This is a genomic window from Polaromonas sp., from assembly GCF_012927485.1.
Taxonomy (GTDB): Bacteria; Pseudomonadota; Gammaproteobacteria; order Burkholderiales; family Burkholderiaceae_C; genus Polaromonas.
Map to the genome: position 1 here is coordinate 115343 of NZ_JABBPC010000009.1, position 57671 is coordinate 173013.

49 protein-coding genes and 3 tRNA genes (2 of these 52 running past the window's edge) are annotated in these 57671 nt (G+C 56.8%); 23 read left to right on the forward strand and 29 right to left on the reverse strand.

Features of this window, described 5'->3' with window-relative positions; all coding sequences use genetic code 11:
* The 3 genes from pyrH to rpsB form a co-directional block, all read right to left on the reverse strand.
* Positions 1–42: the 5' portion of a UMP kinase gene (pyrH, locus tag HHJ16_RS03145; protein WP_293640547.1), read on the reverse strand. It extends 669 nt beyond the left edge of the window; 42 of the gene's 711 nt are visible here — the first part of the coding sequence; it begins with the start codon at positions 40–42; the stop codon falls past the left edge of the window.
* Positions 43–104: 62 nt separating this feature from the next.
* On the reverse strand, positions 105–1019 hold the full coding sequence (gene tsf / locus HHJ16_RS03150) for a translation elongation factor Ts (RefSeq protein ID WP_293640549.1): 915 nt from the start codon (positions 1017–1019) through the stop codon (positions 105–107).
* Between the two features lie 132 nt (positions 1020–1151).
* A complete protein-coding gene (rpsB, locus tag HHJ16_RS03155; protein ID WP_293640550.1) occupies positions 1152–1904 on the reverse strand; it encodes a 30S ribosomal protein S2 in 753 nt (250 codons plus the stop codon).
* Positions 1905–2051: 147 nt separating this feature from the next.
* On the opposite strand from rpsB, the gene HHJ16_RS03160 reads away from it, so the two are divergent.
* The 3 genes from HHJ16_RS03160 to HHJ16_RS03170 all read left to right on the forward strand — a co-directional run bounded on the left by HHJ16_RS03160 (position 2052) and on the right by HHJ16_RS03170 (position 6400).
* Positions 2052–3434, forward strand: coding sequence for an amidase (locus HHJ16_RS03160; protein ID WP_293640551.1), 1383 nt, complete (start codon positions 2052–2054; stop codon positions 3432–3434).
* Between the two features lie 108 nt (positions 3435–3542).
* Positions 3543–4802: a D-amino acid dehydrogenase gene (locus HHJ16_RS03165; RefSeq protein ID WP_293640552.1), complete on the forward strand. Its 1260-nt coding sequence runs from the start codon at positions 3543–3545 to the stop codon at positions 4800–4802.
* Between the two features lie 44 nt (positions 4803–4846).
* Positions 4847–6400 carry an NAD(P)H-hydrate dehydratase gene (locus tag HHJ16_RS03170; RefSeq protein WP_293640553.1) on the forward strand — a complete coding sequence of 518 codons (1554 nt, stop codon included), beginning with the start codon at positions 4847–4849 and terminating at the stop codon, positions 6398–6400.
* Here HHJ16_RS03170 and HHJ16_RS03175 read toward each other — a convergent pair.
* Positions 6397–6966 carry a YggT family protein gene (locus HHJ16_RS03175; protein WP_293640554.1) on the reverse strand — a complete coding sequence of 190 codons (570 nt, stop codon included), beginning with the start codon at positions 6964–6966 and terminating at the stop codon, positions 6397–6399. The two genes, HHJ16_RS03170 and HHJ16_RS03175, sit on opposite strands and share 4 nt — an antisense overlap.
* 48 nt (positions 6967–7014) lie before the next feature.
* Positions 7015–9390, reverse strand: a complete 2376-nt coding sequence (gene rnr, locus HHJ16_RS03180) for a ribonuclease R (protein ID WP_293640555.1) — start codon at positions 9388–9390, stop codon at positions 7015–7017.
* A gap of 264 nt (positions 9391–9654) precedes the next feature.
* Here rnr and HHJ16_RS03185 point away from each other — a divergent pair.
* Positions 9655–9739 (forward strand) — tRNA-Leu (locus HHJ16_RS03185).
* A 144-nt stretch (positions 9740–9883) separates the two neighbouring features.
* Here HHJ16_RS03185 and rimO read toward each other — a convergent pair.
* The 5 genes from rimO to HHJ16_RS03210 form a co-directional block, all read right to left on the reverse strand.
* Positions 9884–11308: a 30S ribosomal protein S12 methylthiotransferase RimO gene (gene rimO / locus HHJ16_RS03190; RefSeq protein WP_293640557.1), complete on the reverse strand. Its 1425-nt coding sequence runs from the start codon at positions 11306–11308 to the stop codon at positions 9884–9886.
* 91 nt (positions 11309–11399) lie between these two features.
* On the reverse strand, positions 11400–12002 hold the full coding sequence (gene phaR, locus HHJ16_RS03195) for a polyhydroxyalkanoate synthesis repressor PhaR (protein ID WP_293640784.1): 603 nt from the start codon (positions 12000–12002) through the stop codon (positions 11400–11402).
* Positions 12003–12156: 154 nt separating this feature from the next.
* A tRNA-Val gene (locus HHJ16_RS03200) sits at positions 12157–12233 on the reverse strand.
* A gap of 88 nt (positions 12234–12321) precedes the next feature.
* Positions 12322–14583, reverse strand: coding sequence for a bifunctional (p)ppGpp synthetase/guanosine-3',5'-bis(diphosphate) 3'-pyrophosphohydrolase (locus HHJ16_RS03205; RefSeq protein WP_293640558.1), 2262 nt, complete (start codon positions 14581–14583; stop codon positions 12322–12324).
* Positions 14584–14618: 35 nt separating this feature from the next.
* Positions 14619–15548, reverse strand: coding sequence for an alpha/beta hydrolase (locus HHJ16_RS03210; RefSeq protein WP_293640559.1), 930 nt, complete (start codon positions 15546–15548; stop codon positions 14619–14621).
* A 126-nt stretch (positions 15549–15674) separates the two neighbouring features.
* Here HHJ16_RS03210 and HHJ16_RS03215 point away from each other — a divergent pair, with 126 nt between their 5' ends.
* Positions 15675–16457, forward strand: a complete 783-nt coding sequence (locus HHJ16_RS03215) for a 3-hydroxybutyrate dehydrogenase (RefSeq protein ID WP_293640561.1) — start codon at positions 15675–15677, stop codon at positions 16455–16457.
* A gap of 214 nt (positions 16458–16671) precedes the next feature.
* Here the strand turns inward: HHJ16_RS03215 and HHJ16_RS03220 are convergent, their stop codons facing one another.
* Positions 16672–17517: an N-formylglutamate amidohydrolase gene (locus tag HHJ16_RS03220; protein ID WP_293640562.1), complete on the reverse strand. Its 846-nt coding sequence runs from the start codon at positions 17515–17517 to the stop codon at positions 16672–16674.
* 243 nt (positions 17518–17760) lie between these two features.
* On the opposite strand from HHJ16_RS03220, the gene HHJ16_RS03225 reads away from it, so the two are divergent.
* A complete protein-coding gene (locus HHJ16_RS03225; RefSeq protein WP_293640563.1) occupies positions 17761–18354 on the forward strand; it encodes an outer membrane beta-barrel protein in 594 nt (197 codons plus the stop codon).
* Positions 18355–18726: 372 nt separating this feature from the next.
* On the forward strand, positions 18727–19170 hold the full coding sequence (locus HHJ16_RS03230; RefSeq protein ID WP_293640564.1) for a multidrug/biocide efflux PACE transporter: 444 nt from the start codon (positions 18727–18729) through the stop codon (positions 19168–19170).
* An 18-nt stretch (positions 19171–19188) separates the two neighbouring features.
* On the opposite strand, the gene HHJ16_RS03235 is transcribed toward HHJ16_RS03230, so the two are convergent.
* Positions 19189–19896 carry an SIMPL domain-containing protein gene (locus HHJ16_RS03235; RefSeq protein WP_293640565.1) on the reverse strand — a complete coding sequence of 236 codons (708 nt, stop codon included), beginning with the start codon at positions 19894–19896 and terminating at the stop codon, positions 19189–19191.
* Between the two features lie 664 nt (positions 19897–20560).
* Here HHJ16_RS03235 and ompR point away from each other — a divergent pair.
* Positions 20561–21298: a two-component system response regulator OmpR gene (gene ompR, locus HHJ16_RS03240; protein ID WP_293640567.1), complete on the forward strand. Its 738-nt coding sequence runs from the start codon at positions 20561–20563 to the stop codon at positions 21296–21298.
* A gap of 141 nt (positions 21299–21439) precedes the next feature.
* Positions 21440–22816 (forward strand): sensor histidine kinase, encoded by a 1377-nt coding sequence (locus tag HHJ16_RS03245; protein WP_293640569.1) that lies wholly within the window; start codon positions 21440–21442, stop codon positions 22814–22816.
* Positions 22817–22940: 124 nt separating this feature from the next.
* On the opposite strand, the gene ispF is transcribed toward HHJ16_RS03245, so the two are convergent.
* Both ispF and ispD read right to left on the reverse strand, forming a co-directional pair.
* Positions 22941–23459 (reverse strand): 2-C-methyl-D-erythritol 2,4-cyclodiphosphate synthase, encoded by a 519-nt coding sequence (gene ispF, locus HHJ16_RS03250; RefSeq protein ID WP_293640571.1) that lies wholly within the window; start codon positions 23457–23459, stop codon positions 22941–22943.
* 55 nt (positions 23460–23514) lie between these two features.
* Positions 23515–24228: a 2-C-methyl-D-erythritol 4-phosphate cytidylyltransferase gene (gene ispD / locus HHJ16_RS03255; protein ID WP_293640785.1), complete on the reverse strand. Its 714-nt coding sequence runs from the start codon at positions 24226–24228 to the stop codon at positions 23515–23517.
* 172 nt (positions 24229–24400) lie between these two features.
* On the opposite strand from ispD, the gene mfd reads away from it, so the two are divergent.
* From mfd to HHJ16_RS16855, 4 genes are all read left to right on the forward strand, one after another.
* Positions 24401–27889 (forward strand): transcription-repair coupling factor, encoded by a 3489-nt coding sequence (gene mfd, locus HHJ16_RS03260; protein ID WP_293640573.1) that lies wholly within the window; start codon positions 24401–24403, stop codon positions 27887–27889.
* Positions 27886–28599 carry a phosphoserine phosphatase SerB gene (gene serB, locus HHJ16_RS03265; protein ID WP_293640574.1) on the forward strand — a complete coding sequence of 238 codons (714 nt, stop codon included), beginning with the start codon at positions 27886–27888 and terminating at the stop codon, positions 28597–28599. The genes mfd and serB overlap by 4 nt, the downstream gene beginning before the upstream one ends.
* Positions 28600–28848: 249 nt before the next feature.
* The gene (locus tag HHJ16_RS03270) at positions 28849–29562 is read left to right on the forward strand and encodes an alpha/beta family hydrolase (protein WP_293640575.1); all 714 of its coding nucleotides are present in this window, start codon (positions 28849–28851) and stop codon (positions 29560–29562) included.
* Complete coding sequence (locus HHJ16_RS16855; protein WP_366557455.1) at positions 29562–31583, forward strand: erythromycin esterase family protein; 2022 nt, start codon at positions 29562–29564, stop codon at positions 31581–31583. The genes HHJ16_RS03270 and HHJ16_RS16855 overlap by 1 nt, the downstream gene beginning before the upstream one ends.
* Positions 31584–31614: 31 nt before the next feature.
* Here the strand turns inward: HHJ16_RS16855 and HHJ16_RS03285 are convergent, their stop codons facing one another.
* Genes HHJ16_RS03285 through imuA form a run of 3 tightly spaced genes read right to left on the reverse strand, consistent with a single transcriptional unit; the run spans position 31615 to position 37034 of the window.
* Positions 31615–34845: an error-prone DNA polymerase gene (locus HHJ16_RS03285; RefSeq protein ID WP_293640576.1), complete on the reverse strand. Its 3231-nt coding sequence runs from the start codon at positions 34843–34845 to the stop codon at positions 31615–31617.
* Between the two features lie 10 nt (positions 34846–34855).
* Positions 34856–36280 carry a DNA polymerase Y family protein gene (locus HHJ16_RS03290; RefSeq protein WP_293640577.1) on the reverse strand — a complete coding sequence of 475 codons (1425 nt, stop codon included), beginning with the start codon at positions 36278–36280 and terminating at the stop codon, positions 34856–34858.
* Positions 36243–37034, reverse strand: a complete 792-nt coding sequence (gene imuA, locus HHJ16_RS03295) for a translesion DNA synthesis-associated protein ImuA (RefSeq protein ID WP_293640579.1) — start codon at positions 37032–37034, stop codon at positions 36243–36245. The genes HHJ16_RS03290 and imuA overlap by 38 nt, the downstream gene beginning before the upstream one ends.
* 236 nt (positions 37035–37270) lie before the next feature.
* Here imuA and HHJ16_RS03300 point away from each other — a divergent pair, with 236 nt between their 5' ends.
* The 3 genes from HHJ16_RS03300 to HHJ16_RS03310 all read left to right on the forward strand — a co-directional run bounded on the left by HHJ16_RS03300 (position 37271) and on the right by HHJ16_RS03310 (position 40494).
* Positions 37271–37840, forward strand: coding sequence for a TetR/AcrR family transcriptional regulator (locus tag HHJ16_RS03300; RefSeq protein WP_293640580.1), 570 nt, complete (start codon positions 37271–37273; stop codon positions 37838–37840).
* A gap of 176 nt (positions 37841–38016) precedes the next feature.
* Entirely contained in the window at positions 38017–39042 is a 1026-nt protein-coding gene (locus HHJ16_RS03305; RefSeq protein ID WP_293640582.1) for an alpha/beta hydrolase, read from the forward strand.
* Positions 39043–39195: 153 nt separating this feature from the next.
* Positions 39196–40494 (forward strand): glucoamylase family protein, encoded by a 1299-nt coding sequence (locus HHJ16_RS03310; protein ID WP_293640583.1) that lies wholly within the window; start codon positions 39196–39198, stop codon positions 40492–40494.
* Positions 40495–40868: 374 nt separating this feature from the next.
* Here the strand turns inward: HHJ16_RS03310 and HHJ16_RS03315 are convergent, their stop codons facing one another.
* Positions 40869–42590: an AIPR family protein gene (locus HHJ16_RS03315; protein ID WP_293640584.1), complete on the reverse strand. Its 1722-nt coding sequence runs from the start codon at positions 42588–42590 to the stop codon at positions 40869–40871.
* Between the two features lie 342 nt (positions 42591–42932).
* On the opposite strand from HHJ16_RS03315, the gene HHJ16_RS03320 reads away from it, so the two are divergent.
* Both HHJ16_RS03320 and HHJ16_RS03325 read left to right on the forward strand, forming a co-directional pair.
* Positions 42933–43232 carry a hypothetical protein gene (locus HHJ16_RS03320; protein WP_293640585.1) on the forward strand — a complete coding sequence of 100 codons (300 nt, stop codon included), beginning with the start codon at positions 42933–42935 and terminating at the stop codon, positions 43230–43232.
* Complete coding sequence (locus tag HHJ16_RS03325) at positions 43229–44266, forward strand: hypothetical protein (protein WP_293640587.1); 1038 nt, start codon at positions 43229–43231, stop codon at positions 44264–44266. Before HHJ16_RS03320 ends, HHJ16_RS03325 begins: the two co-directional genes overlap by 4 nt.
* Positions 44267–44370: 104 nt before the next feature.
* On the opposite strand, the gene HHJ16_RS03330 is transcribed toward HHJ16_RS03325, so the two are convergent.
* From HHJ16_RS03330 to HHJ16_RS03350, 5 genes are all read right to left on the reverse strand, one after another.
* Entirely contained in the window at positions 44371–44619 is a 249-nt protein-coding gene (locus HHJ16_RS03330; protein WP_293640589.1) for a hypothetical protein, read from the reverse strand.
* Positions 44620–44655: 36 nt separating this feature from the next.
* Positions 44656–45081 (reverse strand): DUF2177 family protein, encoded by a 426-nt coding sequence (locus tag HHJ16_RS03335; RefSeq protein WP_293640590.1) that lies wholly within the window; start codon positions 45079–45081, stop codon positions 44656–44658.
* A 181-nt stretch (positions 45082–45262) separates the two neighbouring features.
* Positions 45263–45943, reverse strand: coding sequence for a DUF1295 domain-containing protein (locus HHJ16_RS03340; protein WP_366557458.1), 681 nt, complete (start codon positions 45941–45943; stop codon positions 45263–45265).
* Positions 45944–46106: 163 nt separating this feature from the next.
* Entirely contained in the window at positions 46107–46562 is a 456-nt protein-coding gene (locus HHJ16_RS03345; RefSeq protein WP_293640592.1) for a fasciclin domain-containing protein, read from the reverse strand.
* Between the two features lie 74 nt (positions 46563–46636).
* Positions 46637–47050 (reverse strand): fasciclin domain-containing protein, encoded by a 414-nt coding sequence (locus tag HHJ16_RS03350; protein ID WP_293640594.1) that lies wholly within the window; start codon positions 47048–47050, stop codon positions 46637–46639.
* A gap of 377 nt (positions 47051–47427) precedes the next feature.
* On the opposite strand from HHJ16_RS03350, the gene HHJ16_RS03355 reads away from it, so the two are divergent.
* Positions 47428–47766: a tyrosine-type recombinase/integrase gene (locus HHJ16_RS03355; protein ID WP_293640596.1), complete on the forward strand. Its 339-nt coding sequence runs from the start codon at positions 47428–47430 to the stop codon at positions 47764–47766.
* 43 nt (positions 47767–47809) lie between these two features.
* Here the strand turns inward: HHJ16_RS03355 and HHJ16_RS03360 are convergent.
* A tRNA-Asn gene (locus tag HHJ16_RS03360) sits at positions 47810–47885 on the reverse strand.
* A gap of 371 nt (positions 47886–48256) precedes the next feature.
* Positions 48257–50809 (reverse strand): PD-(D/E)XK nuclease family protein, encoded by a 2553-nt coding sequence (locus HHJ16_RS03365; protein ID WP_293640598.1) that lies wholly within the window; start codon positions 50807–50809, stop codon positions 48257–48259.
* A gap of 155 nt (positions 50810–50964) precedes the next feature.
* On the opposite strand from HHJ16_RS03365, the gene trxA reads away from it, so the two are divergent.
* Positions 50965–51297, forward strand: coding sequence for a thioredoxin TrxA (trxA, locus tag HHJ16_RS03370; RefSeq protein WP_293640600.1), 333 nt, complete (start codon positions 50965–50967; stop codon positions 51295–51297).
* A 256-nt stretch (positions 51298–51553) separates the two neighbouring features.
* On the forward strand, positions 51554–52816 hold the full coding sequence (rho, locus tag HHJ16_RS03375; protein ID WP_293604272.1) for a transcription termination factor Rho: 1263 nt from the start codon (positions 51554–51556) through the stop codon (positions 52814–52816).
* On the opposite strand, the gene HHJ16_RS03380 is transcribed toward rho, so the two are convergent.
* Positions 52813–52983, reverse strand: a complete 171-nt coding sequence (locus HHJ16_RS03380) for a hypothetical protein (RefSeq protein ID WP_293640602.1) — start codon at positions 52981–52983, stop codon at positions 52813–52815. The two genes, rho and HHJ16_RS03380, sit on opposite strands and share 4 nt — an antisense overlap.
* Before the next feature lie 56 nt (positions 52984–53039).
* Here HHJ16_RS03380 and HHJ16_RS03385 point away from each other — a divergent pair, with 56 nt between their 5' ends.
* On the forward strand, positions 53040–53333 hold the full coding sequence (locus HHJ16_RS03385) for a type B 50S ribosomal protein L31 (RefSeq protein WP_293640603.1): 294 nt from the start codon (positions 53040–53042) through the stop codon (positions 53331–53333).
* 158 nt (positions 53334–53491) lie between these two features.
* Positions 53492–55255, forward strand: coding sequence for a hypothetical protein (locus HHJ16_RS03390; protein WP_293640604.1), 1764 nt, complete (start codon positions 53492–53494; stop codon positions 55253–55255).
* A gap of 135 nt (positions 55256–55390) precedes the next feature.
* Here the strand turns inward: HHJ16_RS03390 and phoR are convergent, their stop codons facing one another.
* The 3 genes in view from phoR to phoU are tightly spaced (at most 6 nt apart) and all read right to left on the reverse strand, a layout consistent with a single transcriptional unit that may run on beyond the window.
* Positions 55391–56749 carry a phosphate regulon sensor histidine kinase PhoR gene (gene phoR / locus HHJ16_RS03395; protein WP_293640605.1) on the reverse strand — a complete coding sequence of 453 codons (1359 nt, stop codon included), beginning with the start codon at positions 56747–56749 and terminating at the stop codon, positions 55391–55393.
* On the reverse strand, positions 56746–57471 hold the full coding sequence (gene phoB / locus HHJ16_RS03400) for a phosphate regulon transcriptional regulator PhoB (protein ID WP_293640606.1): 726 nt from the start codon (positions 57469–57471) through the stop codon (positions 56746–56748). The genes phoR and phoB overlap by 4 nt, the downstream gene beginning before the upstream one ends.
* A gap of 6 nt (positions 57472–57477) precedes the next feature.
* A protein-coding gene (phoU, locus tag HHJ16_RS03405; RefSeq protein ID WP_293640607.1) for a phosphate signaling complex protein PhoU crosses the window boundary here: on the reverse strand, positions 57478–57671 show its 3' portion. It continues 508 nt past the right edge of the window; only the last 194 of its 702 coding nucleotides appear in the window; its start codon lies beyond the right edge, outside the window; the stop codon is at positions 57478–57480.

Below are 57671 nucleotides of genomic sequence, written 5' to 3' on the forward strand. Positions count from 1 at the left end.
CTCACCTGACAGTTTTAACAAGATCCGCTTGTAAGCTGGCATGTGAGCGCTTTCTAAGATGGGTTAATTTGCAGTTTAGCGGCCTTCGCGCAAGACTAAAAGGCTTACGCAGCCTTGGCAGCCGCGATTTGGGCAGCAACTTCAGCGGCGAAATCATCCACCTTTTTTTCGATCCCTTCGCCCACCACATAGAGCGTGAAGGACTTGACCGTGGTGGCGCGTTCTTTCAGCATCTGCTCGACTGTCTGCTTGTCGTTCTTGACGAAATTCTGGTTATGCAGGCTGACTTCCTTCAGGTACTTCTGAACGCCACCCTCAACACGTTTGGCCACAATTTCAGCAGACTGCACCGGCTTGCCTTCGGCTTGAGCCTTCGTCGCATCCTCGGCCGCTTTGGCCGCAGCGACTGAGCGCTCCTTGGCGACCAGATCGGCAGGCACGTCGGCACTTGAAAGGGCGACAGGCTTCATTGCAGCCACGTGCATGGCGACGTCTTTGGCGGCAGCTTCATCGCCCTCAAACTCGACAACCACGCCGATACGGGTGCCGTGCAGGTAAGACGCCAGCTTGCTGCCGGAAAAGCGTTTGAAACGACGCACACTCATGTTTTCGCCGATCTTGCCGATCAAACCTTTGCGCACATCTTCCACCGTTGGACCAAAGCCGTCGAGCGACAAAGGCATGGCGCCAATGGCGGCAACATCGGCGGGGCTGTTCTTGACGATGCCCTCTGCCACGGCTTGAGTGAACGCTAGAAAGCTGTCATTTTTGGTGACGAAATCAGTTTCGCAGTTGATTTCAACCAGTGCGCCAAGATCGCCGTCACGGTATATCGCCACCACGCCCTCAGCGGTAATGCGGGAAGCAGCCTTGCCGGCTTTGTTGCCGAGCTTTACGCGCAGGATTTCTTCGGCTCTATCAAAATTACCATCCGCTTCGGTCAATGCTTTTTTGCACTCCATCATGGGGGCATCGGTTTTGGCGCGCAGTTCAGCGACCATGCTTGCAGTAATTGCCATCTTTGATTCTCCGTTTGTCGTATTTACTTCAGCCAGATGCTGACGGCGCACCCGGCTAATTAACGTAATTTTAAGGTGTGAAAAAGGGGCTACGCGAGCCCCTTTTTCGCGTCTGGCGCAAAGGCCGAGCTATCAAACAGCTGCGTTTTGTACTTCCACAAATTCATCCGAGCTCTCTGCCGACACCGCCTTAACGACGTCGTTCATGGCATTGGCGCGACCTTCGAGGACCGCGTCGGCGATACCGCGCGCATACAAAGCCACGGCTTTGGACGAGTCGTCATTGCCGGGAATCACATAGTCAATGCCGATTGGGGAATGGTTGGTATCAACCACACCGATCAGCGGAATGCCCAGTTTTTTCGCTTCCAAGACGGCGATTTTGTGGAATCCGACGTCGATCACGAAAATGGCGTCTGGCAGCGCGGTCATGTCTTGGATGCCGCCAATGTCTTTTTCGAGCTTGTCGATTTCACGCTTGAACGTCAGTTGCTCTTTTTTGCTGATGGTATCCAAGCCGGCTTCTTGCTGGGCTTTCATCTCTTTCAGGCGCTTGATCGAGGTCTTGACCGTTTTGAAGTTGGTCAACATGCCGCCCAGCCAGCGCTGGTCAACAAAAGGAATGCCAGCGCGTTTAGCTTCGGCAGCAACGGTTTCGCGCGCCGTGCGTTTGGTACCGACCATCAAAATGGTGCCCCGATTGGCAGAAAGCTGTTTCGCGAACTTCATCGCCTCCTGGTACATCGGCAGCGATTTTTCCAGGTTGATGATGTGAATACGGTTGCGGTGGCCAAAAATATAAGGGGCCATCTTAGGGTCCCAAAAGCGGGTTTGGTGACCGAAATGAACGCCAGCTTCCAACATTTCACGCATGCTTGTCGACATATATAACTCCAAAGGTTGTGTCTAAAATCAGCGCTTATCGCCCGAAATTATTTTCGAGCAACACCTTGTACGGCTGATTTGCGATTTGCCTTGCAAACAACGAAATCGTCATTCACAAAGCCCGCTGAGTATAACACTCAAATATCTATGAGACCGCTCAGCCAGACTCCCAACCCAGCAGATATCCAGGCCGCTCGCCTCGCCCTTCAAGCAGGCCGGACCACTCCCCAGGCAATCCTCCTTCGCGCGGCCGAGACAGCGCAAAGCCCGGCTTGTCGCCATGTTTTTCTGCATGACCCGGCAGAAGGACCACTGGCGACAGATAGAAATGCGCCCGGATCGCCGTTCCAATCGCTTTTCAATGATCCAACCTACCCGCTGGCGGGGATTCCTGTCTCCGTCAAGGACTTGTTCGACGTGGCAGGCCAAACCACGGCCGCCGGATCCACCGTGCTGGCCAGCGCCGATGCGGCCGTTGCAGATTGCCCTGCCGTGATGCGGCTGCGGGCGGCGGGTGCGGTGCTTGTCGGCCGCACCAACATGGTCGAGTTTGCATTTTCCGGCGTGGGCATCAACCCGCATTACGGCACCCCTGTAAATCCGGCGGACCAGCTCGTTGAACGGATTCCGGGTGGCTCTTCGTCCGGCGCTGCCGTGTCAGTGGCCACGGGCGCAGCCTTGGTTGGCCTGGGATCAGACACCGGCGGTTCGATCCGTATTCCAGCCGCGCTTTGCGGCATTGTGGGTTTCAAAAGCACCGCCCGCCTCGTCCCCACCCTGGGCGCCGTTCCGCTATCCACCAGCCTGGACACGGTATGTGCCCTGACCCGCTTGGTCTGTGACGCGGTCACGGTACATGAAGTGCTCGCCGCTCGCACCGTTCAGCTGGCAGGCAAACCCTTGGCGTCCTGTCGCCTTGCGGTTGCACGGACGCAAATGCAGGACGGCATGGATGACAGCGTCGCCTTGGCCTTTGAGCGCAGCCTTCGGGTGTTACGCCAAGCCGGTGCGCAGATTGAAGTAATTGCTGTTGAAGAAATTAGCGAATTGGCCACCATTAATTCGACCGGCGGCTTCTCATCCGCAGAGGGTTACGCCTGGCATCGGCGCTTGATTGCCGGGCATCAGGCTGAATACGACCCGCGGGTGGCGCTGCGTATTTTGCAGGGCGCTTGCATGAGTGCGGCGGATTACATCGATTTGCTGGCGGCACGCAAAGCATGGATTGCACGGATGGAAGCACGTCTACACGGTTTTGACGCGGTACTTTCCCCCACCGTGCCTATCGTGGCACCTGCGATTGCCAGCGTGTTGAATGATGACGCCGAGTTCTTTCGGGTCAACGGGCTTTTGCTGCGCAACACGGCCGTGGTCAATATGCTCGACGGCTGCGCGATTTCCCTACCCTGCCATACCCCTGACCAATTGCCGGTGGGGTTGATGCTTTGGCACGCGGCGCTGCACGACGATGGAGTGCTGGATCTCGCGCTCCAAGTTGAAAAGATACTGGCTCATTCACTACTAAAATAATAGTGGCTTGCGCACTCCAATCAGGGGCTAAAAGCCTCTACCCCGTCTAAAAATAATGAACACCGACTTATTCCGCCAATCCACCAACGGCCTAAACGGCATTACCGCATGAGGGTTGCCGTTATTGGCGCCGGCATCATCGGTATCACCACGGCCTATGAGCTGGCCGTAGATGGCCACGAAGTCACCGTCTTCGAACGCAGAGGCACCGCCGCTGAGGAAACCAGCTTTACCAACGCTGGAATCGTCGCGCCCGGCTATGTCACGCCTTGGGCGGCGCCCGGCGCGCCGGGCAAGGTTTTAAGCCAATTGTTCAACCACCATGCACCGGTCAAGCTGAGCCTGCCTTTATCGCGCGGCGAGTTGGCATGGATGTTGGCTTGGTTTCGGGCCTGCAAGCTTGAGACCTATCTGACCAACCGCAGCCGGATGCAGCGTTTGGCGTTTTACAGCCGTGAACGATTGCACAAACTGACCGCTGAACTACAACTGGAATACGAACGCAGCACCGGTTATATGGTGTTGCTGCGGGCGGAAAAAGACAGCCAGCTGATTCAAATCGGCCTGCAGGCCCTGCAAGACGCTGGGGTAGCGTTCAAGAAAATTAATGCTGACGAGGTCCGCCAGATCGAGCCAGCGCTCAATCCCGACACCAACTTTTTGGGGGCTGTACTGCTGCCCGATGATGAAGCAGCCAACTGCCGGCAGTTTACGCTGCTGCTGAAGAACGAAGCCCAGCGAATGGGCGTCACTTTCGAGTTCAACACGACTGTCGCCCATTTGGATTCCGCGCAAGCAACCCGTATTCTGATAGCAGGCGAAAACTCACCTCGCACCTTTGACCGGGTAGTGATGTGTGCCGGCCTGGCGTCCGCACAGCTGCTCCGGCCACTCGGCCTGAAGATCCCGCTGATCGCCGTTTACGGCTACTCCCTGAGTGCACCGATTGGTGAACCCCTGAACGCACCACGTAGCGCATTGATGGACGAGCGCTACCAGGTGGCCATTTCCCGACTCGGCAACCGCGTGCGGGTGGCCGGTAGCGCAGAAATTGGCGGCTCGCTTGAAAGCCGGCACGCTGCCTCCATCCAGACGCTGTACAAGGTCTTGCGTGACTGGTTTCCGGGAGCGATTCAACACGCCAACCTCGGTACCAATGTGCAGGTGTGGAAAGGGGCACGCCCCATGCTGCCCGACGGCCCGCCCATCATTGGCGATAGCGGACTTCCCGGTCTCTGGCTCAATCTCGGCCACGGCTCCAGCGGCTGGGCACTGAGCTGCGGTAGCGCGCGCGCGCTGGCCGACCTGATGGCGGGTAAATCGGCGGACATCGACATGGAAGGACTGGATATCAGCCGGCTAGGCTGAATACGCGGCCCGGCGAGTGCCTCGTAAGCCCTCACAATGATTCAATGCGAAAAATATCCAGCACCTTCAGCCAGCCGCTTTACAGCGTGGCGGCGACCCGCGAGATTGAACGTCAAGCGGCAGCCAGCCTGCCGCCGCAAGCCCTGAGGCAACGTGCGGGACTTTCGATTGCCCGGCTGACGTTGGCGTTGGCGCCTCACGCTCAGCGCATCTGGGTCGCCTGCGGACCCGGCAACAATGGTGGCGACGGCTTTGAAGCCGCAGGGCACCTCCATCAGTGGGGGAAAACTGTGGTCGTGACCTGGACCGGACTGAGTACCGAAAAATCCGGACTACCCCCGGATGCCGACGCATCCCGGCAACAGGCCCTGGCCGCTGGCGTGCCAGTGGCGACACAGCCGCCGCAGGATTTTGATTTCTGTATTGACGCCCTGCTCGGCACCGGGGCGATGCTGAATCCCGGCCGCGCGGGCACTGAGTTGATGCAGCACTGGCTGGAGGTGATGCAAACCAGCCAGGTTCCACGGCTTTCTGTAGAGGTGCCCACCGGGCTCGACGCCGACACTGGTTTTACAACCCTCATTAACGCGACGAAATCAACACCCCATTACGGTTGTCTGGTGGGGGCAACAGCGCTTTTTACACTCAGTCTTCTGACGCTGAAACCCGGACTGTTTACCGCTAGCGGTCGGGACAGTGCTGGCGAGGTCTGGTTCGACGATCTGGGGATCGACCCGGCGGCCAGCGGAGTTCCCAGCGCCTGGCTCTTGGGCGCAGACCGCGCCATGCGGCCGCTGCGAAAGACCGCTCCCCATGCCAGCCACAAAGGCAGTTTTGGCGATGTCGCCATCTTGGGCGGTGAATCCGCCCCGGCCACCCATATGACGGGTGCCGCCCTGCTGGCTGCCCGGGCTGCGTTGCATGCGGGCGCGGGTCGGGTATCCGTGGCGTTGCTAGGCAATGCCGGCCCGACCTTCGACCCGCAACAGCCAGAACTCATGTTCCGCACGCCTGAAGCGCTGGATTTAAAGCACCAGGTCGTGGTCTGTGGCTGCGGCGGTGGTGAAGCAGTCAAAACCGTCATCGCAAAAGTGCTATCAAGCGCGACGCAGGTCGTGCTGGATGCGGACGCGCTCAATGCCATTGCAGCGGACCCTCAGCTGCAAAGCCAATTGAAAGTGCGTCAATATCGCGCTTACAGCACGGTGTTGACGCCCCATCCGCTGGAGGCTGCACGTTTGCTGGGCAGCACCGCCGCCAAAGTGCAGGGGGACCGTTTAGCGGCTGCCAGCCTGCTGGCTGAGCAGTTTCAGTGTGTAGTCGTGCTCAAAGGATCAGGGACCGTCATCGCGGCTCCGGGCCAGCAGACCCATATCAACGCCACTGGAAATGCCTTGCTGGCCAGCGCCGGCACCGGCGATGTTCTTGCCGGCATGATCGGGGCGTACATGGCCAGGGGACTGGGTGTTTTTGAAGCAGCCTGCAGCGCGGTGTTTGTCCACGGACGCGAGGCCGATGCCTGGATCACTGAACGGCCCGGGCAAGCCTTGACGGCGTCGGCACTCGCCGGCGCCCTGACCCGTTCAGGCCAACTTTAAGCCAGCACCATCAGGCCGATTTGCAGCAGAACCAAGAGTACCAGTGCGGACAGATCGACGCCGCCCATGACCGGAATCACACGCCGCAGCGGCGTCAGCAACGGCTCAGTCAGCCGGGCCAGCAAGCCATACGCTGGCGAGCCGGGCTGGATCCACGACAGGATGGCATAGCCCAGCACCAGAACAAGCAGGGTTTGCAGCGTCACCCGAATCAGCATCTTCAGGGCAAACGTCAGGAGCGTCAGCACCGCCGCCGTTCCGAAACTCGAAGTCCAGAACGCGGCATCGAGCAGGCCTCCGAACAGTACGCCCCACAGCAACGCGTAGGACAGGGCGAGCAATCCGGCAGCCAGCACACTGGCCCAATCCACCCGTGACTGGAGCAAGGGCTTGGGCAAAGTGCGCCGCAGGGGTTTGACCAGCCAGTCTGTCAACGCCATCACGAAGCCGCCGGGTTGCGCGCGCATGCTGACGCGCACCCAGTTCATCCAGGCGCGGAGCAGTGCCCCCGCGATCAGAAGAAAGAAGATAGTTTCAAGCAAAAAGGCCAAAATCCGAATCAGCATAAATTCACAAGCTTGGCAGAAAAGTGGAGTGAGAAAATGTCATAAAAACTATGAACCCGAGCGGCGAGGCTTTTTCCCCAGCTTGCGGCCAGGATTGCTGGCTGATTTTTTGACTGCCGCCTTGAGCGCCTGAATTGGTGGCTTGGACGTTCTGTCAGTCCCTGTGCTGCGGCTACCGGAATGTAACTCCGAACGTTTTCCAGCGCTCTTGCCGCTCACTTTTCCGGCCCCCTTAGCGCCGCCGTGGCGCGGCGCGCCCCGTTCTTGCTCCGGCAGTGTCGCCGCATGGCCACCGCTCTTGTCCTTCATGGCGCGGCCCACCAACTCTTCGCCTTCGTGCACCAGACGAAAGTCTATTTTTCGGCCATCGAGGTCGACGCGACTGACCTGTACCCTGACTCTTGTTCCAATCGCGTAGCGCAGGCCAGAGCGCTCGCCGCGTAATTCCTGCCTGGCTTCGTCAAAGCGGAAATACTCGCTGCCGAGTTCGGTAATGTGTACCAGGCCTTCCACATACATCGCGTCAAGCGTCACAAAAATACCGAAACCGGTTGCGGCGGTTACGACGCCGCCAAATTCCTCGCCCAAATGCTCGCGCATGTATTTGCACTTGAGCCAGGCCTCGACGTCGCGACTGGCTTCGTCGGCGCGGCGCTCATTGGCACTGCAATGTAAGCCAGCCGCCTGCCACGCCATTTCATCGGCACTGATCTTGACGGGTTTTTCAGTCGGTGCCTTGACCCTTGCGGCGAGGCGTTTGGAGAGCTTGGCCTCGGCCTCGCCCGGCGTCGGCAACGTGGGCAACTGGTATTTAGTCTTGTTTAAGACCGCCTTGATGACACGGTGCACCAGCAAGTCTGGATAACGGCGGATTGGGCTTGTGAAGTGGGTGTAAGCCTCATAGGACAAACCGAAATGTCCACTATTCAGGGGCGTGTAAATGGCCTGTTGCATCGAGCGCAGCAGCATCGAGTGGATTTGAGTCGCATCGGGTCGGTCTTTGGTCGCCAGGGCAATTTGCTGGAATTCACCCGGCGTCGGGTCGTCACTGATCGTCATGCCCACACCCACGGCCTTGAGGTAGTTGCGCAGCATGTCCTTTTTCTCGGGCGTGGGACCTTCGTGCACGCGGAACAGCCCAATATGCTTGCTCTGCGCGATGAAATCGGCCGAGCAGACGTTGGCCGCCAGCATGGCTTCCTCAATCAGCCGGTGTGCTACGTTGCGAGTGCGCGGTACGATTTTTTCAATGTGTCCCGCCTCATCACAAACGATTTGGGTTTCGATGGTTTCGAAATCGACGGCACCACGGACCCCTCGCTCTTTGAGCAAGGCTTGGTACACATCGTGCAGATCCATTAAGTGCGGCACCAGCGTCTTGCGCTGTGCCGCTTCAGGGCCGCGCGTGTTGGTCAGAATGGCGGCCACTTCGGTGTAGGTGAAGCGGGCCTGGCTCAACATCACGGCGGGGTAGAACTGGTAAGCGTGAACTTCCCCCTTTGCATTCACCAACATGTCGCACACCATGCAAAGACGCTCCACATTGGGATTGAGCGAGCACAGGCCGTTGGACAGCTTTTCAGGCAGCATAGGAATCACGCGACGCGGAAAATACACGCTGGTGGCCCGGTCATAGGCGTCGATGTCGATCGCGCTGCCCGTTTCCACATAGTGGCTCACATCCGCAATGGCCACCAGCAGGCGCCAGCCCTTGCCGCGGCCCACTTTGGCAGGCTCGCAGTAAACGGCATCGTCAAAGTCGCGGGCGTCTTCGCCATCGATGGTGACCAGAGGAATATCGGTCAGATCAACGCGGTGCTTTTTGTCGGCAGGTCGCACCGAGTCCGGCAACGTGCGGGCCAAGGCCAGTGCGGCATCGGTAAATTCATGCGGCACGCCGTATTTACGGACGGCAATTTCAATTTCCATGCCCGGATCGTCCAACTCGCCCAGCACCTCCGTGACGCGGCCGACAGGTTGCCCGAACAGCGCGGGAGGTTCGGTCAGTTGAACCACCACCACCTGTCCAGTCTTCGCTAAACCGGTAGCACTTTTAGGAATCAGTACATCCTGTCCGTAGCGCTTGTCTTCGGGGGCGACCAGCCAGACGCCGCTTTCCTGCAGCAGTCGGCCGATGATCGGGCCAGAGGAGCGCTCGATGATTTCGGTAACGCGCCCTTCTGGCCGATTTTTGCGGTCGTGCCGCACAACACGCACTTTGACGCGATCCTTGTGCAGCACTGCGCGCATTTCGTTGGGAGGAAGGTAAATGTCGGCCTCTCCGTCATCTCGCAGAACGAAGCCATGGCCGTCGCGATGACCAGAAACGGTTCCCTCAAATTCAGCGAGGAGTCCGGCTGATGCGCCGGGAGTTTGATGATTTGTTTTGATAAAAAGTCTCTTTTTGTTAGGTGCCGCTAGCAACCGTCTGGTGAACTGCGGACTTGAATAATGGAATTGGCCATCTGGTGATCAGTTTTGTATTAGTTGCCAAACCAGATACTAGCCGCGATTTGTGAAAAACTGCAGCGTCCGTCGGCGAATGGCGTGGTGCCGGCAAGATTTTTCGAGGCTTCGCTGATTGCCCTCGCCCCTTACATTCCTGTGACACCCAATCTCCCGAGAAAATGAAATATTTCTGGACTGCGATTCGTTAAGCTAAAGACGTGATGGTAAACTTCCCGCTGTGCCCGGGTGGCGGAATTGGTAGACGCGCACGGTTCAGGTCCGTGTATCGCAAGATGTGGAGATTCGAGTTCTCTCCCGGGCACCAAAATTAATTAGCCTACTGAATAAAATCAGGAAAGTTAACGCAAAAAATGCCACCATCGTCTGGTGGCTTTTTTTTCGTCCGGAATTTCTCGTATGCTTTGCCCCGGCAGAATTCGGTCTCGTTACCAAGTTTTAATCCGGCAAATCAAATCGGAACAGCAATCAAGTCATGGCCTTGAGCTCCGACAATGCGGGCCTTCGTAAATTCGCCAACCTTCAGCGTTTTACTGATTTTCTCGGGCGGCAGCAGTTTGACCACGCCATCAATCTCGGGCGCATCAGCGTAAGAACGGCCTATCGCGCCTTTTCGGCCCAGGGCCGGCGCAGAGTCCACCAACACTTGCATGATCGCACCCACACGGTGCTGCAACTTCTTGCTGGATACCGCTTCAGCAACCGCCATGAAACGCGCTCGCCGATCTTCCCGCACTTCCAGCGGCAGCATGCCAGGAATCAGGTTGGCGGTTGCGCCTTCCACCGCGCTGTAGGCGAAACAGCCTGCCCGATCAATTTTGGCCTCGCGCAAAAAATCAAGTAAATGTTCGAATTCGGATTCGGTTTCACCGGGAAAGCCTGCAATAAAGGTGCTGCGAATGACGATCTCTGGGCATAGGTCGCGCCAGCGCCCAATCCGTTCCAGGTTCTTCTCGCCACTGGCTGGCCGTTTCATACGCTTTAGAACGTCGGGATGACTGTGTTGAAAGGGCACGTCCAAATAGGGCAAAACCTTTCCTGTCGCCATCAGCGGCAGCACCTCGTCCACGCTGGGATAGGGATACACGTAGTGCAAACGCACCCACGCGCCAAAGGGCTCGGCGATATCGCCGAGTGCCTGGACCAGCTCCAACATACGGGTTTTGATCGGCTTACCCTCCCAGAAGCCGGTGCGATATTTCACATCGACGCCGTAGGCCGAGGTGTCTTGGCTGATCACCAGCAATTCTTTCACGCCGCCTTCAAACAACGCGCGCGCTTCGTTCAGCACATCGCCGATAGGCCGCGACACCAAGTCACCGCGCATGGACGGAATAATGCAGAAGGTACAGCGATGGTTGCAGCCTTCGCTGATCTTCAGGTAGGCATAGTGTCGGGGCGTGAGCTTGATGCCGGCAATACCAAAGGAATTGGGTACTAGATCAACAAACGGATGGTGCGGCTTGGGAAGATTCGAGTGCACCGCATCCATGACTTCCTGCGTGGCGTGGGGGCCGGTCACCGCCAGCACACTCGGGTGCATCCGGCGCACCAGATTATTACCGTCATCACTCACCTTGGCCCCCAAACAGCCGGTGACGATGACCTTGCCGTTTGTAGCCAAGGCCTCACCAATGGTGTCCAGACTTTCCCGGACGGCGTCGTCAATGAAGCCGCAGGTATTGACGATCACCAGGTCTGCGCCTTCGAAAGTTTTGGAGGTCTCGTAGCCTTCAGCGCTGAGTTGTGTCAGGATCAACTCGGAGTCGGTCAGCGCCTTGGGGCAACCCAAACTGACGAAACCGACGCGTGGAGCTGGCTTGATACCGGGAGCAGGAATCGGGGGAAAAGGGGTGGGGGAAATAACTTCGCTCATAAACTCTATTGTCTCAGAGCAGGCCGTACCACCAGCGAAAGTCCCTGAACACACCCTGGATTGTCGTCAGGAAACAAATCACGAGTTAACGTCAGCGCTTCAACCCGAAAGCCGACAACATCTGCTCATTCTGCTTCTGCATTTGTTCCTGCAACTGGGTAAAAACGTCTTTGGATTGCTCGACATAGTTGCCCATCATGCCCTGCATCATGGGGGACTTCGCGTTCATAAACTGAGCCCACATTTCGGGGCTGAGCCCCTTTGACTGCTCAGCCATTTTGAGCTGCAGATCCATAAACGTCTGAACGTTTTTTTCAAGATAGGCGCCCATGAAGCCCTGCATCGCGTTACCGTAAAAACGGATAATGTTCCCCAACACCGCTTCGGTGAACATGGGAGCTCCGCCGGCCTCTTCTTCGAGAATGATCTGCAGCAGAATGCTTCGCGTGAGGTCTTCGTTGGTTTTGGCATCGCGCACGACAAACTGCGCGCTGTCCATTACCAGTTGACGGACATCGGTCAGCGTGATGTAGGTCGAAGTTTCGGTATCGTACAACCGCCGGTTCGGATATTTCTTGATGACGCGGATCGTCCCCTCTTTGCTTTTCCTGGCGCTGGGAATGTCTCCGGTAGCGGCGCTGGCCGGCGATGGTGATTCAGCCAATTTCTGGCTAGTAGATTTGCTTTTCTGCATAAATTTGCCCTGTGAATGACGACTTGCGGCGACACGCAGAAGTTCGGCACATTCTAGGAAGTTTGTATGTACGCAATTTCCCTGATTTTCCCTGTGCGATAAGCTGCTGAGCACAAAGTGCGGCATCAAAAACAAGGAACGTCTGCAAAGAAATTGGTAGGCGCGATTGGACTCGAACCAACGACCCCCACCATGTCAAGGTGGTGCTCTAACCAGCTGAGCTACGCGCCTAAATACTGTTCGATCCTAATATTGTAGCAGGGCAAACCCACGGTCCAGCCCTGCTGTCAGAAATGCCCAAAAATAAACGCGCTATCCGTCACCGTCTTCGAGCTGATCGCACCCCGGGCACCTCAGCCACGATGCTCAGCACCTGTTTGAGACGGCTTGATTGCGCCACCTCCACCGTGAAGGTCATCCTGGCGGTGCCTCCCCGATTATCCTTGACCGACTGGGTCTGCACACCGATCACGTTCATCTTCTCCTTGGTGAACACCTCAGAAATGTCGCGCAGCAAGCCCTGCCGGTCCGCAGCTTCCACGGCCACATCGACCGGATAAACGGAGCCGTCCGGCGTTTTGGAGGAGTTCCATTCGACTTCAATTACACGGTCAGGGCTTCCGCTGGCCATGTTGCGAAAATTACTGCAGTCGCTGCGATGAATGCTGACGCCCCGTCCCTTGGTCACAAAACCGAGAATGTCGTCAGGTGGCGCGGGTTTGCAGCACTTTGCCAACTGCGTTAACAAGGAGTCAACGCCCACCACCAGCACGCTCCCCTTACCGCGCTGGCCGGATCTGCCGGGCTGATGGGGTTTTCTGGCCACCACGTAGCTGTCTTGCACCGTCACTGGCTCCGGCGGTCTGAGCAGGTTTTCGATAGTGCGCAGGGACAACTCATCTTTACCCACTACTTCAAACAAGTCGTCGGCTGCTTTGAAACCCAGTTGAAGCGCTAACGCATCCAGCTTCATGGCGGTTTTGCCTTCGCGCTGCAGAAGCTTTTCAACGGCTTCTCGACCTTTTGCGACGGTTTGGGCCATGGCCAATGTGTTGAACCACGCACGCACTTTTGATTTCGCCCTATGGCTCGACAGAAAGCCCAACTCCGGGTTAAGCCAGTCACGAGAAGGCCCCCCCTCTTTGACCGTGATCACTTCAACCGTCTGACCGTTTTGCAACGGTGTATTCAGCGGCACCATGACGCCGTCAATTCGGGCTCCGCGGCAGCGGTGGCCCAGACTGGTGTGCACGCTGTAGGCAAAATCCACGGTTGTGGCGCCTTGGGGCAATTCCACAATAGCGGCATCGGGCGTCAGCACATAAATGCGGTCTTCAAACAAGCCTTGCTTGTCATCCCGCGCGCGCTGTGCAGCGGGACCTGAGAGGTCACGCTCCCATGCCAGCAATTGCCGCAGGACAGCGATCTTGACGTCGTATTCGCTGCTGGCCGACACACCGCTGTAGCCCTTGGTGCCAGCCTCTTTATAGGCCCAATGGGCCGCGACGCCATTTTCCGCATAGTCGTGCATGGCTTGCGTGCGTATTTGGATTTCAACCGCCCTGCCCGCCTCGTCACGGACCACGGTATGCAAAGACTGATACCCATTGGTTTTTGGCTTGGCAATATAGTCGTCAAATTCACCGTCAACTGGGATAAATCGCGAGTGAACGAACCCCAAAGCCGCATAGCAGCCGTTTACATCCGCCGCAATCACGCGCAAGGCTCGAATGTCAAACACCTGGTCAAAGTCAAGCGACTTGCCACGCATTTTTTTGACAATGCTGTAAATGTGTTTGGGTCTACCCTGCACCAGCGCGGCGATTCCCGCCTGATTCAGCTCGCCCTCAAGCTGTGCACGCAGGGCCTCCATGAATCCTTCGCGTTCTACCCGTTTTTGATCGAGCAATCGGGCTGTTTTTCGGTAGGTATCGGGTTCAAGAAAACGGAAAGACAAGTCTTCCATTTCCCATTTGATCTGCCAGATACCCAATCGGTTGGCCAATGGCGCAAAAACGTGCAGCGATTCGTAAGCCAAAGCGGCCGGGGCCACTTGCTTGGTCGCCGCATAGTGGCGCAAAGTCTGCAGGCGAGAGGCCAGCCGCAGCATGACCACCCGCAAATCGCGCGAAAAAGCCAGCAGCATCTTGCGGACGTTCTCAGTCTGCGCAGCGGGGTCTTCCAGCAGCTGCGCTTTGGGATCTGCGGTACGCGCCTGGCGCTGCACCTGAACCAGCTTGGTCGTTTCTATCGCAAGTGCTGCATAGTTGGCTCCAAAGGCTTTAGCAATCACGTCCTGCGGCCGCTGAAGGTGCTGGCACGAATGGACCAGATACGTCGCGGCCTGCATGGCTTCCGAACCACCGACCGACTTGAGAATGGCCGCCACCGCATCGGCATGTGCCAAGATATTTTCGCCGGTATCCAACGTTTCGCTGGCGATCAGCGGCTCGGCAAAAGCGCGGGCTCGTGCCAACGCATTCGGCTGATCCTGGAGGCTGTCAGCCGTGGCCGTCACGATGGTGGCGGGGATTCCGTGAAAGGCCGTTGGGCCATGAGGCTCAACGATATTATTTTTCATGAAAACTTGATAAAAATTTGACCTGCGATCAAGCATCAATCCAACAAGAATCTCGTGACAACCTCAACCTGGTCTTTCGCAATCAGGGTTGGCGCATGTCCGACCCCTTCAAACTCCACCAGACGGGCATGCGGGCCTCGTTTCGTCATCGCGTGAGCTGTCTCGGGACTGAGCAAATCGGACAACGCGCCCCGGGTGAGCAGTGTCTGGGTTCTGATAGTGTCGTAAAGCCCCCAGAGCGCGACTTCGTCCTGCTGCGTTGAAATTTCAGTGGTCAACTGAAACGGCACGGCAATCGCGGGGTCGTAATGCAGTCGCAACGGACTGTCGGTTGCGGCTGAAACCGGCTTGAGCATGGGGCGTGACAGCGCCAACCACTGTTCTGGCGTGTGGGGGCCAAAACTTTTAGAAATGACCCACATCGCGTCGGCTGCCGCCTGCACCGTGCTGAAATGGCCCGCCTGTCCAAGGTAAGCCCCAATCCGCACAATCGCTTGCCACTGCAGGGCTGGTCCGACGTCATTCAACACCAGCCGACGCACCGGTACGGGAAGCGGAAGGTCAGGCTGGCCGCAAACCAGCAGGCCAATCAGCCCGCCCATGCTGGTACCCACCCAGTCCAGCGTCACGACAGGAGATCGCGCATGCAGCTGGGCCAGTAAAACCACCATGTCTGCCGCATAGGCCGGTATCTGATAGCCCATGGGATCTTTCAGCCAGTCACTCGCCCCACGGCCCACCACATCGGGACAGATCACGCGAATGCCGCCCGGGCGATCAACCAACTGCGCAGCTTGCTCACATAAGGCCCGGGCGAGCACGTCAAAATCCCGCCCTTGCCGAGTCAGTCCATGCACGCACAGCACAACGTGTTCGGCATTTGGCTGGCCCCACTGCCAATAGGCCATGCGATGACCGGCTGCGGCATCGGGGCAGGAGACGTAATTCAGGCTAGGTTCAATCATGGTGCAGACAGTCAGGACAGAGAGGTTGATAAGGCTTGATAATTACTTCAGCAAATTTTGCGTCGCCTATCCGCGTAACGCTGCTCAAATCACAAGTCAACCATCGTAAATCATCCGGAGAAACATATGCTCAAAGGTAAAACGGCTCTTGTCACAGGCTCCACCAGCGGCATCGGCCTGGGAATTGCCAAGGCCCTGGCCGCCCAAGGGGCGAACATCGTTCTAAATGGGTTCGGGGACGTTGACGGGCCGAAAGCCCAGATTGCCGCGTTGGGCGTCGAAGTGGCGTATCACGGTGCCGACATGAGCAAGCCCGCTGACATTGAAGACATGATGAAGTTTGCCGCCGCCAAATTTAGCCGGGTCGATATTCTGGTCAATAACGCAGGCATCCAGCACGTGGCCCGAATCGAAAATTTTCCAGTTGAAAAATGGGATGCCATCATCGCCATCAACCTGAGCAGTGCCTTTCATGCCACCCGTTTGGCGCTACCCGCCATGCAAGCTGCCGACAGTGGAAAGGGATGGGGCCGGATCATAAACATCGCTTCGGCTCACGGCCTGGTCGGTTCTCCGGAAAAGTCGGCCTATGTCGCTGCCAAGCACGGTATCGTAGGGCTGACCAAAGTCACAGCCCTGGAAAACGCCACCTCGGGTATCACCTGCAACGCCATCTGTCCGGGTTGGGTGCTAACCCCATTGGTGCAAAAGCAGGTCGATGCAAAGGCTGCCGAGGGCGGCATTTCCAATGAAGAGGCGATGCAGCATTTGCTGGGCGAAAAAGAGCCTTCCCTGCAATTCACCACACCGGAAGAGCTCGGTGCGTTGGCCGTGTTTTTCTGCTCGCCGGCTGGCAACAATGTGCGCGGCGTCGCCTGGAATATGGATGGTGGCTGGGTCGCTCAATAAGCAAGATTTTTAATACGCTTTAAAACAGTCGGCAGACCCACACGTTGATTGCGATCAGAGTAGTTCGCTTTGGCGATTCGATCGCAGCCAGGTGAATTGATTCAAATCCATCTGGCACTGCACCGCTTGCAACCAAAAGTCCTAGGTTGGTGAAATTTTTCTCACCGCCTAAATCCATTCAGCCGGCAGCCCTGGATAGCCAACCTCGAAACGCTCAAAGCGGTCGCGGATCGGTATCAAGCAGCAACTCGACCAGTCCATGCAGCGTGGCTTTCAGGGCGCCAAAACCCGATGTCAACTTAAGCGTCGCTTCATTCATATAGAGCTTGCGGTTGATTTCCAGCTGAAGGCTGTGCCGATGCAGCGCGGGGTTGCCGTAACGTCGTACCAACTCCACGCCCTTGTAAGGATGGTTGTAGGAAACGCTGTAACCTCGTTCGCTCAAATACCGGCACACCAGTTTGGACAGCGCAGGACTCGCTGTGCTGCCGTCTCTGTCGCCCACCACGAAGTCCGCATGCACCTCTCCCGGAAAATCGGTCGCACTGCTCGCCGCTATGGCAGGCATGGAGTGGCAGTTCACGTGGATGCAATAGCCCTTCTTCTGGTGCGCTGAGGCAATGGCCTGCGCCACTGCCGCGTGGTAGGGCCTCCAGCATCGATCGATGCGCGCCTGAACCTCTTTTACCGAAAGCTTGCGCGCATAAATGGGGATGCCTTCGTCGGTGCTTCGCCAAATCAAACCCTTACCCAAACGAACCTTGGAAAGTGCTTTTGGGTCTGCCTCAACCGGCTCAGGCCAAAACGCGTCGAGCAGCGTGACATCCAACTCCGTCGTGTTGCGGTTGACGTCAAGATAGCTGCGAGGAAAGTGCGCCTCGATCCAGTGCACGCCCAAGGTCTGGGCGAAGTCGTAGAGCTTTTCGACATGGGTGTCTTCAGCCCGGCGCAGAGGCATCAGCTCGCACGCATACAAAAAATCTGCTGGGTAGGTGGTTCCGCTGTGAGGAGAGTCGAGCACCAGTGCACAGCTTCCTGGCAAATGGGTAATAAACGGCATGACCCAACTTTAGCAGCCAGCCTTCAGGCGAGCCCTATCAACCGCTCTTGGCAACTAGCCGCGTGGCGAATTAAAACTCAGCGCGCGCCATGCAAGTGGCTTGTAAAGTTCTATCTGTCCTACAAACATTGACTTTGCCAACTCACAAATGCAGGCACACAGCCCATTTATATTTTAGAAAGGAAACCGAATGCGCAGTTTTCTCTCCCACCGGAGTTGAATCATTTTTCTAAGGCCTTAACCATGCAATTATTTACTCGAACTTTTTCCACCATGGCAGTCGCCATGGCCGCGCTGGCAGTCGGTACAAGCGTCCAGGCTCAAAGCAGCGATTACTCACTGTACGCACCCGGCTCAGGGTACATTGGTTTGAATGCGGGCCAATCCAATTTTTCACTCGACAACGGTGCGGGCGGGTTTTCTTCAGACAAGAGAGACTCGGCCTATAACATTTACGGCGGCAGCTACTTCAATAACAATTTTGGCCTGGAATTGGGTTATACCAACTTCGGCAGGGTGTCCCGTGCTGGCGGTACCACCAAAGCCGAAGGCATCAATCTAAGTTTGGTTGGCAAATTGCCGCTCAGTTCATCGTTCAACTTGCTGGGTAAATTAGGCACGACCTACGGCAGAACCAACGTGTCGTCAGCACCCGCATCGGGAGTCGGGTCCGGTAGCGAAACCGGCTTCGGCGTTTCGTACGGTCTGGGCGCTGAATATCTATTCACCCCCAACTGGTCGGCAGTCCTGCAATACGACGAGCATGACCTGAAATTCCCGAATAGTGGCCGCAACCGCATTAGCGCAACCACCCTGGGTGCTCGCTATCGGTTCTAACAAAAACATTATTTGAGTTCAAGCAGTACTTTGAGCAAGCTGCTAACGTCAAGCCTGCAGACCTGTTAAGGTCTGCAGGCTTTTTTTGCACGAGAAACCGTTTTTCTCATCACTAAAAAATTAAGCCAGGCCTGTCCACTCCCTTACAAGCTTCCGGGCTATTTCATTCAAAAGCGCGTCAACGCCTTAAGCTTGCGCGGGGCGCCGCCTTGGCCCTGCAGCCACCTGCCAGGTTTTTGCAGCAGAACCCAAGTCGCCGTGCTTGATTAAACGGCTCAGTTTCTGAGTCCCGTTTTTTGGATGCTTCTCAAGCCATTCAAAATAACGTCGAAAATACACTCCACTTCTAAATTTCAGCGCGAAAACTGCACCATGAGTCTCCAAAAATCAGTCAAGGAACGTTTTTTCCATGCCCTCGGATTCGAGATCTTGGCTATCGGTATTTGTGCGCCTGCGGGTGCCTGGTTGCTAGGCTATCCGCTACTGCACATCGGTCTGTTAACACTGATGATTTCTCTGATCGCAATGGTCTGGAATATGGTGTTCAACGCCCTCTTCGACCGGGCACAGCGCCGCATGGGCTTCAAACGGACGCTGTTAGCGCGGGGCGTACATGCTGTGTTGTTCGAAGTGGGTCTGATCATGGCCGTGGTGCCGCTGGCCGCTTGGTGGCTGAACATCGGTCTTTGGGAGGCCTTTGTGCTGGACATCGGTATCGCACTCTTCTTCCTGCCCTATAGCTTCGCTTTCAACTGGACCTACGACCATGTGCGCGAGGCGATAGTTGCTCGCCGACGCAACTCCGTAACTGCTTGAGGCCGTTTTGCCAAGGCGTTACTTCATTTGAACTGAACCGCTGACGTTCACCACCACCGTGCTCTTGCCGGCTTCCACCGAAATTGGCGAATCTGACGTTCCCACCTTTGCCTGCATGGCCATCAAGCGTGGACGCGGCGTGTACCCCTGGTCGCTGGAGTTGATGGAGACCTCGCGCAAAGCGTAGCCGCCAAAACCAAAGCTTTTGGCGATTTCGCCCGCTTTGGACTTGAAGTGCTCAATCGCCTCGGTTTGTGCGTCGCCCTCCACCTTGGCGCGTCGCTCTCGACTCAGGGCAAAACTGACACTCCCCATGGTGAGGGTCTGAATCTTTCCGGCCGTACTGGTGATACGTGGAAAATCCTTGCCTTCCAGAACCAATTCGGTAGAACCGCTCCAACCATTGATCTTGCCGTCTTTTCCAAAGCGCGGGTTGAGACTGAAGTTGCCAGTTCGTACCTCCATCTGACTGGGCACTGCGGCTTGCTTAGCTTGGGCCAGCGCGGCATCGAGCGCCTGCTTAAGCTGTGTCTGGACGCTGCTCGCGTCGGCGCCGTCGCGCGTGGTGTTCATCGATATTGAAATTAAATCTTGCTGCACTTCCACCGTTCCGCTGGCTGAGAGCTGTGCCACATTCTGCAGCGATTCACGCTGTGCAGACTGCGCAAATACCCCTGTCACGCAAGCCAACAGGGCAGAAGCTGCTATTAGTTTTGTAGTACGCATTGAATTATTTACCTTTCAGGTGGTGAAAAAGCAATAGAAACAGGAAAAAAATTCCCTGGCGACGCGGCGTAAAGGAAAGCCGGCGCGGTACCTTGCATTTTGCTTGCTATCCGGCCGCAACAAGTCGGGGGTCTATTCAACACGGCTATCGCGTTGGTGATACCGCCTCTAAGCCGAACGCGGTTTATTGACGTTGATTAATAGGTACGCAAGGAAAAGACGCATCAAATACCAGCACTTGACCAAAAAAATCAGTCTTACCGATAGACCTGTCAAGTCATCCACCTTCAACATGTCGGGCGAAATGCTGACGCGCTACGGAAAATTCCAAGTTGCCCCGGCGAACATCCGTCGCGACACAACCGCATGGATACACACGTCGGCCAGGGCAATCGGGCGAGAAAGTGATTATTTTTGACGTTCTCATAGGTGGATTATTTTGACTTTTAAGAGAGAGTTCGTCTCAGAAAAGTACCCACTCTTCAATGGGCGACTAAGCCTTTTTAGAACAACGTTTTGAGACTTAAGTAACGCCAATAAGCCTTTAGGTTTACCATCTGCATGTAATAGAAACTTTTGTAATAGTGTGTCAAGGTGACTAAAAAAAGAGACATCTTGAGGTTTCAGCGCTCAGAATAGCGCTGTTACAAATTACCAAATACCTATGACTCAAGCTACCTCAACGGCTCGTGCCGACAAAATCCTGATTCTTGATGATGACGCTCGAATTCGCGACCTATTACGCCGCTATTTGGCCCAGGAAGGTTTTGAGGTGATCCTCGCAGAAGACAGCAAGGCACTCAACCGCATCATGATGCGCGACGCCGTCGATCTGATCGTGCTGGACCTGATGATGCCCGGCGAAGACGGCCTCTCCATTTGCCGTCGCTTGCGTGCGGCCAATGACCGTACACCCATCATCATGCTCACGGCCAAGGGCGAAGACGTAGACCGCATCGTCGGGCTGGAAGTCGGCGCCGATGATTACCTGGCCAAACCCTTCAATCCGCGGGAACTACTGGCTCGGATTCACGCTGTCTTGCGCCGCCGACCCGCAGCCGAGGTGCCGGGTGCACCGTCCAGTGACCAAGAGGTGATTACATTCGGCCCATTTTCGTTTGACATGGGCCTCAGGACTCTGCATAAAAATGGCGAAGAGTTGCCCCTTACCACGGGCGAATTTGCCATGCTAAAAACCTTGGTGCGCCACCCCCGTCAGCCGCTTTCCCGCGAAAAACTGGCGCAACTGGCGCGTGGCCGTGAGTTCGAGCCCTTTGACCGCAGCTTGGACGTGCAGGTGTCACGCCTCCGAAAATTGATCGAGATGGACGCCGCCGTGCCGCGCTACATCCAGACAGTCTGGGGCATCGGCTATGTGTTTGTACCGGACGGAACCAACTAGGCCACACCGGATACGCCGACCTTTGCCCGAATCGCAAGCGCCATTGCGTGCTCCCATCGTCTTGTTGTCGGGCACCGGGCGCTTGATACTTTGAGATAGCCACGTCCATCTTCGCATCGCCAAGTCCCTGTCATCTCCCCCATGGACGCTACTAATCCAATGCCGCTTGAAACTGGACCTGCGCCGCTGGAAATGCGACCGCACAGGGGCTACAGCCTGTTCTGGCGGACCTTTTTCTTTCTGGCGCTGCTCCTGTTCGGCTCAATTGTGGCCTGGCTGCAAACCTTCCGCGCGCTGGAATCCGAACCGCGCGCGATCCAAAGCGCGCAGCAGCTCGCATCGCTCGTCAATTTGAGCCGTGTCGCGCTTCGCTATTCCGATTCCATCGCCCGCGTCTCATTGATCAAGACCCTGGCCGACGAGGAGCAGGTCCGCATCACGCAGCGTGAACCCACCGACAAGTTCGAACTGTTCGATAGCGACGAACTGGGCAAGCGCATTGGAGAAAAACTTAAGACCCGACTGGGCTATGACACGGTTGTAGCCAGCGCTGTCAATGGGCAAAAGGGTTTGTGGGTCGGCTTTACCATCGACGAAGACTCTTATTGGCTGCTCACCGACCCCTCTAAAGTCGGCCCCTCTCGCAACAGCACCTGGGTGATCTGGCTCATTACAGCCGCCGCCTTATCGCTCGCCGGAGCGGCCTTCATCGCGCGCCTGATCAACCGGCCGCTCAAGCAGCTTTCGTTTGCGGCCAGCCGCATGCGTGATGGGGATTTCGATGCCAGTCGGCTCGACGAGAAAGTCGCCACCAGCGAGATCCGTGAGGTCAATATCGGCTTTAACCGGATGGCTGAGCAACTGTCAAAAATAGAGCAGGACCGCGTCATCATGTTGGCCGGCATTTCCCACGATTTGCGCACGCCGCTGGCGCGCCTGCGACTGGAAACCGAACTGAGCGTGTCAGACCTCGATGCGCGCGCCCACATGGCGGCGGACATTGCCCAGCTCGATGCGATCATCGATAAATTTCTGGACTACGCGCGGCCCGAGCCACCGCACCTTGAGGCAGTGTCTCTGAATGCCGTGGTTGCCGCTGCCGTGTACGCCGTATCCGACTATGAAGACATGCGCGTGACCGTGAACATTTCTGAGAACATGACTATTCTGGCTGATCAGGTTGAGCTTTCTCGCGTCATCTCCAACCTGCTTGAAAATGCCAGGCGTTATGGCAAAACCCCTGAAACGGGTATCGCCTGGGTCGAAATTGTTGCCCGGATTCGCGACCAATGGGTGCTGATCAAAGTGCGTGACCATGGCAAGGGAGTGGCGCCTGAAATTCTTCCCAAGCTTACAAGCCCGTTTTTTCGGGGTGACGCAGCCCGCACCGCGGCAACGGGTGCCGGCTTAGGCTTGGCGATTGTCGAAAAAACCATTCACCGCATGGGCGGTATGTTTAGTTTGGCCAACACGGCTTCAGGTGGACTGGTCGCGCATATCAAGTTGCGCAGGGCTTAACGTTTCTTCGGCAACGTTGGCATTTAAAGAAGGTGTGCATCGTCGGCTATGCCGCGAGCTGTCTTTTAAATAATCTGGCTTTAGACTTAGCAAACCGTCCTATTATGCTATCAATAAAATAGCACTAGACCAGCAACACCACGGCGCGAGCTTCCATGCTCAAGCCCTGCCCAACCGGGCCGAGCTTTTCTGCAGTCTTAGCTTTGACATTGACTCGGTCTTCTTCCACCCCCAGCGCCTCTGCGATTCGGGCGCGCATGGCTGGAATGTACGGCGCGAGTTTCGGAGCCTGCGCGATCACGGTACTGTCGATGTTGCCAATCGTGTGCCCACGCCCGACCAGCAGACGCCCTACCTCTGAAAGAAGTTGCATCGAATCCGCGCCTTTAAAACGCGCGTCCGTGTCCGGAAAATGAGCCCCGATGTCACCCAGCCCCGCAGCGCCCAGCAATGCGTCAGTAATCGCATGCAAAAGGACGTCGGCGTCGGAATGTCCCAACAATCCCAGCGGGTGTGGAATTTCAACGCCACCGATCATGAGCTTGCGCCCCGGTACCAGCGCATGGGTATCCCAGCCTTCACCGATCCGAACTGATCGGAACTGTGGGACCTGCGGGCGCTCGGGCGTCTGGTCGGAATTCATGGCATCGACTTTCAAATAGATTTGAGGAATTGTTTTTGCGCGGCTGGCGAAAACATTAGTCCGCGCGCCTGCGGTTCAAAAGGATCGCTTCGGCCAACACGAAGTCGTCAGGATAGGTGACCTTAAAATTTTGTGCGCTGCCAGGGACGAGTTTTGGGGCCAGGCCCAAAGCCTCGATGGCGCTGGATTCGTCAGTGACGGCTCCCACCGCAACGTCCAGCGCCTGCATCAAGGTACCGATGCGGAACATCTGTGGCGTTTGTGCCAGCCATTTGTCGGCGCGGTCCATCGTGGCGGCCACACGCCCCTTGTCTGCTAACAGTCCTTCACACTTCAGTGTGTCCGGTAAGCGGTGTGCGAGCAGCCCCCCCACGTCATCCTGCTGGCAGGCATCAATCAATTGGTTGATTTGCGCAACGGTCACCAGGCACCGGGCCGCATCGTGCACGAGCACCCAGTCATGCGGCGCAGCCCCGGAATCGATCAGCGCTTCGAGGCCATTGCGCACACTGTCGGCCCGGCTAGTCCCGCCGCACGCGACCACCTCAAACGGCTTGTCCTGAATCTGCCCAAAAAATTGATCGCCCGGTGCCACCACGACAAGCGTTCGGGCCAAGCGGGCCACCTCCAAAAAAGCCTTTAAAGTGTGTAGAACCATGGCCTGGCCCGCAATCACTTGGTATTGTTTAGCGACGAGCGATCCAGCGCGGCTGCCCTGCCCCGCGCAAGGGATCAGTGCAAAAAAACGGGGATTGGCACTGTTTGTCATCATCACTTCATCATAGATTCTAAAATCGAGGCTTAAACCAAGCATTGCTGCTCCTAAAACGGCCCACTTCGCAGTGGGATGAGTTGCCCCGCTTTTGCAGCAAATTTTCCATCCAATGATTTTTGAATGCTTTTTTCAAGCCTAGACTTGACCTTCGACGGCGCACCCATTAATGCATCTACCTTCACTTGTTTCCGGCAAACGCTACACCCTACCGCAACCTGCAGGCTCAGCCGACGCCTTGCTGTTGGCCCGCCTGGGGCAACGTGAAAAAGCCGCAGGCAAGCCCACCGCGATCATTACGTCGGACGCGAGCACCGCCCAACGCTTGATGGACGAGATCGCATTTTTTGCGCCTGATCTGCGTTGTGCGCTTTTCCCCGACTGGGAAACCCTGCCTTACGACACCTTCTCACCGCACCAGGATCTCATCAGCGAACGGCTCGCGACGCTTTGGCGCATTTCGCAGCGCGACAAGGAAACTGGCGCGGACGTCGTCATCGTGCCAGCCACCACCGCGCTGTACCGACTTGCCCCCCCCAGTTTTTTGGCGGGCTACACGTTCGAGTTCAAGGTCAAGCAAAAACTCGACGAAACCCGGCTGAAAGCTCAACTCACACTGGCCGGCTACAGCCACGTCGCGCAGGTAGTCAGCCCGGGCGAGTACGCGGTGCGCGGCGGCCTGATTGACCTTTTCCCGATGGGCTCCGCGGTGCCCTACCGGGTAGACCTGTTTGACGACGAGATCGACAGCATTCGCACCTTTGACCCGGACAGCCAGCGCAGTCTCTATCCCGTGCCGGAAATACGCTTGCTGCCCGGCCGCGAGTTTCCAATGGACGAGGATGCGCGCGCCAAATTTCGCAGCCGCTGGCGCGAGTTGCTCGCCGGCGATCCGACCAAAAGCCGTCTCTACAAGGACATGGGAAACGGAGTCGCCACCGCCGGAATCGAATACTACTTGCCGCTGTTTTTCGAAGAAACCGCCACTGTCTTCGATTACCTGGGGAATGACGCAACGGTCGTGCTGCACGGCGACCTGGAACCGGCTTTTCAGCGTTTCTGGCAAGACACCAAAGATCGTTATCGGCTGGTGCGTGACGCGCCTGATCGTCCTGCGCTGCCACCCGAGTCGCTTTTTTTAAGTACCGAGCAGTTTTACGCCCGGGCCAACGAATACGCACAACTGGCGATACGAGGCGCTGTAGAAGACGTTGCCGACAATGCCCAGTTCCAGAAACTCGGTGAAATGGCGGTCGTGCGCGGCGCCGAAGAGCCGCTGGCCCGTTTTAAGGGCCACGTGCGTACGACCCCGCACCGGGTACTGGTTCTGGCCGAAAGCGATGGCCGCCGCGAAAGCCTGCTCGACTTTCTGCGCGCCAGCAATGTCAGCCCGCCCGCGTTTGACTCGCTCGAAGATTTTCAGGCCAGCGACGAAAAAATCGGCATCGCCACCGCAGCGTTGAACACTGGCTTCAGCTGGATCGAAGCGGGTATCGACTTTGTCACAGAGACGGAGCTGTTTGCCGCAGGCGTCACCATTCGCCGACGCAACAAACGGCAGGAGCAGGTCAGCGATGTCGAAGCGCTGATCAAGGATCTCTCCGAACTCAAGGTCGGTGACCCTGTGGTTCACAGCGCGCACGGCATCGGGCGCTACCGCGGTCTGATGAATATGGATTTGGGTCAGGACAAGAACCCGGATGGTTCGCCCTCGCTGCAAGAATTTTTGCACCTTGAATATGCCGACAACGCCACGCTGTATGTGCCGGTTAGCCAGCTGCATCTGATTAGCCGCTACACCGGTGTAAGCGCCGAAGAAGCGCCGCTACACCGGCTAGGCAGCGGCCAGTGGGAAAAAGCCAAGCGCAAGGCGGCCGAGCAAATCCGCGATTCTGCCGCCGAGCTGTTGAACATCTATGCCCGCCGCGCTGCGCGAGAAGGCCATGCCTTTCGCTACTCACCAAGTGACTACGAAACATTTGCCAACGATTTCGGTTTTGATGAAACCGCCGACCAACTCGCCGCCATTCATGCGGTGATTCAGGACATGATCAGCCCGCGTCCGATGGATCGGCTGATCTGCGGCGATGTGGGTTTCGGAAAAACAGAAGTCGCCTTGCGCGCAGCTTTTATTGCCATCACGGGGGGCAAACAGGTCGCATTGCTCGCCCCGACCACGCTGCTCGCCGAGCAGCATTACCAAACGCTGGTAGACCGCTTTGCCAAGTGGCCGGTCAAGGTCGCCGAAATGAGTCGCTTCAGGTCGGCCAAAGAAATTACAGCTGCCGTCAAAGGTCTTGCTGACGGCAGCGTGGACATCGTGGTGGGCACCCATAAACTGCTGAGCAAAGACGTGAAGTTCCAGCAGCTGGGCCTGCTCATCATTGACGAAGAGCACCGGTTTGGTGTGCGTCACAAAGAATCCATGAAAGCCATTCGCGCCGAGGTAGATGTGCTGACGCTTACCGCCACGCCTATTCCGCGCACGCTGGGCATGGCACTGGAAGGCCTGCGCGACCTCAGCGTCATCGCCACCGCACCGCAGCGTCGTCTGGCGATCAAGACTTTCGTGCGCAGCGAAAGCAACGGTGTGATCCGTGAAGCCGTGCTGCGCGAGCTTAAACGCGGTGGACAGGTTTATTTTCTCCATAATGAAGTGGAGACCATTGAGAACCGACGGCAGAAACTCGAAGAATTGCTGCCCGAAGCGCGGATTGCAGTGGCCCACGGCCAGATGCCCGAGCGCGACCTTGAGCGCGTGATGAAAGACTTTGTGGCCCAGCGCTACAACCTGCTGCTGTGTTCCACCATCATTGAAACCGGCATCGATGTGCCCAGCGCGAACACCATCTTGATGAGCCGAGCCGACAAGTTCGGCCTGGCACAACTGCACCAACTGCGCGGTCGTGTGGGTCGGAGCCACCATCAGGCATATGCCTACCTCATGGTGCCCGACATTGAGGGGCTCACCAAACAGGCGAGCCAGCGTTTGGAGGCGATCCAGCAAATGGAGGAACTTGGCTCAGGCTTTTACCTGGCCATGCACGACCTGGAGATTCGTGGCACGGGCGAGGTGCTGGGTGAAAACCAAAGCGGCAATATGCTGGAAATCGGCTTTCAACTCTACAACGAGATGCTCGGCGAAGCCGTCGCTTCCCTCAAGGCCGGGCGTGAACCCGATTTGCTGTCGCCATTAAGCGTGACCACCGAGATTAACTTGCACTCCCCGGCGCTGCTACCCTCCGACTTCTGCGGCGATGTCCATCTGCGTCTGAGCTTCTACAAAAAGCTGGCCACGGCTAAAAACACTGATCAAATTGATGCCTTGCTCGAAGAAATAGTCGACCGTTTTGGCAAATTGCCAGCGCAAGCCCAAACCCTGATTGACGTGCATCGCCTGCGTGTGATTGCCAAACCTTATGGTGTGGTCAAGGTCGATGCGGCTCCTGGAGCGATCACCATCACGTTCAAAAAAGATCCTCCTATCGACTCAATGGCCATCATGCATTTGATTCAAAAAAACCGACACATTAAACTGGTCAGTAACGACAAACTGCGCATTGAGCGCGCGCTGGAAAAACCCAAAGACCGCGCGCAAATGGTACGCGACGTGTTGCGCTCGCTCGGACAACCCCTCACGGAAGCTATCACCGCATGACTCCTGCCGAAATCTCTCCTGGCCTTGTCATCAACGTCGCCACGCCGGACTTGAAATTAAGCGACTTCAAACTCATCGCGTTCGACATGGACTCCACGCTCATCAACATTGAGTGTGTGGACGAAATCGCCGATGCGGCAGGCCGTAAAACGGAAGTGGCAGTCATCACCGAAGCTGCCATGCGCGGAGAAATCATTGACTACAAAGAAAGCCTGCGCCAGCGCGTGGCGCTGCTAAAAGGCGTTACCGTCGCCCACATGGAACAGGTCTACACCCAGCGGCTGCAACTCAACCCGGGCGCGGCGGAACTGGTGCGTGCCTGCAAAACCGCAGGTATGAAGACTTTGCTGGTCAGCGGAGGTTTCACTTTTTTCACAGACCGTATCCGCGACGAGCTGGACCTTGACTACACCCGCTCCAATGTCCTGGAGATCAAAGACGGCTTGCTGACCGGACGCATGGTGGACCAGCCTTGGGGCGACATTTGCGATGGCGAAGAAAAACGCAAGATGCTGCTTCAAACCTGCGGAAATTTGGGCATCAATCCCCTGCAAGCCATTGCCATGGGAGACGGCGCCAACGACTTGCCTATGATGGGGATGGCCGGCTTGTCAGTGGCTTACCATGCCAAGCCCAAAGTACGTGAGCAGGCGATGGTTGCCATCAACGAAGGCGGTCTGGATCGCTTGCTCGAGATCTTGCTCGACTAAAGGGATCGCCGCCCCCGCTGGCAGCCAGCAGACTTGAAGACGGGTTCGGTGAAGGCCCCGTTAATTTCTGCTGATTCAACAGCGCGACAAGACCGCGCGGCACCGGCTCGTCGCTAAATTCCTTCTAACAATCCGGGCATTTAGCCGCTCTCGGCTGTGGCGATCCTACAAGTAAGTAGGAAACGTCTGATAGCGCGGCGTCCAAACTTTACCTAAACTCGCGCATATGTTTTAGCTGGAGACTTCCCTATGAACAGTCCGACGCAAGCGCCCGAACTCCGTGAAGTTCGCATTCCTTGTGGCAACACTTGGCTCTACGGCGACTTGGCGGTGCCTGTTAACTTCAGCGGCCTAGTGCTGTTTGCCCATGGCAGTGGAAGTGGTCGGCACAGCGCTCGCAATCGGCAGGTTGCTCAAACGCTACAACGAGCCGGCCTGGCCACTCTGCTATTTGACTTGCTCACGGCGCAGGAAGAAGAGGTCGATTCACACACTCGGGAACACCGCTTCGACATCGCCCTCCTGACGCGGCGCATGCAGGATGCGACGGTTTGGGCGATGGCTCAGCCGGGCTTGCAACATACGCCGATCGGCTACTTCGGCGCCAGCACCGGCAGCGCAGCGGCGATCATCGCTGCGGCCCGGCTGGGCCATAGCATCAGCGCCATAGTGTCGCGCGGCGGCCGCCCGGACTTGGTTGGGCCGGTGGCGCTTGCAGCGGTCACCGCGCCCACCTTGCTTCTGGTGGGCGGTGCGGACCCCGAGGTGATTGCATTCAACCAGCGCGCCCTGCAGCATTTGCAAAGCATCAAGCGTCTGGACATCATTCCCGGCGCCACGCATCTGTTCGAGGAACGTGGCGCGCTGGAACAGGTCGCCGGGCTGGCGGCCTCTTGGTTTACCACCCACTTCGCGCACAAGGAGAACCCGGAGCGCAGGGAACACACGGAGCACTCCTCATAATGGATCTGCCGCTTCCTTTTGAAGACCGATACCAAGCCGGGCGCGTGCTGGCCACAAAGCTGAAACACTACCGGGGTCGCCCCAACCTGCTTGTTCTCGCCTTGCCGCGAGGCGGCGTAGCCGTCGGCTATGAGGTGGCGCGTGCGCTAGAAGCCCCGCTAGACGTTTTTGTGGTGCGCAAGCTCGGCCTTCCCGGCAATGAGGAATACGCCATGGGCGCGATCGCTAGCGGCGGCGTACGCGTGATGAATTCCCTGCCCGGCATTACCGTCGCTCCCGAAGTAGTGGCGACGGTTGTGGCGCGTGAGCAGGCCGAACTGATCCGGCGCGAGCTACTCTATCGCGGTCAGCGCGCAGCCATCCCCCTTAGCGGCCGCACGGTGATTGTGGTGGATGACGGACTTGCAACCGGCGCCACCATGCGCGCAGCGGTGTTGGCTATTCGCCAGCAACACCCGGCGCACTTGGTGGTGGCTGTGCCGGTGGGCGCCGAAGACACCTGCCAGTCGCTGCGGAACGACGGGGCGGAAGTGGTTTGTGCGGCGACGCCGGAGCCCTTTCGTTCGGTCGGCTTGTGGTACGAAAAATTCCCACAGGCCAGCGACGACGAGGTAAGCAGGTTGCTGGAAAAGGCCCGCCGCGAGCATGCGCTGTTGGTCGAGTCCAAACCCGTTCCAACGCATCATGCCGAAGTTCAAAGTACTCTCGTGGAAGGCATGCAGCGGCATCTGCAACCCCTCCTCGGGAACGCAGATGACTACGACAAACTGCTGCAACTGATCGGTCCTGCACGTTTTGCGCTGCTTGGGGAGGCCTCGCATGGCACGCACGAGTTTTACCGCGAGCGCGCCGCCATCACCCGGCGTCTGATCACTGAAAAAGGTTTCACTGCAATCGCCGTAGAAGCCGACTGGCCAGATGCCTGGCGCGTTAACCGCTACGTGCGCGGCTTGCCGGGCGACGCCGATGCTGTCGCAGCGCTATCGGGCTTCCAGCGCTTCCCGGCCTGGATGTGGCGTAACACCGAGGTGCGTGACTTCGTCGAATGGCTACGCGATTACAACATTGGCCGTAGCTCAGTTCACCAAGTTGGTTTTTATGGCATTGATCTGTATAGCCTGTTCACCTCGATGCAGGAGGTGTTGGCCTACCTCGACCGTACCGATTCCGAAGCCGCAAGCCGTGCCCGGTATCGGTACGCCTGTTTCGACCATTCTGCGGAAGACAGCCAGGCTTATGGTTATGCCGCCAACTTCGGACTCGCACCGAGTTGTGAGAACGAAGTGGTGCAGCAGTTGCGCGAGATGATCCGCCGCGCTGGCGAAAATCCAACTACCCCAGGACTGGAACGCGACGAGGCCTTTTACGCCCAACAGAACTCGCGTCTGGTGCGCAACGCCGAAGAGTATTACCGCACCATGTTTCATGCCCGCGTGTCGTCATGGAACCTGCGTGACAGCCACATGGTGGAAACGCTGCAGGCCTTGGACCGCCACTTGGGCGAAGGCCGCGCGTCACCCCGTATCGCCGTGTGGGCGCACAACTCGCATTTGGGCAATGCCGCAGCCACCGAGATGGGTGAGAGGGGCGAATGGAATGTGGGCCAGCTCATGCGCGACCGTTACGCCGGCGACGCCGTGCTGGTGGGCTTCAGCACGCACCATGGCTGGGTCACGGCAGCGGCCGACTGGAATAAGCCGGCACAGCGCAAACGGGTGCAGGATGCCCTTCCCGGAAGCTGGGAGGACATATTTCACCAGACCGGTAGCAGCCGCTTTTTGCTGAATTTGCGCGACGACGTGGCGTTGAGAACATTGGTGGCGGCGCATCGGCTGCAGCGCGCCATTGGTGTTATTTATCGGCCTGAAACCGAGCGCCAAAGCCACTACTTCCATACCCACCTGGCCGAACAGTTCGACGCGTTGATCCACATCGACGAAACCACCGCTTTGGAGCCGCTGGACAAGGGAGCCGTATGGAATACCGGCGAGGCACCGGAAACATTTCCGTCAGGCATCTAGCTTTAAGTTTCGGACCCGCATATTAAAGAGCCTAGTGAAAATCGCGACTTGATGTACCCAACCGCCCGAGCAGTGGCGTCAGGTCTTCCAGCCGGTGCGCCACCAGGTTGCGGACCGCGCCGTAACCCTTTCTGTCGCCTTCCTTGCCTTCGGTGTTGCCACTTTCCTCACTGCGCTGCCAGACACCATAGACTGCCAGTAGCCGGGCGTGAAGCACTTCGGTCCGCTGCGTCTCGCGCAGTGACTTCCACACAATCACATTGACCGGGCCCGTTTCGTCTTCCAGCGTGATAAAGATAGTGCCTTTGGCCGTTTGCGGTTGCTGGCGCACCGTGACAATGCCACAAGCCGCCACCTCACTCCCACCAGGCAGCGCATTCAACTGATGGGCGCTAAGCAGCCCCTTTCGAATCAGCCGCGGCCTCAACAAAGCCAGCGGATGGCGACGCAGCGTCAATCCGGTGGTTTGGTAATCAAACAGAATGTTTTCGCCCTCAGGCGTTTCGGGTAAGTTCAGCACGACTTCATGCGTGGGTACGGCTTTTAAAAGCAGCGGTGCCGGCTTAATGGCAGCGGCCTGCCAGACCTGCTGGCGCCTATGACCCGCCAGCACTAGCAGCGCATCGGCTGCGGCCAAAGCATTGATGTCCAACGTGCCCAGCTGCGCGCGCAAAGCCAGATCTTCAGTGCTGGTGAAAGTAACTTGCGCCCGCGCGGCAACAAGACGTTGGGCGCCGTTTTCAGACAGGCTCGCCACCAGGCGCAGACCCAGTCGGACTGCGAGCTGCTCGGGCCTAATGCCGGGATAACCGGCATTAGGCGACAACATGACTGGTTGCTCGCCAGACTCCCCCGCAGGCTCCAGCGTGCAATCCCATTCACTCTGGGTCACATCCACAGGACGCACTTCCACACCATGTCTGCGGGCATCTTGCACCAGTTGCGAAGGCGCATAAAACCCCATCGGCTGGGAATTGAGCATAGCGGCCAGAAAGCAGGCTGGCTCATGGCATTTAAGCCAGCAGCTGACGTAAACCAATTTGGCAAAACTGGCCGCGTGACTTTCTGGAAATCCGTATTCACCAAACCCCTTGATCTGCTTGAAGATGTTTTCGGAAAATTCGGTGTCATACCCTCGCTCGGTCATCGTGCCCACCAATCGGTCATGAAAGCGGTCCACTCCACCTTTGCGTTTCCAGGCGGCCATGGAGCGGCGAAGGTCATCGGCTTCATCGGCAGAAAACTTCGCGGCAATCATGGCAATTTGCATGACTTGCTCTTGAAAAATAGGAACGCCCAGCGTGCGTCCCAAGGCATCGCGCAATTCTTCATTAGGGTAAGTCTCTTCTTCCGGGTGCTCGCGTCGCCGCAAATACGGGTGCACCATACCACCCTGAATCGGGCCCGGCCTCACAATGGCGACCTCTACCACCAAGTCGTAAAAGCAGCGTGGTTTGAGACGCGGCAACATGGACATCTGCGCCCGGCTTTCAATCTGGAAAACGCCAACCGTGTCGGCCTCGCAAATCATGTCGTAGGTCTGTACGTCACCCGATTCAATTTGATGCATTTCCAGCGGATTGCCCCGCGTGCAGCCGACCAAATCAAGACAACGCCGAATAGCCGACAGCATGCCTAGCGCCAGTACATCCACTTTAAGCAGGCCCATCGCATCAAGATCGTCTTTGTCCCACTGAATAATGCGGCGCGCCTCCATGGCGGCCGGTTGAATTGGCACCAGTCGGGTCAGCTTGCCCTGCGTCAGCACAAAGCCGCCGACATGTTGACCCAGGTGTCTCGGAAAACCGATCAATTGGGTTGCCAAATCCAACCACTGCAGAAGCGGCCCCATTTCGGTCAGAAGGCCGGCCTCTTGCAGTTTTTTTTCTAGCACGTCGCGGCCGTCAAACCAGAAATTCTCTTTGGCAAACTGCTCAATTAACCAGGGCTCCACGGCCAGCGCTTTGCCTACATCGCGCAAGGCGCTGCGCGGCCGGTAGCAGGTGACCGTCGCAGCAATGGCGGCGCGATCATGACCGTATTTTTGATAGATGTACTGAATGACTTCTTCGCGCCTCTGGTGCTCAAAATCCACGTCAATATCAGGCGGTTCTTTGCGCTCGCGGCTCATAAAACGCTCAAATAACAGATCACTTTCAGCCGGGTTGACTGCCGTGACACCAAGGCAAAAACACACTGCGGAATTAGCAGCCGAGCCACGCCCCTGGCAAAGAATTTTCTGTGAATTGGCAAAACGCACGATGTCATGGACCGTGATAAAGAACATTTCGTATTGCAGTTCTTCAATCAGGGCGAGTTCGTAGTTGAGCTGGCGCTGGATTTTTTCAGGCGCACCGTTGGGGTAACGGGTGAGTGCGCCCTCTGCGGTCAGCCTGCGAAGACATTGCGCCGGTGTTTCGGCAGCAGGAACCATATCCTGCTGTGGGTAACGATACAAATCACGAATCTCGTCCAGACTAAAAAGACAGTGCGCAGCGACTTCCAGAGTGTTTTGCAACAGTTCCGCCGGGTAAATATCGGCCAATCGCATACGGGGCCGTAAATGAGCCTCGGCATTCATCTGCAAAGCAAAGCCGCATTCATGCACGGTCCGGCCAAGCCGGATGGCGGTCATCACATCGTGCAAGGGCTTGCGGGACCGCACATGCATCAGCACATTGCCTGCGGCCACCAGCCGGATGCCAGTGCGCAAGGCCACAGCCTGCAACTGCTGCAAACGCAGCGCGTCGTCAAGATCCTGCAATAGCTCGACAGCAAGCCATATTTTTAAACCCAACTGCTCTTTAGCCCAGTCAATACAGGTGCAAAGAGCGTCTATATTGATGGCGTCAGCCAACGGACAAAGCAGGACTTCACAATCAACCAGCAGAGAAAAATCTGTTTCACCCAGCACTACGCGGTAGCTGCCTTTTTCAATCACGTCGCCGGACTGGCGCGCGGCGGTGATGAATTCACAGAGGTTTCCCCAGCCCGAAGCGTTATGAGGCAACACAACCATCCGGAAGAAAGGGGCCGCCTGCACCAGAAACTCAGCGCCCGGCAACAGCTTGAGCCCGTGCTTTTTCGCCGCCACATGCGCTCGCACCACGCCCGCGACCGAGCATTCGTCGGTAATGGCCATCGCCCGGTAGCCCAAAGCGCAGGCGCGCTCGACCAGCTCTTCGGCATGCGAAGCGCCGCGCTGAAAACTAAAGTTGCTGAGCGCATGCAGTTCGGCGTAGTCGGGAAGCTGGTTGGCCATCCTCAAACCCTCAGGCAAAAAACCCGTGCAAGTACCACGCGCAGGGCGGCTCAAATACCACTTGCGGCGGCGTCACAGGCAAACGCTCCCTGTAAATCCACAGCAGGCCGGCCTGCAAACTGCGGTAGATGAAATAGTCCCGAATTGCCGGAGGCTTTCCGCGTGCGCGCTCGCCGAGCCTATCGCCTGCCATTAGCCAGCCGGTCGCTTCCAGCCGCTGCGGCCCTGCCAGCCGCACTAGCTGACCCTGATACACCGGGCTCTCTCCATGCACCGCCAACTTCAGCGGCTCGGGCAACAGCCAGGTCGGGTAGAGAGCTTCATTTTTTTCGTCTTTATTGAGGTCATTAAGTTTTCTGGTCTTTTCATGCCGGTTCCCTGCAGCTATTGATTTATTAGCGATTTGGGGACTGATCCAGCGCTGCATCTGCTCAGGTCGGTGGTCTGCACAGGGCTGCCAAACTTGCACATGTGCCTCGCCCAAGCGCGCGCTCAAACGTTCGACCAGCTCCAGGGCACTGTCGCCTTGTTTGCGGGCCTCCATCAGCAGGCTGTTCGTAAAGGCCGCTGAATCCAGCAGTCTTTCGGTTTCTAAAGACTGCATGCTTAAAGCATGCACAGGTGCTGGCAAACGTTGCTGCGCCAGATGTTCGGCGATGAGGCGTCCGACATGACGCAAATCCTGTGCGGGCTGGGCTGTGCGAATGACCAGCTCGCCGGTGGCAGGCACATCACGGCGCTTGTCCAGATACCAGATGAGCTTCAAGGCGCAGAGTCCACTTTGACGACCCAGCAGCCAAGCCTGCAAATGCACCAGCAAGCCCTCAACACCAGCCATCAGTGCGGGCGCATGGATCAAAAGCGCGTCCAGTTCCAGTTTTTCATCGAAATGCTCAGGCAGAACGCGCCATTCGTAGCTATCAGGCACATGGCCCCGGGCACGGTCCAGCGCCTGTAGCAGCGGCGCACCAAAGCGTCGGGCGACGCCACTGCGCGGCAGGCGCAGCAAATCATCCCAGGTGCGGCAGCCCACCCGCTCCAACACGCCCAAGTGTGGCCGGGCTGCTGTCAGGGTATGCATGGGCAGCTCGGCCACCCGTTTACACACCGCCTCTGGCTGGTGACTGAACTGTCGCAAACGCCCAAGCGCTATTAGAGATGTAGCGCCTTGTGCACGTTTTATAGAAGCTGAAACTTTATTTTTTTCAAAAAACTGGCTCGCTTTCTGTTCCAGCTGCAACGCGAGCCGGGCCAGTCCGCCAAAGAGGCGCAGGCTGCCGGCCACTTCCATCAGAACAGCCTCGTCCACCAACGCGACGCGCGGCGTAAAGCTCAGCGCGAGACAGGACAAGGACAGTTGCGCGGTGACTTCGTCCATCACGGACACGGTGCCAGGCTCAGTGCGGATGCAGGCTTGAAGTGCGATCCAGCGCATCGAGTGGCCTCCGAGATGAAATAGAAGGGACAGAAGGTACCTGCAAGGGCGTGACGTCTTCCCGCCGACGGCGCACGCGCTCCCGACTGGCCGCCAGTAGCGCCGTCAAGCGGACGGGCCGGGTAGCCAACAGCACGGGCGACGCCAGCGGCGGTCCACGGCGTTTAAGTACGTGCACCAACAGATTGCCCTCTTCACGCACAGTGCCTTCCAGCAGCAAACGCAGCGTTGCCGACGATGACTCGTGCTGCGCTCTGAGGGGACGAAACACAAACAGCAGTTTGTTGTGCGCATGGGCGGCGATCTGCAAGCGACGCAAATGGGCGTTACGGGTTTCGGGCAACCACGCCAGCACGCTGGAGACGTCGGCACACTGCAAGGCCTCGCGCGTGGCCCAGAGCAACGCAGACCCTTGAGCGCGCACGCACAGCAGGCGCTTCATATTGAGCTGGCGCGCACCCAGCGCCGGGCCGAAAGGCAAGTACGGCGCACCCACCAGAACCATGAACTGGCCCGGGGAGGCAAGCTGCAGGGCAGCCAGCGAAGGGGTTAGCAAGCCCCACTCATGCAAACCCGCCTGTGGCTGTAACAACTCAATCAGCGCGCCTTGCGGCCACCCGCCGCCAGGCAGTACGCGGTTAAGTCCTGCGTAACCGGTATCTACTGTGCTTAAGCTCGCGCTGCCCAACTCACCGGCACGCCACACATGGGAAAGGCCCGGCAAGGCACGATCTGCAGAAATTAGGGGCAGCATGGGATGGACTTGATCAGATCAATAAACTGTATAAACGTACAGTATATGACCTGATTTCAAAAGCTGCGTAATATCCCGCCGCAAGCGCATGGACTTTGCCAAGGGGACGGCCAGCCGTGAAGGCTGGGTAGCGCGCATGCTGCATTGGATAAGCCATCCCGCGTGTTCTCATAGCCTGATTTATTTTGTAGCTCCTAACGATGTTAGGATTAGCACCTAACGCTGTTAGGAGTTTTATGAGCACACGCGACGATCTGGTGCAGACGTGTACGCAAATGATTGCGGAAAACGGATTAGCGGCTTTCTCGCTCCGCAAGGTGGCAGACCGAGTGGGCATCAAGGCACCCTCCATTTACGAGCACTTTGAAAGCAAAGAAGCGCTTCTGGGTGAAGCACGCCGTGCTGCTACGGTGGCATTGAATGCATCCATGGTGGCTCACTGCAAGGGGCTCGACCCCCGACAGCGTTTGCTCACAACGGCAATGGGTTATCTGCAGTTTGCACAAGAGCAACCCTCCTTATTCGCGCTGCTTTTTATGGAAACACCGTCAAAGCGCCGCAGCTTGGCGGAGTTGCCCGAGCAGAACTCGCCTTACGCTTTTCTGTTAGCGCGCGTCAACGATTTTCTTGTGACGATGCACTCCGAGGGCGAGGTCCTGAGTTTTGGTATTTGGTCACTGGTCCACGGTGCGGCGGTGCTGCGGCATACCCATTTGAAAGAGTTTTCAGCGCCGGTTCTCACCAGCACCCGGAAAAACCTGGAAGCGCTGCTGGATGGTTGGAAAACTCAACCCGCGCAGGTTTAACAACCGCGCACGCTGACCTCACATCATGGACTTCAATATGACATCGGCCATCCTCGCGTCGGAAAGCCGTATCGAACGCGTGATCGTGACCTCCCATCGCCTTGCTTGGTTCGGTTTGCTTTCTCGTCGTTGCAGTCGCTGGTCGCGCTTGAAACCGGCCCGGTGAATTATCTGAAATGTCTCACCGAAACCGGCTGCTGACCGCTATGCCTTTTTCATTTCCAGGATTCTTCGCCGGTTGCACTGCCGTGCCTCCCACCGTTGAAGGCAACGCATCCCTTAAGTTTGTTGAACTGGAAAATTACAAGTTTCATGTCCGTACTTTTGGCGACAAGCGCCTGCCACCGCTCATCGTGGTCCATGGAGGTCCGGGCGGAGATTCCAAGTACCTTTATCCGATTAAAGACTTCGCCAAGACCCATTTCCTGGTCTTCTATGACCAACGGGGAACGGGGCTGTCCCCACGCGTCGATAAAGCATTTTTAACATTGGAGACTAGCCTGGACGACTTACACAACATAGTGAGTCATTACGGCGGGTCAGGGCAAGTCAAGTTGATCGGCCATTCATGGGGCGCCATGCTGGTGGTGGGCTATCTCGGCAGGCATCCAGAACGGGTTAGCCACGCAGTTCTGGTCGAGCCAGGTCTTCTCACTCCCCTCGCCGCTAAGGCGTTCGTTCGCCGCTTCAAGGCGTCTCAATCCTGGTGGGATGCGTTGCCACTTGTGAAGTATTTGTTGCTAGCGCCCTTCGTGTCAACGCGAGACGGCCATGAGCGATTCGACTACGTCATGACGCGGCTCATGAACCGAGCCAAGCCAGGCGGACCGTACCAGTGTGCGGGAGAATGCATGCCGCCCAACGCTTTTGCGCGTGCTGGTTATGCCGCCTTTTCAAACATGCTCAAGCCGGTGCTCGATCATCCTGAAAACTTCGCGCTGGACCTTACTCACAACACGGAGGCCTACAAAGGCCCGCTGCTGCTCTTGAGCAGCGAATGCAGCTTTATCGGCTACCGGTTTCAGCAAGAGTTTCACTTGCCTTTTTTGCCCGTACAGACCATTCATCTGGAGGCAAAAGCGATGGGCCACAACATGCTCACGCTCAACCCGGCTTGGAGCGTGGCCGCCATCCAAGCCTTTTTCGGTGAAGGCAGCCTCCCCCTTTCTGAAAAGAAGCCCCTGGAGGGGGGCACCAGTTGACATTGCCCAGCCGTGCCGATTTAATTTTGACCAGTGCTGGCCGAGCGGTATTGCCAATCGTTTTAAATCAGCAAACTAGCTTTAAAAAGTCACGATGAAGTCGGCCGCAATTTACGCAAACGACTCTTCACTGAACGCACAGGAGGACACGCCATGAAACTATCCGCGGATGCCGAACTGCGATTACTCCAACAGGATGCGTTCGGCTATTTCTTGCACGAAACCAGTCCTGCCAACGGACTGGTGGTCGATAAAACTGCGTCCGATTGGCCCGCCAGCATCGCGGCAACCGGGCTCGCGCTGGCGTCTTACCCGGTCGGCGTAGAACGCGGATTTATGGCGCGCGCCGCGGCGGTGGAACGCACGCTCAAAACATTGCGCTTTTTCTGGAATAGTCCGCAAGGTACCGAACCCGACGCGACGGGATACCGCGGGTTTTACTATCATTTCCTCGACATGCAGACCGGGCGGCGCGCCTGGAAATGTGAGATTTCTACGGTGGACAGCGCCTTTTTATTGGCTGGCGCACTGACAGCGAGCATTTATTTTGATGCGAAGACGGCCGACGAACAAGAAATTCGAACGCTTGCCGATGGGCTTTACCGGCGAGCCGATTGGCAGTGGGCACAAAACGAGGGCACGACCCTCACACACGGCTGGAAGCCGGAAAGCGGATTTATAAAATATCGCTGGGAAGGTTACGACGAAGCATTGCTGCTCTACATTCTCGGACTGGGATCACCGACTCATCCCTTGCCGGAAAGCAGCTATGCGGCGTGGGCCTCGACTTACGAATGGAAGCATTGCTACGACCTGGACTATTTGTACGCAGGACCGTTATTTACGCACCAGCTCTCACATATCTGGATCGATTTTCGCGGCATTCAGGATGAGTTCATGCGTGCCAAAGGTATCGATTACTTTGAAAACAGCCGTCGTGCGACCTACGTGCAACAGCGATATGCAATCGACAACCCGCTCAAATTTACTGGTTTTAATGACTGTTGCTGGGGCATTTCCGCCAGTGATGGACCAGGCCCCGACTCGGTCAAAGTGAACGGTATCGTGCGACAGTTTTACGACTACGTGGGGCGCGGCGTTCCCTACGGCCCTGATGACGGCACGATTGCGCCGTGGGCGGTAGTCGCCTCATTGCCGTTTGCGTCTGAAATCGTGTTGCCGGTAATCGATTATTTTATTCACCAGGTGAAATTGAAAATACCCAATTCCTATGGTTTCAAGGCGACTTTCAATCCGACCTACCCCGATAAATCCACCAACCCCTATGGCTGGGTATCACAGTGGCATTACGGGCTAAATCAAGGGCCGATTGTCTTGATGATAGAAAATTATCGGACTGGCTTACTGTGGCGATGGATGAGGCGCTGCCCCTATCTCATCACGGGTTTGCAGCGCGCGGGTTTTAGCGGAGGATGGCTTTTACCGCAGTAGCTTTTGATTATTCATAGGTTTTGCGGTTTCTAACCTTACTTCGGGCTCTACCGCCTACCCCTGCAACGGTTGCACTCACGACGATCAGCAGATCATGAAGGCCGGCAAGCTCTGTTAGCAGCAGCACAAAAAGAAACGGACACAACGAGTGTGCCCTCTGCATCTAGTTGGCTCCCCGCCACGTGCGATGCCAAGAACTGGAAACTCACGGTTTCGGTTCTCTGATTTCAAATCACGGCATCGCCAGTCAAATAGCTTATCCACAAAAATCCGCAGGCTGAAGGCCCGGCGACCCCCCGGGGCATCGCTCAATACGGGGTGGGAGACGGGGAACCTGTGGAGGCTTGTGGCCAAGCGCAACGACGGGTGATTAATTACTTGGCGGTGGAAACCGTATGTAGTTTTGGGAGTTTCCAACTGGCTAACTTGGCTAACCGAAGTGTCAAAGTCCTTTTCAGTTTTTCCAAGAACGGCCTGATCCTGATTTCATTTCGTGTGTTTGAGCCCGCATCGCTTGAGCTAACAATATTCACAGCGATCTCCGAGTAAAGCTCCATTGCTTTCTTCGCATACTTTGTGATGGCGTTCTTGAAGTCTTCAGTGTTCATTTTTTGAAGTGTCATTTTCGACAAATCTGAACCAGAACGCTCAATCAGAGTATTGGCAACATAGATACCCCACGGAGTACCGTGAATTCCCAATATTGTCTTCATCACGAGATCTTCATTTTCGGCGATCGCGGCAAGCAAATTACCGCGTTCAACCTCGACTGCTTTTGCAATTTGCCACGCAAGAAACACTTTTTCTGCACGGAGTCCACGGGGAAATATTGATTTGTAGGACTTATCGAAAAGCTCGGTTTTGCGTCTAACCGCATCCAAAATTGTTTCGTCCGACATTGATGCCAAATACTGAGCGATTCGATCTAATTCAATACGCTTCGTGTTTTTGATCAGGCGGGAGCCTTCCTGTTTTGGAGCATATGAATATTCAATTCTTGCAAACGCAGTTCGAAGTGCTTCTTGGATCGGATCAAGCAGTCTGACCGCAGACAGTTTTACCGGATTCTGCGTATTGTTGTAACGGACAATGTCCGTGAGCAGAGCCTTTTTGGCCGCGACCACTCGAACCAGCACTTGAGATTTTTTGGCATCCTCTGAGCCCTCAATTGCTTTGGACAGGCTGACCGTAGTTTGGCAGCCATTCACAATCGAAAAGTGCCTAAGCTTGTACTTAGTGTCGGATAGTCCCTCAAAGCTTTCCGCGACGATCGTTATCCCGTTATTTAGTGCCCAAAATTCTCCATGGCGATTGGTTGCGGTTTCAATGATCTTTTCGTTTATGCCGCCCTTCCGTTGCCCAATAAAAAGCCGCACATTGCCTTCGAACAGTTGATTGGAATATTTGTCATACCATCTCGCAAATTCACTCGCAGCTACCGAACCAATGATGGCTTGTCCAAAATCACCCTTCATTTCCGACAATCGAGTGGTGAAAGTTAACGTGTCTTCCTTAACAGTGCGATCTGCGGTTTTGGCAATTAGATACTTGTCATATAGACCATCTTGATGTTCATAGAAAAATGAGATGCCAGCTCCATACGTCTTTGATCTGACCGTGGTTTCCAATTGGCGAGCGATCTGATCCGACTTTGCAGCCAACGTGATAAGGCCGAATACTTGCACGTAATTCTGCAGATCTAACTCTTGCAGAGTTTCATATATGTCTAGCCGACCGGCATGTTTGAATGAAATTGGGTCCTTGATGCTTGGAATGGCTGCCACGAGCGCGTTCCATTTTTTTACGCCAGCCGCTCGCTCTGGACGGTCTGAGACATATCCTTGTAGGACATAGATGGTTTCTTGATCTTGATCCACATATATGAAATCACAACCGTTGTCTTCAGGTCCATCGGCGGACGCCGCGTCAATTGCCTCGTCCTCATCGATCCCAAGCAATGTTATTGCATACCAGGCGGTGATAGCGCGGTCGCGCGTTATCCCACCACGCGTTGCAATCGCATCGATGGCCGCGAATAGCTCCTTTCGCGATTCACCTGTTTGCTTGTTGTCTGCTGATGTAATGTTTGCTGCCATTTGGTCTATCAGATTCGGATGTCGGCGAGCGACCTTAACCCCCGTTTGAGTAACACGGGGGGCTATAAATACAAACGCACATATTACGGGCTTAGTTACATTTTGTCATTATTTTTAGGTGTTCAAGGCTGCATTTAAGGGCGAGGGGCCCCCTCGGGGGAACCGCCCTTACTGCAGCCTTGTAGCAAATACAAAATATATTTGACACTTAAGGAAATATAAAAGGCACTTCATAAAACTTTTGGAGTATTTAGGAAGGCGTCTCAACTTATCAGCATCTGGGGTTCCCCGGACAACAGCCGACTAACCTCTAAGCAGTCATCACTGCGACTGCCTGTGCATGTGGCGGCCAAACTTGCAGCTTTGTCGGAGATGTATCCCCAAAAGACCAAAACACAAATGGTGGCCGATTTGCTCGCGGCTGCATTGGTGGAATTGGAAACCGGATTGCCCTCGTCACCGGGTAAGTTTTTCGTCGAGGACGAAGACGGGAAGCCCCTATTTGAGGCGGTCGGCCCGGCAGCGACTTACCGCACATTGACCAACAAGCATTACGTCGGGCTTGAAAAAGAGCTTGGAAATGAATCTCCGACGCCTTTCCTTTCGAGCGCATTACTCGTCCATAAAGAAGAAGAGAAATGAAGCTGCTCGCTTCCGGCCTGGACACCATCGAATGCGCGTACTACCTCTACGCCGGTCCTGGCTGCAAGCTCGATTTCGCCGCACTCAGGCTGCAACGCGAGGTGATGCGCGAGTCCAAGCAACCCGAGGCCGCTGTCCTTGAGCTGGGCGGCATGGAGTTTTTGCTATCGCCCAACGGCACCAAATCCGGCTACCCCTTCGTCATGTCCAATCAGGACTGCACCATTCAGTTTTGTGAGTTCAATAATCCCAGCTTTTTCGTGCGGTACAGCAGCTTTGCGCTGTGGCGCCTGGGAGCCAAATTTTTGCATGAACGCTTTATGGCTTGGGCTGATGCGCTCGGTCTGCATCCAATCAAGCCCGAAGGGCTGTCACGGGCTGATTTTGCGTTTGACTTTTTGCTGCCACACATGGATTTTGACGAAGACAGCTTCGTCACTGCAGCCACCAAAGACAGCCAGCACCGCAAAGACGGCAAGGTGCAGACCTTCACTTTTGGCCGTGACGAGATCGTGCTGCGGGTCTATAACAAGTCCGACGAGATCGTCGAGGCCAGCAACAAATACTGGTTTTATCTGTTCTGGCAAGAGGAAAGAGAAAACGTCTGGCGCGTTGAATGGCAGGTTCGCAAGGAAACGCTGAAACGCTTTGGCCTGCGCACGTTTCAAGACCTGTTCGATGGCTATGGCGATGTGTTGCGCTACCTCATCGGCGAGCACACCAGCCTGCGGATCAAGACCGAGGACAGCAACCGTTCGCGCTGGCCTGTGCACCCGCTCTGGTCGATGCTTGCTGAGCATATTGGCACCCTGCCCGCACAAGGCGTGTACCGCGAAATTGATCCGCGCATGATGCTCGATGAGATCTTGATGCGCATGGCAATTAGCATGGAGGGCTATGGGCTTCTCCGAGGCGGCCGCGGCTTCCTATGCGTCGATGACGGCACTTACCCGGGACAAGAAGTACTTGCTGCCAGATCGACCTGTGCGAGGCGACACCACGCTACAGAACTACGTCAGGGAGCTGGTGCGTAAAGACGCCGCCTAGCAATTTATTCAAGCCGAACCCGCTTCGCGGATCGGCTAAATTCAGGCGTTAGGGCGCAGAAAAGCTACCTATCTCTACTTCTAATGTCACGCTATTGGAAGTCGTCAAGGCCGTCAGGCGGTGCCAGCAGCTCTGACTGTGGCGATGGTGATATTGGCTGCGCCGTCAACGTGACTGGCACGAATGCAAGTTGTTGAACTGCCGGAGTGTCCGCCGCAGAATGAACGCCTTCGGACAACATGGCCGAACTGACGGTGATTCCGGCAACCATGAACTTCATAACAGCAATGGCGACGCTGGCACCGGTCGCGCCATAAATCGCCAGCTTGGAGTGCGCCATCGCGGCATGCGCGTCAGGCCCGTGCGTTGGCGCGGCTCATGTCATGCGCCCCAGGACCCAGCGTCCCGCCGCAGCTGCGGTAGCAGTGAGTGCCGTGCCCCAAGCGATATCTACTAAGGTCAGGCGCAACGGCCAGCCCCTCAGAGTGGCCAGGTTGCTGAGGTCGTAAGTGGCATAAGCAAAGAAGCCAAACAGTGCCCCAGCCAAGATTGCGCGCGGCCAGGGCACGTGTGCCGGAGCTGTAAGGCCGCCGGACCAAGCCGCAGGTGCAACGGCAAAAAGCAATACGCCGGCCGGGTAGAGCAAGTAGAAGACGCCGCCCGCCACCAAGTTGGGGGTGTCTGCCATCAGATGTCCGATGCCGTCACGGTAGAAGGACTTGGCGATGAAACCGAGCCACACGACATCCAGGGCCAGCAACGCCAACGCAGTAGCGCCGTATGCGGCGAGGTAATTCAGCATATTAGTTTTTTCCTGCTTCAATCTGGTGGTAAAGGAATTCATTGACGCGGTTAGGCGTCAACCGGTTTTTAAAATCATGTCGCATAGAAGTGGTCATCCTGCTCAAGCCGGTGGCACGGGTCTGTGCGGAAGGCAGCACAGCATGTTGGCGTCTTGCACGCCGGCCCGTCGTGCAATGCAATCATGTGCTGAGGTTTACTTGACTTGTCTGCCGCCGCCTACCGGGGAAGAAAGCATTCGTGCGGGCGATGTAGTCGCGGTAGCCGGGACGTCGCTCGCCAATGTCCTTCGCCTGCAACGCCACGCCCGAAGCCTTGAGAAGCAGAACCGTCATGAGCACCGGAGACGAGAGGGCCCACCAGTTTTGTCCCGACAGCGCGATCAGATAGAGGCCCCACCATACACAAAACTCGCCGAAGTAATTGGGGTGGCGGGAGTTCCGCCACAAACTACGGTCCATAAGCTGCCCTTTATGGGCCGCGTCGGACTTAAAGCGGGCTAGCTGCCAGTCTGCCACAGCTTCAAACGAGGCGCCAGTTACTACGGCGCACACGCCCAGTGAATCAAGCCAGTGCCATGGTCGCAAATTCACGACAGCAGCGAGCACGGGCCAAGAGACGACCCACGCCAGCGCGGCCTGCAAAACGAACACTAGTACCAGACTTTTCCATCGAAGATGGGGCTCGTTGCGAGTGCGAATGGCCTTGTAGCGGCGGTCTTCGGGTTTCCCCCTGTAGCGCCAAGTAATGTGAGTCGCCAATCGCGCCGCCCACGGCGCTACCAGTGTGACCACAACGATCGCCCGGGGGCCGGTTTGGGAAGCGGCCAGCGCGTAGGCCGCTCCGCCAATCAGGATGTACAGCGGCTAAGCAATGTCTGCGATGCTGACATCGTTCTTGCTCAGGCTCACCATCCACGCGCAGGGTGCCAACAGGTAAATCAGCAGCAAGGCTTGCAGCGCAACGGTCAGCATATCGTGTGGCCGACACTGAGCCCGGGGCGTAATCAGGGCACCCCGACCGCTGTCATTTTGGCATCAGCACCGTGTCGATGGCATGGATGACACCGTTATCCGCCGCCACGTCGGCGGAAACCACCTTGGCTTTGTCGACCATCACGCCGCCAGCCGTGCTGATGGTCAATTGCGCGCCCTGCACCGACTTGACCTTGCCAGCCTTGATGTCCGTGGACATGACCTTACCAGGGACCACGTGGTACGTCAGCACCGACTTGAGCTTTGCCTTGTTTGCCAGCAACTTGTCCAAGTCCGCCTTCGGGATCTTCGCAAATGCTTCATCTGTAGGCGCAAAAACAGTGAAGGGCCCCGGGCCCTTGAGTGTGTCCACCAATCCGGCTGCCTTAAGCGCCGTCACTAGGGTGTTGAAATTGCCTGCAGCCACGGCTGTGTCGACAATATCCGCTGCTTGGGCAGATAGTGAGGCGAGGGCAATTACTGCAGCGGCGAGGAAATGCTTTTTCATAGTGTTCTTTCGAGTGAGGCGATGAGTATCCCGATGCTGGGCGGCACCAGCATTGGGTTAAAGGACTGTCGGTATCAGGCCGGCGGCATCAGCACCGCATCGACCACGTGAATCACGCCGTTGCTGCAGTCGATGTCGGTCTTGGTTACGTGCACGCTGCCATTGAGCTTCACACCGCCCTGCGTGCTGATCTTCAAATCGGCACCGTTAACCGTCTTGGCCGTCTTGCCGTCTATCTTCATCACGTCGGCTGCCATGACCTTGCCGCTGAGCACGTGATATGTGAGGATGGCCTTAAGCTTAGGCACGTCTTTGAGCAGCTTGTCCACGGTGCCTTCCGGTAGTTTGGCGAAGGCGTCGTCGGTGGGCGCGAACACCGTGAAAGGTCCGGCGCTCTTAAGTGTGTCCACCAGCCCGGCGGCCGTCAATGCGGCGGCCAAAGTCTTGAAGCTTCCGGCCGCAATGGCCGTGTCGATAATGTTCTGCATGTCAGTTGTCCTAGTTCGGGTGGGTCGCTCAAAGAGATGTCTGGCGCGACCCAGGGGCAGATGAATTCGCCGCCCAAAGAAAGTGTGGCGGCTGGAGCACAACATGTGCGTAGGACAGCGCGCATAGCAGCCATAAGGTTCGATGCAGGCCCAGTGGCCATCCGTGTCCGAGTGTTGGGAATTGGCTCATTCGGGCCTCAGACACCAACTGAAGGAGTGTTCCTCGTGTAAAGCTACCGACATGCTGCCCTGCTGGAGCTCAATGCGAATGTCAGTCTGCACAGGCATGGGGGCGCTGCGTAAGTGCAGCGTATTAGTGCCGGTCGAAAATCGACCAGTTGGGGGTCAAGATTGGATTGGCGCTAACAGTTGAAGTATTGAAAGAGCAAATTGGCAAACACCTGCAGTTCTGCTTCACGTATGAAGGCAAGCCCTTACGGGCGGACGTGACCAACACGGCCTGGCACAACGCTTTAGAAAAAGCGGGAATTGAGGACTTTCGTTTTCACGACTTGCGCCACACCTGGGCATCCTGGCACCGCCAGGCGGGAACATCTTGCGATGAACTCAAGGACCTGGGCGGCTGGAAGTCGCGAACGATGGTGGACCGCTATGCCAAATTTGCCACTGAGAACTTATTGTCCGCAGCGTCTCGAATCGAGCGCGGGGGAAATGGCAGGAACGTGGTCGATTTGTCACGTTTTCGTCACGCTTAGAAAGACAAAAGGCCTGCACTTACATGCAAGCCCTTGAATTGATTGGCTCCTCAACCTGGGCTCGAACCAGGGACCTACGGATTAACAGTCCGGCGCTCTACCAACTGAGCTATTGAGGAATACAGCCTCAAATTATAGCGTTAATTTTCCCGGATTCTTGTGACGGCTTTGCCAAGAAGACTTCTTCGCGAGCGGGTACAGCAATACAACGCCGATGGCTTGGGCGGATTAAAGTCTGAAGTGCAATAGATGAAATTCGGTCAATGGCGATGGTTTGACTTGAGACGACTTACCAGTGCGCCACCGGTTACGACGGCTTTAGCCCTTGCAAGGTCACAGCACCATACGCGATCACATTTTATGCTTCGTAACTCTTGTCGAGTTGCACGCCATACTTGCTTCCGGCCTTGGTGCGCCTTTTTTAACGTCCAACGAATAGCCTTCAAACTTTCGTAATCGAGGGGCGCCGCAGCACGCTCACCACACAGGATCAGGTCCAAAAGTCTTTGCGGCAAAGGCCTCGGGCCGCGCAATAGTCGCAGGCCTTGCCTTCGCCCAACGCTGGCATTGCAATGCCCCGGGCAATGCGCGCCATGTCAACCAGGATGCTGTCGATCAACTCATCGCGCAGAGTCACGATGTCGGGCTGCTCGTAGGTGCGGGTGGGCTCTTTTTCGCCCAGGTTGACATAGGCGGCGGTTAGCGTGTCGTCGGCCATCAAGGCGGCATAAAACGCCAGTTGGGTGTCTTCCTGTCCGTCCTTGATGCGCTCTGCCGTAGTTGTTCGCGGCTCGGTCTTGTAGTCGATAAGCAATGTGTGGCCATCGGAATCGCGGTCAATGCGGTCCAGCTTGCCGACCAGCGTCAGCTTGCCGAAAGGCATTTCCCGCCACGTTTCTGCGGTGTCAAATCGGGCGCCAGTGGCTTCGTGCGCGGTTAGCCACGCCAGATAGCCGTCGCGCACCGCGGGCCACGCGGCGGCAAACGGCAAGAACTCACTACCACTCAAGCCCAAGGCGCGCGTGGCTTGCTCAGCCGCGATGTTGATCATGGCTACTCGCGAAGACATATCGGACGCAGGAGCCGCTTTAAGGGCTTCATGGAAGTAGCTCAACAAACTGTGCAGCCAATTGCCAAATTCGCGCTTCCCGGTCTCGCTTTCCAGCTCTTCGGACTCCTGCAGCTTGAGTTGGCGTAGCGCAAAAAAGCGGTACGGGCAACGCCGCAAGTCTTCATAGGCACTGGCCGACAGCCGGGTCACAGGCAAGGCTTCGCCTGTGGGCAATGGGCGGGGCGTAGCCTTGACAGGCACGGCGCGCAGGCTGCGCGGGTCAGGCGCTTGGGCACGGTAAATGTCAAGGCTTTGCGCGAGCAGCAACTCCTGCACGAAACCGCTCGGCATCAGCTGCTCGCCGCCTTCGCTGGCTCGCCACAGTACATCCACATGCGACATTTGCAAGGCGTAGTCCCAGGCTTGTCGGGCAGCACTGGCGAGCGTTTCCCGCGACGGCAAGCCGAGCAACTTGCGCTGGCCAGGCGTCCACTGACCGGGAGGCTCAGGCGACACCGGCAGCCGGATCTCGTCGCAACCTGGAAGCACTACCGCCTGCACGGATCGGCCGAGGAGTTGCTGAAGCGGCAGGATCACCACCTGCTCTGTCGGCGGATGTGGAGGAAAAAACTTGCCCCCTTCCAAAGTCTGGTTGACCCAATGGGTAAAGTCGTTGATCTTCATGGTAGGACCGGCTTCAAACTCTGCCTCGGCGCCCTCCTGTAAACGAAGCACATCCAGCACTGTCTGCCCGGCCTGATCCAGTGCCAGCGCATCCCACTGCCCGGCCGCCTGCAGGGCCGCGCGCAGATCGCGCAACCACACGGCCAGCGGGCGTGCACGGCCTAAGCTATTGCGAAGGACGTTCACGCCCGCTGCCAATGGCTGGGTAACCGCGAAAGTGGGTAGCGGGGTCAGGGGAAGCTCACGCCAAGCGCGCACACGGGATTTGCGCAGCTCCGTTTCAGCCGCCATCACCGAATCCGCCGCAAACGCAGGTGCGTTTTTCAACCAATCCAGCAACGCGTCGGTCGATACATCCCACGGCATAGCGCGCAACAAGCCCATCAGGCTGGCCGCAGCGCGCGTGGTGGAAAGCTTCCAGCCAGTCTCGTCGCGCATGACGATGCCGCGCTTTGTAAGCATGGCGCCGACACGGCGCGTGAGCTGCCGGTCTTGCGAGATCAGCGCGACAGGGCGGCGGCCTTGCGCCAAATGCACCATGACGCACGCAGCGGCCCGCTCAGCCTCATCTTCTGCGTCAAGCGCGGCGTGCAGCGACGCATACGCCGCTAATGGCACCTCGACGGACGGCGATAGATAAAGAGGAATAGATATCGACCGATCACCAAAATGCAGCCTGAGCGCTTCTGTCAGCGGCTCAGACTGAAAGCCCTCGAAGACAGCAAGCAGTGCTGGTCGGGCTTGGAAAAGACGGTCGGAAGGATAGGCGGAAGCGGCAACCCAAGCCAACGCGATGCGCCCTACCGCGGCCTCCAATGCCAGCACCGGCGAATCAAGGCCCTCGCCCAGCGACTCTGCCAAAGCCAGACTCCAAGCCTGGCGATTCAAAGGCAGCACTGCAGCAGCCACTCGGCTCAGGCTCCATGCGGCCTCAACTAAGCGCCCAGCGAGCATGTCCTGCTGCTCCACCAAACCCGCGCGGCCTAGAAGCGAGGCAGCCGTCAACGTGTCCACAGCCACATCCATGCGCAAATCGTCAGCGGAAGGCGTAAAAAGCCCGAGCGTGCCACCCAAGCTGCTGGCCCAGTTCATGGTGGTTTCAAAGCGAGGCACGAAAAACGTCTCCCCGGCTTGCACGGCCCAGGCCTGGCGCGCCTGCTGAATCAGTTGGGCATAGGGCAGTAACACCACCACTTCGGCGGGGTGTACACCCCGAGCCTGCATGACCTCGGCCAGTTTGGCCGTGGCATTCTGCCAACAACGAGTAGTCAGCGTTGCACTGGTTTCAGGGGTATCTATAGCGGCCATGGAAGAGGGGATGTTCTAAAATATGGGAAGTGGGGCGCCAGGAGGTGCAGAAGGACTATGAAAGTCATAGCCGTTCCTCACCGATACCGCTACTTGCTTTCTGCCACAATGACACTAACTTTAGCCGTATCCGAAACTAGTCCAAAGGAGCCATCATGGCGAGCGAACTAATCAAACATACCACCGACGCCACTTTTGAAGTCGACGTGCTGAAATCCACTAAACCGGTGCTGGTGGACTACTGGGCCGAATGGTGCGGTCCCTGCAAGATGATTGCCCCTATTCTTGACGAAGTGGCTAGCAGCTACGATGGCAAGCTGCAGATTGCAAAAATGAATGTGGACGAGAACCGCGACATTCCTGCTAAATTTGGCATTCGAGGTATTCCTACCTTGATGATTTTCAAGGACGGCCAGTTGGCCGCTACCAAAGTAGGCGCCATGAGCAAGGGCCAGTTAACTGCATTTATCGACCAGCAATTAGCCTGAACGATTTTTCGCTGAAAGGGGAAACAAGGCCGGCTGTTTCTCCTTTTATCGCAACCCTCGCATCTGGAACTCCAAGCATTTAGGCGCTAGCCGACTACGCCTCAATTACTGTTTGAATTTCCTGTCATAATTCGCTTTATTCGCCAGTTAGCTGTCATCGGCTGGTTCGAGTTCCCGGTTTGTAAGCCTTCGGTTTCTGCGGCTTCTTTTCAAACCTCCCCCGTCTTTTCAAATGAACTCCGCAAGGAGCAATTCCATGCACTTAAACGAACTCAAGGCACTGCATGTGTCTGAAGTCCTCAAGCAGGCCGAAGCTCTTGAGATTGAAAATGTTGGACGCATGCGCAAACAGGAGCTGATGTTTGCCATCATCAAAAAACGCGCGAAAACGGGCGAAACCATTGTTGCCGACGGCGTACTGGAAGTACTGCCCGACGGGTTCGGCTTTTTGCGGGCGCCCGATTCAAGCTACACCGCCAGCACCGACGACATCTATATCAGCCCCAGCCAGATCCGCCGCTTCAATCTACACACGGGTGACATGATTGAAGGCGAAGTACGCACGCCCAAAGACGGCGAGCGCTACTTTGCCCTCAACAAGCTCGACAAGATCAACGATGGCCCACCCGAAGACAACAAGCACAAGGTCATGTTTGAGAACTTGACGCCCTTGTTTCCAAGGGAGCAGTTCAAGCTGGAACGTGACATCAAGGGTGAAGAAAACCTGACCAGCCGGATCATCGACATTGTGGCGCCCATCGGCAAAGGGCAACGCGCCTTGCTGGTGGCCCCGCCGAAGTCCGGCAAGACCGTGATGATGCAAAACATTGCCCACGCGATTACCGCCAACTACCCCGAAGTCGTCATGATGGTACTGCTGGTGGACGAGCGCCCTGAGGAGGTGACCGAGATGCAGCGCAGCGTGCGCGGCGAGGTAATTTCATCGACGTTTGACGAACCGGCCGCGCGTCACGTGCACGTGGCTGAGATGGTGATCGAGCGTGCCAAGCGCTTGGTTGAACTCGGCAAGGATGTCGTCATTTTGCTGGACTCCATCACCCGCCTTGCACGCGCTTACAACAATGTGCTGCCGTCCTCAGGCAAAGTATTGACCGGCGGCGTAGATGCCAATGCACTGCAGCGTCCCAAGCGCTTTTTCGGCGCAGCCCGTAACATTGAAGAAGGTGGCAGCCTGACCATCATCGGCACTGCGCTGGTCGACACCGGCAGCCGGATGGACGAGGTAATCTTTGAGGAATTCAAGGGCACCGGCAACTGCGAAATTCACCTGGACCGCCGCTTGTACGAAAAGCGCGTTTTTCCTGCCATTCACCTTAACCGTAGCGGCACCCGCAAGGAAGAACTTCTTCTAGCCCCTGAAATTCTTCAAAAGTCGCGCATCTTGCGTCAATTCATGTACAACATGGATGAAATCGAGTCCATGGAACTGATGCTGAAAAACATGAAAGCAACCAAAAATAACCATGAATTCTTCGACATGATGCGTCGCGGAGGTTAACCCGCCAATCTTCCCAGCGCAGCTTTACCGAGGCTGGGAGCCTCTTCGCAGATCCCAAGTTTTTTTGGCGGGTCACTGCCGAAAATACGCGCATTAAGGGGCAGGATTAACACAACGAGACGCACGGATCTATCGACCATTTTCCATGCGATAATCGTGGGCTTCATGGAAAGTGCCTGGAAATGGTTCGGGTGGCTACCAAAATAATGAAAAAGGAAAGATCATGAAAGAAGGCATTCACCCCAACTACCGCGAAGTTTGTTTCTTGGACATGTCCAATAACTTCAAGTTTGTGACCCGCTCATGCGCGAACACAAAAGAGATGGTGAAAATGGAAGATGGCCGCGAGTTGCCGCTGTACAAGCTTGACACATCCAGCGAGTCACACCCCTTCTACACAGGTACACAAAAATCTGTGGACAACATGGGCGGTCGCGTTGAGAGGTTCCGCAACCGTTTTGGCAAAACTGCCGCCAAAGATACAGTGCCAGTATCGGCTCCCGAAGCGGCGCAGTAAGCTGCGAAAAACGCTTTCGCTAGCCTGCAAGAAGCAGCCTGAAATTCAGGCTGCTTTTTTTTCGGAATAAATTCTCGAACTTTTAGACTTAAAGTTGTCGCGCGGGTCGCCATTCAACGTTACAGAGACGCAGCCCTATTTCTGATCATCAAACCGTTTTGAACAAGCCTTCCCCCGCTCTCATTGCCCAATCTGCCGTGCGCCGCCTGCCCCGGTTTGCGCTGCTGCTTTTTTCCGTGGCGTATGTGTTGCCAGGATTTTTAGGTCGTGGACCCTGGAAATACGAGGATATCGCCGCGTTCGGCGTCATGCGCGAACTGACCTCCGCCACCGCCAATTGGCTGCAGCCGCAGCTACTGGGTCAAGTCACCGGGTTTGACGCACTCATGCCCTATTGGCTCGGCGCGATCGCCATTAAAGGCCTGCCTTTTCTGGATCCTGCGGTTGCCGTCCGCGTTCCCTTCGGCATGCTGCTGATTCTGACGCTCCTTGCCACTTGGTACGCTGTCTATTACTTGGCGCGCAGTCCGCAGGCTCAGCCGGTCGCGTTCGCATTTGGCGGAGAAGCCAGCCCGGTGGACTACGCCCGAGCGATTGCTGATGCCGGTTTGCTTGCACTTATTGCCAGTCTGGGCTTGGCCCAGTTATCGCATGAAACGACCCCTGCGATGGCGCAACTCGGCTTTACGGCCTTGGCGTTCTACGCGATGGCTTCCAGCCCATACCGCCGGGCGACCAAAATCCTCGGCCCTGCACTGGGTCTGCTGGCAGGCCTCGCGGGGCTCGCCTTAAGTGGCGCACCAACGCTGGCCGTGCTGCTGGGCATAGGAGGGGCACTCGTGGAGTGGACCCACATGCGTTGGGGAAGTAACCAAACCGATGCTGCAAGCAAGCGCCAGTCCTGGCAATGGGTCTTGCTAATCGCTGGCATTACGTTGTTAGTTTGCCTGCTGGCCTATGGGTTGGATTTGTGGCGCTGGCGAATTCTCCTGCCTGGTGCGGACGGCCAGCCAGCCTGGAACGAGTGGCGAAGTTTGGGACGTTTGCTATTGTGGTTTACCTGGCCGACATGGCCCCTTGCGCTATGGACGCTCTGGCGCTGGCGCAAACAACTTGCGAGCCGTCACGTGGCGCTGCCCCTGTGGTTTGCCGGTATGGCCGTGGCTGCCACGCTGACCACCACCGCTTCTGACCGCAGCCTGCTCCTCAGCTTGCCACCGCTGGCTGCACTGGCCGCTTTTGCCTTACCGACCCTCAAACGCAGTGTGGCCTCGCTGATTGACTGGTTCACCCTACTTTTTTTCACTGGCTGCGGCACTATCATCTGGGTCGTCTGGATTGCGATGCAAACTGGGATACCCCGGCAACCTGCCGCCAATGTAGCCAGGCTGGCACCTGGGTTTGAACCCAGTTTTTCCTGGCTCGCTTTTTTGTCGGCGGTAGCTGCGACGCTGGCGTGGACCTGGCTGGTGAAATGGCGGGCCAGCGCGCAACGTGCCCCCATTTGGAAGTCGCTCGTTCTGCCTGCTGGCGGCGCCACTTTATGTTGGCTGCTGCTGATGACTCTATGGCTGCCCTTGCTCGACTATGCGCGCAGCTATGCACCAACCTCGCGCCTGGTCGCAAGCTTGGTCAATAAAAATGCCTGTGTCGAAATCTACGGCGTGGGCAGCGCCCAGGCTGCGGCCTTGCAATACCACGGCAAACTCGAACTGCGTCAGGCCACCTCGACAGCTGTTTGCCCGTATCTGGTTGTGGACATCGACGCTCAGACAACGCTCAGCAACACGGTAAATTTACCGGATTGGGCGTTTCAGGCCACCATACGCAGGCCCACCGATAAGAAGGAAGATTTGTTGCTGTTCAAACGGGTCAGCATTGACAACCACGCCAAGCCTGGCGTAAAACTCCCGCCGCCCTAGTTGAGAAAACTCAAAACCATCGGTCAGCATCCAGACGCTGAGACATCGGCAGGCACAAGCTGTTACCGCTCTCCCCATGCTTATTCTCGGCCTGACACGCTCCGGCGGAGCCAGTTTCCGAGCCGCCGGCAAGAATTAACTGGCTTGTAGCCGACGAACCCGTGTTGCCGGAAAAATGAGTGAAAAGAGCGACCCCAGCCCCGGCTGGCTCTCGATCTGAAGTTCGACACCGTGGCGCTGGGCTACGTGTTTGACGATGGCAAGGCCCAAACCAGTTCCGCCTGTCTCGCGCGAGCGACTACGGTCAATCCGGTAAAACCGCTCCGTTAGACGCGGCAGGTGTTCAGGTGCGATTCCCGGCCCCGTGTCCTTGACCTGGAATTTTCCGCGCCCATCTTCCAGAACTGTCCAGCTCACTTTGACCAATCCCCGCTCCGCCGTGTAACGCACTGCATTGGTGATCAGGTTAGACATGGCACTGTAGAGCTCGGTTTGGGCGCCTGCGATTTCACACGCCGGTCCAGGCTCAAACTCCAGTTGCTGCCCCTGTGGCGCAATCACCACCGACAAAGCCTTTGCGTCTTGTTCACATTGGGCAAACAGGGCTCGGGTGGTTATCCAGTCATTGGCATCCGGCAATGGGCTGCCTTCCAGGCGGGACAGAATCAGCAAGTCGCTCACGAGGGTCTGCATGCGCTTGGATTGTTGCGCCATCAGCGCAAGATAACGGCCACGTTCCGCCTCCTTTAAAGGCAAGGTTTGCAAGGTTTCGATGAAGCCGGACAACACCGTTAATGGCGTGCGTATTTCATGCGACACGTTGGCCACAAAATCCCGGCGCATCGCTTCTGCGAGCTCGATGGCCGTGATGTCGCGAGAGAGTAACAATTTGCGGTTTTTACCATACGAATGCGCATGCACCGACAGCTTCACTGGGCGCGCCGGTGTGCTGAAGCTGCCTGGGATCAGCACGTCTCGTGAAAAGTTTCCGGCTGCCATATAGGCCTTGAACGCGGGCTCTCGCACCAAATTGGCGATGTGTTGCAACACATCACGCTGCGCATCAAACCCGAAATGCTGCGTTGCCACCTGGTTACACCATTCAATTCGCCCGCGTGCATCAAGCAACACCACGCCGCTTGGTGAAGCCTGCAGCGCCGCCAAAAACTCGCCAAGTCGCGCCTGACTTTCAAGATTCTGCTGATCGCGATTTTTTAACAGCCTGCGAGTGCGGTCGGCCACCTCTCCCAACACCCCTGGCAGGCTGGGTGCGACGGCTAGCGTACTGACCAGCCCCTCCTGCGGTTCGTTGCTCTGTTCGGTGCGGAGCCAGTTAAGTAGCCTCGCCATGTAGAGACTGTCGACCAGCAGCCAGACAAAAGCGCCCAACGCGATCCCCATGCCCAGCCCAAGGCCTTCCTTCGCCGTCGTCCACCACCCTAAACTGCCGCCGACAAACATGCAGACCGCAAAAATGATCCAGCGATTGATCATCTCCCGGAGGGTGTTGCAGCAAGCACACTTTGGGCCACGACGGCTGTTAAGCGATAACCGGCACCGCGAACAGTTTCCACCATCGGGCCAGCAGTGCCCAGGGCTTCCCGCAAGCGCTTGACGTGAACGTCGACCGTACGCTCTTCAATAAATACGTGGTCACCCCACACCTTGTCCAGCAAGGAACTGCGGCTGTGCACCCGTTCTGCGTGCTTCATCAGATAGTGAAGCAGCTTGAACTCCGTCGGTCCCAGCTTGAGTTCCTGGTTTTGAAATGAAATACGGTGAGTCGCTGCGTCCAATATCAAACCGGCCACGGTGACGCTGTCGTTTACCGACTCGGGAGCCCGGCGACGCAGTACCGCACGAATGCGTGCAAGCAATTCCTGCGTAGAAAAAGGCTTGGTAATGTAATCGTCGGCGCCAGCATCCAGTCCGGCCACTTTGTCCGTCTCATCGCCCCGAGCCGTTAACATCAGAATGGGAATACTTTTGGTACGGGGCTGCTTGCGCCAGTAACGCGCCAGCGCAAGGCCGCTCTGCCCCGGAAGCATCCAGTCCAGCAGGATGACATCCGGCAGCACGGCGTCAAGTTCGCGCTGGGCCGCAACACTGTCCTCCACTACCACTGGCGCAAAGCCGCCATGCCGCAGGTTGACGGCAATCAGTTCGGCGATGGCCGGCTCATCCTCAACAATCAATACGCGTGGCAGATGTTTCATCAACAATTACTTTATGGCCGACTCAATCTGATCCATGGGGCTGTGCCTGACATCTGCCCCCTTAACGATGTAAATGATGAACTCTGCGATGTTCTTGGCATGGTCGCCAATGCGCTCAATGGCCTTGGCTAAAAACAACAAGTCCAGACTCGCGGAAATGGTGCGGGGATCTTCCATCATGTAAGTGATCAACTTGCGCA

Bases quoted from the DNA above. Each gene is read 5' to 3' on its own strand.
- ompR (WP_293640567.1), top strand. From the start codon at position 20,561: ATGACTCAAGCTACCTCAACGGCTCGTGCCGACAAAATCCTGATTCTT.
- HHJ16_RS03345 (WP_293640592.1), bottom strand. From the start codon at position 46,562: ATGAAAAAGCATTTCCTCGCCGCTGCAGTAATTGCCCTCGCCTCACTA.
- HHJ16_RS03305 (WP_293640582.1), top strand. From the start codon at position 38,017: ATGTCTCACCGAAACCGGCTGCTGACCGCTATGCCTTTTTCATTTCCA.
- HHJ16_RS03165 (WP_293640552.1), top strand. From the start codon at position 3,543: ATGAGGGTTGCCGTTATTGGCGCCGGCATCATCGGTATCACCACGGCC.
- HHJ16_RS03300 (WP_293640580.1), top strand. From the start codon at position 37,271: ATGAGCACACGCGACGATCTGGTGCAGACGTGTACGCAAATGATTGCG.
- HHJ16_RS03310 (WP_293640583.1), top strand. From the start codon at position 39,196: ATGAAACTATCCGCGGATGCCGAACTGCGATTACTCCAACAGGATGCG.
- HHJ16_RS03220 (WP_293640562.1), bottom strand. From the start codon at position 17,517: ATGCCGTTTATTACCCATTTGCCAGGAAGCTGTGCACTGGTGCTCGAC.
- HHJ16_RS03325 (WP_293640587.1), top strand. From the start codon at position 43,229: ATGAAGCTGCTCGCTTCCGGCCTGGACACCATCGAATGCGCGTACTAC.
- HHJ16_RS03380 (WP_293640602.1), bottom strand. From the start codon at position 52,983: ATGAAGCCCACGATTATCGCATGGAAAATGGTCGATAGATCCGTGCGT.
- HHJ16_RS03350 (WP_293640594.1), bottom strand. From the start codon at position 47,050: ATGCAGAACATTATCGACACGGCCATTGCGGCCGGAAGCTTCAAGACT.
- HHJ16_RS03225 (WP_293640563.1), top strand. From the start codon at position 17,761: ATGCAATTATTTACTCGAACTTTTTCCACCATGGCAGTCGCCATGGCC.
- HHJ16_RS03335 (WP_293640590.1), bottom strand. From the start codon at position 45,081: ATGCTGAATTACCTCGCCGCATACGGCGCTACTGCGTTGGCGTTGCTG.
- HHJ16_RS03385 (WP_293640603.1), top strand. From the start codon at position 53,040: ATGAAAGAAGGCATTCACCCCAACTACCGCGAAGTTTGTTTCTTGGAC.
- HHJ16_RS03160 (WP_293640551.1), top strand. From the start codon at position 2,052: ATGAGACCGCTCAGCCAGACTCCCAACCCAGCAGATATCCAGGCCGCT.
- HHJ16_RS03170 (WP_293640553.1), top strand. From the start codon at position 4,847: ATGCGAAAAATATCCAGCACCTTCAGCCAGCCGCTTTACAGCGTGGCG.
- rpsB (WP_293640550.1), bottom strand. From the start codon at position 1,904: ATGTCGACAAGCATGCGTGAAATGTTGGAAGCTGGCGTTCATTTCGGT.
- phoB (WP_293640606.1), bottom strand. From the start codon at position 57,471: ATGAAACATCTGCCACGCGTATTGATTGTTGAGGATGAGCCGGCCATC.
- HHJ16_RS03205 (WP_293640558.1), bottom strand. From the start codon at position 14,583: ATGAAAAATAATATCGTTGAGCCTCATGGCCCAACGGCCTTTCACGGA.
- HHJ16_RS03230 (WP_293640564.1), top strand. From the start codon at position 18,727: ATGAGTCTCCAAAAATCAGTCAAGGAACGTTTTTTCCATGCCCTCGGA.
- HHJ16_RS03210 (WP_293640559.1), bottom strand. From the start codon at position 15,548: ATGATTGAACCTAGCCTGAATTACGTCTCCTGCCCCGATGCCGCAGCC.
- trxA (WP_293640600.1), top strand. From the start codon at position 50,965: ATGGCGAGCGAACTAATCAAACATACCACCGACGCCACTTTTGAAGTC.
- HHJ16_RS03175 (WP_293640554.1), bottom strand. From the start codon at position 6,966: ATGCTGATTCGGATTTTGGCCTTTTTGCTTGAAACTATCTTCTTTCTT.
- imuA (WP_293640579.1), bottom strand. From the start codon at position 37,034: ATGCTGCCCCTAATTTCTGCAGATCGTGCCTTGCCGGGCCTTTCCCAT.
- HHJ16_RS03330 (WP_293640589.1), bottom strand. From the start codon at position 44,619: ATGGCGCACTCCAAGCTGGCGATTTATGGCGCGACCGGTGCCAGCGTC.
- HHJ16_RS03215 (WP_293640561.1), top strand. From the start codon at position 15,675: ATGCTCAAAGGTAAAACGGCTCTTGTCACAGGCTCCACCAGCGGCATC.
- HHJ16_RS03285 (WP_293640576.1), bottom strand. From the start codon at position 34,845: ATGGCCAACCAGCTTCCCGACTACGCCGAACTGCATGCGCTCAGCAAC.
- HHJ16_RS03290 (WP_293640577.1), bottom strand. From the start codon at position 36,280: ATGCGCTGGATCGCACTTCAAGCCTGCATCCGCACTGAGCCTGGCACC.
- HHJ16_RS03315 (WP_293640584.1), bottom strand. From the start codon at position 42,590: ATGGCAGCAAACATTACATCAGCAGACAACAAGCAAACAGGTGAATCG.
- rimO (WP_293640557.1), bottom strand. From the start codon at position 11,308: ATGAGCGAAGTTATTTCCCCCACCCCTTTTCCCCCGATTCCTGCTCCC.
- HHJ16_RS03365 (WP_293640598.1), bottom strand. From the start codon at position 50,809: ATGGCCGCTATAGATACCCCTGAAACCAGTGCAACGCTGACTACTCGT.
- phaR (WP_293640784.1), bottom strand. From the start codon at position 12,002: ATGCAGAAAAGCAAATCTACTAGCCAGAAATTGGCTGAATCACCATCG.
- HHJ16_RS03235 (WP_293640565.1), bottom strand. From the start codon at position 19,896: ATGCGTACTACAAAACTAATAGCAGCTTCTGCCCTGTTGGCTTGCGTG.
- serB (WP_293640574.1), top strand. From the start codon at position 27,886: ATGACTCCTGCCGAAATCTCTCCTGGCCTTGTCATCAACGTCGCCACG.
- ispF (WP_293640571.1), bottom strand. From the start codon at position 23,459: ATGAATTCCGACCAGACGCCCGAGCGCCCGCAGGTCCCACAGTTCCGA.
- HHJ16_RS03245 (WP_293640569.1), top strand. From the start codon at position 21,440: ATGGACGCTACTAATCCAATGCCGCTTGAAACTGGACCTGCGCCGCTG.
- ispD (WP_293640785.1), bottom strand. From the start codon at position 24,228: ATGACAAACAGTGCCAATCCCCGTTTTTTTGCACTGATCCCTTGCGCG.
- mfd (WP_293640573.1), top strand. From the start codon at position 24,401: ATGCATCTACCTTCACTTGTTTCCGGCAAACGCTACACCCTACCGCAA.
- rho (WP_293604272.1), top strand. From the start codon at position 51,554: ATGCACTTAAACGAACTCAAGGCACTGCATGTGTCTGAAGTCCTCAAG.
- HHJ16_RS03270 (WP_293640575.1), top strand. From the start codon at position 28,849: ATGAACAGTCCGACGCAAGCGCCCGAACTCCGTGAAGTTCGCATTCCT.
- tsf (WP_293640549.1), bottom strand. From the start codon at position 1,019: ATGGCAATTACTGCAAGCATGGTCGCTGAACTGCGCGCCAAAACCGAT.
- phoR (WP_293640605.1), bottom strand. From the start codon at position 56,749: ATGATCAATCGCTGGATCATTTTTGCGGTCTGCATGTTTGTCGGCGGC.
- HHJ16_RS16855 (WP_366557455.1), top strand. From the start codon at position 29,562: ATGGATCTGCCGCTTCCTTTTGAAGACCGATACCAAGCCGGGCGCGTG.